Source organism: Cupriavidus sp. SZY C1 (assembly GCF_032190535.1).
Lineage (GTDB): Bacteria > Pseudomonadota > Gammaproteobacteria > Burkholderiales > Burkholderiaceae > Cupriavidus > Cupriavidus pauculus_C.
In genome coordinates, this window is record NZ_JAUANU010000016.1 from 56,134 (window position 1) to 111,695 (window position 55,562).

At 69.5% G+C, this 55,562-nt stretch carries 54 protein-coding genes (2 of these 54 only partly in view); 29 read left to right on the top strand and 25 right to left on the bottom strand.

The genetic code is table 11. The annotated features are described in order from the left end of the window. From QTN24_RS21620 to QTN24_RS21635, 4 genes are all read left to right on the top strand, one after another. A protein-coding gene (locus tag QTN24_RS21620; protein ID WP_313839719.1) for an ATP-binding protein crosses the window boundary here: on the top strand, nt 1–592 show its 3' end. It extends 719 nt beyond the left edge of the window; the window shows 592 of its 1,311 coding nt (coding positions 720–1,311); its start codon lies beyond the left edge, outside the window; its stop codon occupies nt 590–592. 1,033 nt (nt 593–1,625) lie between these two features. Next, nucleotides 1,626–2,144: a copper resistance protein CopQ gene (locus QTN24_RS21625; RefSeq protein ID WP_313839721.1), complete on the top strand. Its 519-nt coding sequence runs from the start codon at nt 1,626–1,628 to the stop codon at nt 2,142–2,144. A 72-nt stretch (nt 2,145–2,216) separates the two neighbouring features. After that, nucleotides 2,217–2,636: an organic hydroperoxide resistance protein gene (locus QTN24_RS21630; protein WP_313839724.1), complete on the top strand. Its 420-nt coding sequence runs from the start codon at nt 2,217–2,219 to the stop codon at nt 2,634–2,636. 72 nt (nt 2,637–2,708) lie between these two features. Next, nucleotides 2,709–3,257, top strand: coding sequence for a thioredoxin family protein (locus QTN24_RS21635; RefSeq protein ID WP_124685712.1), 549 nt, complete (start codon nt 2,709–2,711; stop codon nt 3,255–3,257). Nucleotides 3,258–3,317: 60 nt separating this feature from the next. On the opposite strand, the gene QTN24_RS21640 is transcribed toward QTN24_RS21635, so the two are convergent. Together QTN24_RS21640 and QTN24_RS21645 are read right to left on the bottom strand one after the other, a co-directional pair. Continuing rightward, nucleotides 3,318–3,656 carry a cupin domain-containing protein gene (locus tag QTN24_RS21640; protein WP_124685711.1) on the bottom strand — a complete coding sequence of 113 codons (339 nt, stop codon included), beginning with the start codon at nt 3,654–3,656 and terminating at the stop codon, nt 3,318–3,320. Nucleotides 3,657–3,858: 202 nt separating this feature from the next. Then, on the bottom strand, nt 3,859–4,185 hold the full coding sequence (locus QTN24_RS21645; RefSeq protein ID WP_313839726.1) for a hypothetical protein: 327 nt from the start codon (nt 4,183–4,185) through the stop codon (nt 3,859–3,861). 253 nt (nt 4,186–4,438) lie between these two features. Here QTN24_RS21645 and QTN24_RS21650 point away from each other — a divergent pair, with 253 nt between their 5' ends. From QTN24_RS21650 to QTN24_RS21665, 4 genes are all read left to right on the top strand, one after another. Further along, nucleotides 4,439–5,029 carry an HD domain-containing protein gene (locus QTN24_RS21650; RefSeq protein WP_313839728.1) on the top strand — a complete coding sequence of 197 codons (591 nt, stop codon included), beginning with the start codon at nt 4,439–4,441 and terminating at the stop codon, nt 5,027–5,029. 112 nt (nt 5,030–5,141) lie between these two features. Further along, nucleotides 5,142–5,363 carry a DUF2188 domain-containing protein gene (locus tag QTN24_RS21655; RefSeq protein WP_124685708.1) on the top strand — a complete coding sequence of 74 codons (222 nt, stop codon included), beginning with the start codon at nt 5,142–5,144 and terminating at the stop codon, nt 5,361–5,363. Nucleotides 5,364–5,390: 27 nt separating this feature from the next. Further along, entirely contained in the window at nt 5,391–5,900 is a 510-nt protein-coding gene (locus tag QTN24_RS21660) for a CinA family protein (protein ID WP_124685707.1), read from the top strand. Between the two features lie 206 nt (nt 5,901–6,106). Next, nucleotides 6,107–6,490 carry an NUDIX hydrolase gene (locus QTN24_RS21665; RefSeq protein WP_313839730.1) on the top strand — a complete coding sequence of 128 codons (384 nt, stop codon included), beginning with the start codon at nt 6,107–6,109 and terminating at the stop codon, nt 6,488–6,490. A gap of 95 nt (nt 6,491–6,585) precedes the next feature. Here the strand turns inward: QTN24_RS21665 and QTN24_RS21670 are convergent, their stop codons facing one another. After that, entirely contained in the window at nt 6,586–7,167 is a 582-nt protein-coding gene (locus QTN24_RS21670) for a DUF4142 domain-containing protein (protein WP_313839732.1), read from the bottom strand. Between the two features lie 137 nt (nt 7,168–7,304). On the opposite strand from QTN24_RS21670, the gene QTN24_RS21675 reads away from it, so the two are divergent. The 4 genes from QTN24_RS21675 to QTN24_RS21690 all read left to right on the top strand — a co-directional run bounded on the left by QTN24_RS21675 (nt 7,305) and on the right by QTN24_RS21690 (nt 10,457). Further along, nucleotides 7,305–7,562 (top strand): hypothetical protein, encoded by a 258-nt coding sequence (locus QTN24_RS21675; protein WP_313839734.1) that lies wholly within the window; start codon nt 7,305–7,307, stop codon nt 7,560–7,562. After that, on the top strand, nt 7,559–8,158 hold the full coding sequence (locus tag QTN24_RS21680; RefSeq protein ID WP_409559069.1) for a BON domain-containing protein: 600 nt from the start codon (nt 7,559–7,561) through the stop codon (nt 8,156–8,158). Before QTN24_RS21675 ends, QTN24_RS21680 begins: the two co-directional genes overlap by 4 nt. A gap of 215 nt (nt 8,159–8,373) precedes the next feature. After that, nucleotides 8,374–9,792, top strand: coding sequence for a selenium-binding protein SBP56-related protein (locus QTN24_RS21685; RefSeq protein WP_124685702.1), 1,419 nt, complete (start codon nt 8,374–8,376; stop codon nt 9,790–9,792). Nucleotides 9,793–9,866: 74 nt separating this feature from the next. Next, nucleotides 9,867–10,457: a hypothetical protein gene (locus QTN24_RS21690; RefSeq protein WP_253700348.1), complete on the top strand. Its 591-nt coding sequence runs from the start codon at nt 9,867–9,869 to the stop codon at nt 10,455–10,457. A 10-nt stretch (nt 10,458–10,467) separates the two neighbouring features. On the opposite strand, the gene QTN24_RS21695 is transcribed toward QTN24_RS21690, so the two are convergent. The 3 genes from QTN24_RS21695 to QTN24_RS21705 form a co-directional block, all read right to left on the bottom strand. Further along, nucleotides 10,468–11,352 carry an oxaloacetate decarboxylase gene (locus tag QTN24_RS21695; protein ID WP_313839736.1) on the bottom strand — a complete coding sequence of 295 codons (885 nt, stop codon included), beginning with the start codon at nt 11,350–11,352 and terminating at the stop codon, nt 10,468–10,470. Between the two features lie 75 nt (nt 11,353–11,427). After that, nucleotides 11,428–11,982 carry a hypothetical protein gene (locus QTN24_RS21700; protein WP_313839738.1) on the bottom strand — a complete coding sequence of 185 codons (555 nt, stop codon included), beginning with the start codon at nt 11,980–11,982 and terminating at the stop codon, nt 11,428–11,430. A gap of 67 nt (nt 11,983–12,049) precedes the next feature. Further along, a complete protein-coding gene (locus QTN24_RS21705; protein ID WP_313839740.1) occupies nt 12,050–12,925 on the bottom strand; it encodes a LysR family transcriptional regulator in 876 nt (291 codons plus the stop codon). A 90-nt stretch (nt 12,926–13,015) separates the two neighbouring features. Between QTN24_RS21705 and QTN24_RS21710 the strand changes: the two genes are divergently transcribed. Further along, nucleotides 13,016–13,780 carry a sulfite exporter TauE/SafE family protein gene (locus tag QTN24_RS21710; protein ID WP_313839742.1) on the top strand — a complete coding sequence of 255 codons (765 nt, stop codon included), beginning with the start codon at nt 13,016–13,018 and terminating at the stop codon, nt 13,778–13,780. Nucleotides 13,781–13,797: 17 nt separating this feature from the next. Here the strand turns inward: QTN24_RS21710 and QTN24_RS21715 are convergent, their stop codons facing one another. From QTN24_RS21715 to QTN24_RS21725, 3 genes are read right to left on the bottom strand one after another with little or no spacing between them, the layout of a single operon-like run. Further along, a complete protein-coding gene (locus QTN24_RS21715; RefSeq protein ID WP_313839744.1) occupies nt 13,798–14,160 on the bottom strand; it encodes a hypothetical protein in 363 nt (120 codons plus the stop codon). An 8-nt stretch (nt 14,161–14,168) separates the two neighbouring features. After that, nucleotides 14,169–14,591 (bottom strand): cupin domain-containing protein, encoded by a 423-nt coding sequence (locus tag QTN24_RS21720; RefSeq protein ID WP_124685695.1) that lies wholly within the window; start codon nt 14,589–14,591, stop codon nt 14,169–14,171. A 58-nt stretch (nt 14,592–14,649) separates the two neighbouring features. Then, nucleotides 14,650–15,186: a DUF3016 domain-containing protein gene (locus tag QTN24_RS21725; RefSeq protein WP_313839747.1), complete on the bottom strand. Its 537-nt coding sequence runs from the start codon at nt 15,184–15,186 to the stop codon at nt 14,650–14,652. A 135-nt stretch (nt 15,187–15,321) separates the two neighbouring features. Here QTN24_RS21725 and QTN24_RS21730 point away from each other — a divergent pair, with 135 nt between their 5' ends. Next, nucleotides 15,322–15,786 carry a nucleoside deaminase gene (locus QTN24_RS21730; RefSeq protein WP_124685693.1) on the top strand — a complete coding sequence of 155 codons (465 nt, stop codon included), beginning with the start codon at nt 15,322–15,324 and terminating at the stop codon, nt 15,784–15,786. A 26-nt stretch (nt 15,787–15,812) separates the two neighbouring features. Here QTN24_RS21730 and QTN24_RS21735 read toward each other — a convergent pair whose 3' ends face one another. From QTN24_RS21735 to QTN24_RS21755, 5 genes are all read right to left on the bottom strand, one after another. Continuing rightward, complete coding sequence (locus QTN24_RS21735; RefSeq protein ID WP_124685692.1) at nt 15,813–17,309, bottom strand: DUF1254 domain-containing protein; 1,497 nt, start codon at nt 17,307–17,309, stop codon at nt 15,813–15,815. Nucleotides 17,310–17,425: 116 nt separating this feature from the next. Beyond that, nucleotides 17,426–21,247, bottom strand: coding sequence for an autotransporter outer membrane beta-barrel domain-containing protein (locus QTN24_RS21740; protein ID WP_313839750.1), 3,822 nt, complete (start codon nt 21,245–21,247; stop codon nt 17,426–17,428). A 185-nt stretch (nt 21,248–21,432) separates the two neighbouring features. Continuing rightward, on the bottom strand, nt 21,433–22,377 hold the full coding sequence (locus QTN24_RS21745; protein ID WP_253700346.1) for a Bug family tripartite tricarboxylate transporter substrate binding protein: 945 nt from the start codon (nt 22,375–22,377) through the stop codon (nt 21,433–21,435). 247 nt (nt 22,378–22,624) lie between these two features. Next, nucleotides 22,625–23,593 (bottom strand): Bug family tripartite tricarboxylate transporter substrate binding protein, encoded by a 969-nt coding sequence (locus tag QTN24_RS21750; RefSeq protein ID WP_124685689.1) that lies wholly within the window; start codon nt 23,591–23,593, stop codon nt 22,625–22,627. Nucleotides 23,594–23,726: 133 nt separating this feature from the next. After that, on the bottom strand, nt 23,727–24,638 hold the full coding sequence (locus QTN24_RS21755; protein ID WP_124685688.1) for a LysR family transcriptional regulator: 912 nt from the start codon (nt 24,636–24,638) through the stop codon (nt 23,727–23,729). Between the two features lie 186 nt (nt 24,639–24,824). Between QTN24_RS21755 and QTN24_RS21760 the strand changes: the two genes are divergently transcribed. Genes QTN24_RS21760 through QTN24_RS21770 form a run of 3 tightly spaced genes read left to right on the top strand, consistent with a single transcriptional unit; the run spans nt 24,825 to nt 29,546 of the window. Then, nucleotides 24,825–26,180, top strand: a complete 1,356-nt coding sequence (locus QTN24_RS21760; protein WP_313839752.1) for an MmgE/PrpD family protein — start codon at nt 24,825–24,827, stop codon at nt 26,178–26,180. Nucleotides 26,181–26,219: 39 nt separating this feature from the next. Then, nucleotides 26,220–28,355, top strand: a complete 2,136-nt coding sequence (locus tag QTN24_RS21765) for an acetate--CoA ligase family protein (RefSeq protein WP_313839754.1) — start codon at nt 26,220–26,222, stop codon at nt 28,353–28,355. A 45-nt stretch (nt 28,356–28,400) separates the two neighbouring features. Further along, on the top strand, nt 28,401–29,546 hold the full coding sequence (locus QTN24_RS21770; RefSeq protein WP_124685685.1) for an acyl-CoA dehydrogenase family protein: 1,146 nt from the start codon (nt 28,401–28,403) through the stop codon (nt 29,544–29,546). Between the two features lie 27 nt (nt 29,547–29,573). Here QTN24_RS21770 and QTN24_RS21775 read toward each other — a convergent pair whose 3' ends face one another. The 4 genes from QTN24_RS21775 to QTN24_RS21790 form a co-directional block, all read right to left on the bottom strand. After that, a complete protein-coding gene (locus QTN24_RS21775) occupies nt 29,574–30,299 on the bottom strand; it encodes a LuxR C-terminal-related transcriptional regulator (RefSeq protein WP_313839757.1) in 726 nt (241 codons plus the stop codon). Nucleotides 30,300–30,551: 252 nt separating this feature from the next. Continuing rightward, nucleotides 30,552–30,776 carry a hypothetical protein gene (locus QTN24_RS21780; protein WP_313839759.1) on the bottom strand — a complete coding sequence of 75 codons (225 nt, stop codon included), beginning with the start codon at nt 30,774–30,776 and terminating at the stop codon, nt 30,552–30,554. Nucleotides 30,777–30,916: 140 nt separating this feature from the next. Then, the gene (locus tag QTN24_RS21785) at nt 30,917–32,476 is read right to left on the bottom strand and encodes a methyl-accepting chemotaxis protein (protein ID WP_313839761.1); all 1,560 of its coding nucleotides are present in this window, start codon (nt 32,474–32,476) and stop codon (nt 30,917–30,919) included. A 165-nt stretch (nt 32,477–32,641) separates the two neighbouring features. Continuing rightward, on the bottom strand, nt 32,642–34,057 hold the full coding sequence (locus tag QTN24_RS21790) for a PLP-dependent aminotransferase family protein (RefSeq protein ID WP_313839763.1): 1,416 nt from the start codon (nt 34,055–34,057) through the stop codon (nt 32,642–32,644). Nucleotides 34,058–34,195: 138 nt separating this feature from the next. Here QTN24_RS21790 and QTN24_RS21795 point away from each other — a divergent pair, with 138 nt between their 5' ends. After that, on the top strand, nt 34,196–34,648 hold the full coding sequence (locus tag QTN24_RS21795; RefSeq protein ID WP_313839765.1) for a carboxymuconolactone decarboxylase family protein: 453 nt from the start codon (nt 34,196–34,198) through the stop codon (nt 34,646–34,648). Between the two features lie 29 nt (nt 34,649–34,677). On the opposite strand, the gene QTN24_RS21800 is transcribed toward QTN24_RS21795, so the two are convergent. Continuing rightward, entirely contained in the window at nt 34,678–35,232 is a 555-nt protein-coding gene (locus tag QTN24_RS21800) for a host attachment protein (protein ID WP_124685679.1), read from the bottom strand. A 353-nt stretch (nt 35,233–35,585) separates the two neighbouring features. On the opposite strand from QTN24_RS21800, the gene QTN24_RS21805 reads away from it, so the two are divergent. After that, the gene (locus QTN24_RS21805; protein WP_313839768.1) at nt 35,586–38,021 is read left to right on the top strand and encodes a penicillin acylase family protein; all 2,436 of its coding nucleotides are present in this window, start codon (nt 35,586–35,588) and stop codon (nt 38,019–38,021) included. 169 nt (nt 38,022–38,190) lie between these two features. On the opposite strand, the gene QTN24_RS21810 is transcribed toward QTN24_RS21805, so the two are convergent. Then, nucleotides 38,191–41,211, bottom strand: coding sequence for an FAD-linked oxidase C-terminal domain-containing protein (locus QTN24_RS21810; protein WP_313839770.1), 3,021 nt, complete (start codon nt 41,209–41,211; stop codon nt 38,191–38,193). 83 nt (nt 41,212–41,294) lie between these two features. Beyond that, the gene (locus QTN24_RS21815) at nt 41,295–41,990 is read right to left on the bottom strand and encodes a GntR family transcriptional regulator (protein ID WP_313839772.1); all 696 of its coding nucleotides are present in this window, start codon (nt 41,988–41,990) and stop codon (nt 41,295–41,297) included. Between the two features lie 250 nt (nt 41,991–42,240). On the opposite strand from QTN24_RS21815, the gene QTN24_RS21820 reads away from it, so the two are divergent. The 4 genes from QTN24_RS21820 to QTN24_RS21835 all read left to right on the top strand — a co-directional run bounded on the left by QTN24_RS21820 (nt 42,241) and on the right by QTN24_RS21835 (nt 46,747). After that, on the top strand, nt 42,241–43,446 hold the full coding sequence (locus QTN24_RS21820; protein ID WP_313839774.1) for an aminotransferase class V-fold PLP-dependent enzyme: 1,206 nt from the start codon (nt 42,241–42,243) through the stop codon (nt 43,444–43,446). A 181-nt stretch (nt 43,447–43,627) separates the two neighbouring features. After that, nucleotides 43,628–44,629: a Bug family tripartite tricarboxylate transporter substrate binding protein gene (locus tag QTN24_RS21825; RefSeq protein WP_124685674.1), complete on the top strand. Its 1,002-nt coding sequence runs from the start codon at nt 43,628–43,630 to the stop codon at nt 44,627–44,629. Between the two features lie 72 nt (nt 44,630–44,701). Further along, nucleotides 44,702–45,208, top strand: coding sequence for a tripartite tricarboxylate transporter TctB family protein (locus QTN24_RS21830; protein WP_124685673.1), 507 nt, complete (start codon nt 44,702–44,704; stop codon nt 45,206–45,208). 12 nt (nt 45,209–45,220) lie between these two features. Next, nucleotides 45,221–46,747 (top strand): tripartite tricarboxylate transporter permease, encoded by a 1,527-nt coding sequence (locus QTN24_RS21835; protein WP_124685672.1) that lies wholly within the window; start codon nt 45,221–45,223, stop codon nt 46,745–46,747. A gap of 28 nt (nt 46,748–46,775) precedes the next feature. On the opposite strand, the gene trhA is transcribed toward QTN24_RS21835, so the two are convergent. After that, nucleotides 46,776–47,393, bottom strand: a complete 618-nt coding sequence (gene trhA, locus QTN24_RS21840) for a PAQR family membrane homeostasis protein TrhA (RefSeq protein WP_313839777.1) — start codon at nt 47,391–47,393, stop codon at nt 46,776–46,778. A gap of 388 nt (nt 47,394–47,781) precedes the next feature. Here trhA and QTN24_RS21845 point away from each other — a divergent pair, with 388 nt between their 5' ends. The 6 genes from QTN24_RS21845 to QTN24_RS21870 all read left to right on the top strand — a co-directional run bounded on the left by QTN24_RS21845 (nt 47,782) and on the right by QTN24_RS21870 (nt 52,299). Next, complete coding sequence (locus QTN24_RS21845) at nt 47,782–47,970, top strand: hypothetical protein (RefSeq protein ID WP_313839779.1); 189 nt, start codon at nt 47,782–47,784, stop codon at nt 47,968–47,970. 49 nt (nt 47,971–48,019) lie between these two features. Then, nucleotides 48,020–50,215, top strand: a complete 2,196-nt coding sequence (locus QTN24_RS21850; RefSeq protein WP_313839781.1) for a phosphocholine-specific phospholipase C — start codon at nt 48,020–48,022, stop codon at nt 50,213–50,215. Nucleotides 50,216–50,352: 137 nt separating this feature from the next. Beyond that, a complete protein-coding gene (locus tag QTN24_RS21855) occupies nt 50,353–50,751 on the top strand; it encodes an FKBP-type peptidyl-prolyl cis-trans isomerase (protein ID WP_313839783.1) in 399 nt (132 codons plus the stop codon). A gap of 21 nt (nt 50,752–50,772) precedes the next feature. Beyond that, complete coding sequence (locus QTN24_RS21860) at nt 50,773–51,522, top strand: sulfite exporter TauE/SafE family protein (RefSeq protein WP_313839785.1); 750 nt, start codon at nt 50,773–50,775, stop codon at nt 51,520–51,522. 152 nt (nt 51,523–51,674) lie between these two features. Further along, nucleotides 51,675–51,812 (top strand): hypothetical protein, encoded by a 138-nt coding sequence (locus tag QTN24_RS21865; RefSeq protein ID WP_172966149.1) that lies wholly within the window; start codon nt 51,675–51,677, stop codon nt 51,810–51,812. 166 nt (nt 51,813–51,978) lie between these two features. Further along, nucleotides 51,979–52,299, top strand: coding sequence for a hypothetical protein (locus QTN24_RS21870; protein ID WP_124685666.1), 321 nt, complete (start codon nt 51,979–51,981; stop codon nt 52,297–52,299). 64 nt (nt 52,300–52,363) lie between these two features. Here the strand turns inward: QTN24_RS21870 and QTN24_RS21875 are convergent, their stop codons facing one another. From QTN24_RS21875 to QTN24_RS21885, 3 genes are all read right to left on the bottom strand, one after another. Next, complete coding sequence (locus tag QTN24_RS21875) at nt 52,364–53,089, bottom strand: hypothetical protein (protein WP_313839787.1); 726 nt, start codon at nt 53,087–53,089, stop codon at nt 52,364–52,366. 213 nt (nt 53,090–53,302) lie between these two features. After that, nucleotides 53,303–54,982 (bottom strand): amidohydrolase, encoded by a 1,680-nt coding sequence (locus QTN24_RS21880; RefSeq protein ID WP_313839789.1) that lies wholly within the window; start codon nt 54,980–54,982, stop codon nt 53,303–53,305. An 83-nt stretch (nt 54,983–55,065) separates the two neighbouring features. Continuing rightward, on the bottom strand, nt 55,066–55,562 hold the final stretch of the coding sequence (locus tag QTN24_RS21885) for an amino acid permease (protein ID WP_313839791.1). Its footprint extends 1,033 nt past the window's final position; only the last 497 of its 1,530 coding nucleotides appear in the window; its start codon lies beyond the right edge, outside the window — the gene reads right to left on this strand; it ends in the stop codon at nt 55,066–55,068.

Below are 55,562 nucleotides of genomic sequence, written 5' to 3' on the forward strand. Positions count from 1 at the left end.
TGACCTGCAGACGCCCATCACGCGGATGAAGCTGCGCGCGGAGATGGCCGAGGATTCCGAGGAAAAGCGCAAGATGGTCAATGATCTGAACGAGATCCAGACACTGGTGCGCGAGGGCCTGGCCTACGCCCGCAGCGCCAGCGGCGACGGCGAGCCGCCGTCGCGCGTGGATTTGGGATCGTTCGTCGAAAGCCTCGTCTACGACTACCAGGACACCGGCAAGGACGTGGCGGTGGTGCAGAACGCGGGCGGCGCCATCCTGACGCGGCCCAACGCGCTGCGGCGCGTGCTGACCAACCTGATCGACAACGCGATCAAATACGGCGGCGGGGCGGCGGAAGTCGGCGTCCGCCGCGAACCGGGCGCCGTGGTCATCGCCATCATGGACCGCGGGCCCGGCATCCCCGAAGACAAGCTCGACGCCGTGCTGCAGCCGTTCGTACGGCTGGAAGGCTCGCGTAACCGCGAAACCGGCGGCACCGGGCTGGGCCTGGCCATCGCCCACCAGCTCGTGACAGCCGCCGGCGGCTCCCTGAGCCTGCGCAACCGCGATGGCGGCGGCCTGGCAGCGGAAATACGGCTGGCGGCCTAGCTGGGCGGCAGGACGTCTGCCGTTGTTTCGTAGTTCCGGGGGGGGGGGTGCTCTCCGCTCCCGCCTGCGCTGGAATTCGGCTGCGAGCTCGACATCCCCTATGTCTTGCTCCCCTCTCCCGCCTGCGGGAGAGGGGTCGGGGGAGAGGGCCAGCGGTTCAAATCGCGATGTTGGTCGGCAAGCAGAGCCTCAACGCCCTCACCCCCAGCCCCTCTCCCGCGCTGCGGGAGAGGGGAGACCACCATCGCTGGAATTCGGCTGCGAGCTTGACGTCCCGATGCCTTGCTCCCCTCTGCCGCCTGCGGGAAAGGGGTCGGGGGAGAGGGCCGGCGGCTCAAATTGCGATGTTGGTCGGCAAGCAGAGCCTCAACGCCCTCACCCCCAGCCCCTCTCCCGCGTTGCGGGAGAGGGGAGACCACCATCGCTGGAATTCGGCTGCGAGCTCGACATCCCTATGTCTTGCTCCCCTCTCCCGCCTGCGGGAGAGGGGTTGGGGGTGAGGGCCAGCGGTTCAAATCGCGATGTTGGCCGCCAAGCAGCGCAACCCCCAGCCGCGGAGCAAACTGCACTTCCTGACGCCGCGCTCGCTGCGTTATCCCTTCACAGCCCCTCCCAGCAGCACCTCCCACCTGGCCTGCCCACGCCCGGCCACCCGCCTTCCAGCCGTCCTTCCCCCCTTTTTGTACGCGACTGTATCAACGCGCCGCGACGATACGTGCCCTGACAGAACGGCCGTGAAGTCGCTACGGGCGCGATACGTCGGGCGCCTTAAATACGTTCCGTGGCAGCGCAACGCAACAACGACAAGGCGAAAACGCTGCTTCGGCACAACCCCGACTCATACCGCAAACCGCTATCCAAAAGGAAACCGATCATGTCCAAGACTCTCGCCCAACGCCTCGTCCTCGCCGTTGCCCTCGCTGCCGCCGCTGCTGGCGCACAGGCTTCCGTCCTCGGTGCCCGCGACCCGTTCACCGAAGGCGCCCGTTCCGCCACCGAAGCACGCGACCCGTACACGGAAGGCGCCCGCTCGGTGCAGGAGCCGCGCAGCCCGTACTACGATGGCGCCCGCACGGTGGCCCTGGTCCGCTCGGCTGATCCGTTCCTCGATGGTGCCCGCTCGGTGCAGGACCAGCGTAGCCCCTACTACGATGGCGCCCGCTCGATGCAGGAACCGCGCAGCCCGTACTACGACGGCGCCCGCACGGTGGCCCTCGTCCGTTCGGCCGATCCGTTCCTCGACGGTGCCCGCTCGGTGCAGGACCAGCGCGACCCGTACTCGGAAGGTGCCCGCTCGGTGCAGGAGCCGCGCAGCCCGTACTACGACGGCGCCCACACGGTAGCCCTCGTCCGCTCGGCCGATCCGTTCCTCGACGGTGCCCGCTCGGTGCAGGACCAGCGCGACCCGTACTCGGAAGGCGCCCGCTCGGTGCAGGAACCGCGCAGCCCGTACTACGACGGCGCCCACACGGTGGCCGGCATGGACCGCACCGGCGTCTCGGCGCCCCCGGCCCGTAGCGCCGATCCGTACCTCGACGGCGCTTACGCCTGAGGCGGCATCCGCCCCCGATCGACCCTGAAAACCCTGACTCAACCCCTGCAACAGAAGGAAAAGGAAAGCACCATGACCCGCATCGAAAAAGTCCTGTACACCGGCAAGGTCCACGTCACGTCCGGTGGCCGCGACGGATCGGCCCGCAGCAGCGACGGCAAGCTGGATATCCAGCTCTCGCACTTCGCCGGCAAGGGCCCGGGCACGAACCCGGAGCAACTGCTGGCTGCCGGCTGGTCCGCCTGCTTCATCGGCGCCATCGGCATCGCGGCGTCGAAGGCCAAGGTGCAACTGCCGCAGGACCTGTCGGTGGATACCGAAGTCGACCTCGGCACGGCCGGCGTGGAGTTCCTGCTGCAGGCCCGGCTGCGCGTGCACATTCCTGGCGTGGACCGCGACGTGGCGCGCCAGCTTGTGGAAACGGCGCACCGCACCTGCCCGTACTCGAAGGCCCTGCACGGCAACGTCCACATCGAGACCGAACTGGTCTGACCCGTCCCGCGCGCCCCGTGGCCTGCCCAGGCAGGCGGCGGGGCGCCGACCTTACAGAAAGGCCCCCGAATCATGCGTAACGTACTCCGCGCCATGCTTGCCGCCATCGGCATCGCCGCGATCTATACCTTCGGCACCGGCGCGATTGCCGAAAGCCCGAAAGTGGGCGACCAGGGCGCCGCGCCCGAATTCGTGGGCATCAACAACTGGCTGAACACGACCCCGCTGACCATGCAGCAGTTGCGCGGCAAGGTGGTGCTGGTGGACTTCTGGACCTATGCCTGCGGCAACTGCGTGAACACGCTGCCTTACATCAAGCAGTGGCATGACAAGTACAAGGACCAGGGGCTCGTCGTGGTGGGCGTGCACACGCCCGAGTTTCCGTTCGAGAAATCGACCGAGAACGTGCAGGCGGCGCTGAAGCGGTACGACATCCGCTACCCGGTGGCGCAGGACAACGCCTACGGCACGTGGTCCGCGTATCGCAACCAGTACTGGCCGGCGCTGTACCTGATCGATGCCAACGGCCGCATCGTCTACCAGCACTATGGCGAGGGCCGCTACAAGGAAACCGAGGCGGCCATCCAGAAGCTGCTGGCCGAACGCCGCGCCGCGCCGTAGCGCGGGCCACGGCGCGATGGCAAGGGGCCCTGCGGGGCCCCTTCTTGCGTGGACGCGCGGCTAGCGCGGGCCGTCCAGCAGCACGATGGTCAGCAGCAGCGACGCGTCGCTGAGCGCCTTCACGTCGTGGCGGACGTTGCCGGCCAGGTAGATCAGGTCGCCCGCGCGCAGCCGTTGCGAACCGTGGTCAAGCGCGACCTCGATCTCGCCCTCGATGCACTGGATCGTCAGCGGCCCGGCCACGGCGTGCGGCGGCAACTGCTTGCCGGCCAGCATCACCAGGCGCGCCACTTCCATGTGGGGCGCCTTGAACAGCGCGGTGGTGGGGGTGTTCTTGAGGTTGGCGCCCAGCGGCAGCACGCTGGCGGTCTGGCCGGACGACAGGTGGGGAATCGACATGGTGCTTCGCTCGCTGGGTGGGGATTGGCTGGTTGTACAGCCGCGCCAGGCTGCGCGCGGTAGCTTTCAGTCTATGGCCAAACGATGCCCGCGGCCCAGTGCGAGTGTGGCAAAGGCAGCGTATGTCGACCCGGGGCGGCATCGTCGGCGTGGGGCAGGCGCGGCCACGCCCGGTGGTCGGGCACGGCCGCGCGGGGGGGCCTCAGGCGGCGGCGCCGTCGGTGTAGACGTCGACCGTGCGCGCCGGCTCGGCGGACACGCCGCGGCGATCCATGCCAGACAGCGAGCGGTCGTCGTCACGCTCGCGCGTGACCGGCGCGACGTTGCGCGCGCCTTCGCTGTACGGGTCGAACTGGCCGCTGCGGGCGCCATCGGTGTAGACGTCGCGCGTGTCGACGCGGTAGCTGTAGCCGTACAGCTCGCCGGCAGGCGTGCCGCCGCGCGGGGACGCGGCGTGGGCGGCGCCGGCGGTCAGCCCCAGGGCAACGACGGCGGTGAAAAGATGGAAAGCGGTAACTCTGCGGGACATGGCAACACTCCGTAAAACAGGTAGAAAGGCAACGAGCGCGTTGGCGCGCTCGGGGGCGATAACGCACGAGCCGTACCACCATCAAACGGCCGCTTGAAGTGCCGGGCATGCCGCTCCCGGGGCCGATCCGGGCCCTCGGTGTCGGGCGAAGGCCAACAGCGCGCGCGCCGCCTGCCGGGCCGGGGCCGACACCCGCCGCGCCGCCGGGGCGCTGCTAGACTTCGGGCGTCCCCTGTAGCTGCCTGTCCTGACCGTGAACCTTTCCCACCTTGAACGCCAACTCCAGTTCCTGCGCGAGATCGACCGCCTCAAGCGCGTGATCCGCATGACGCCGCTGATCGACCAGTCGCGCCGCGAGAACAGTGCCGAGCACTCGTGGCATCTGGCCATGTACGCGCTGGTGCTGGCCGAGCATGCCGCCGAGCCCGTCGACGTGACCCGCGTGGTGAAGATGCTGCTGCTGCACGACATCGTCGAGATCGACGCCGGCGACGTGCCGTTCCACGATACCGCCGCGCATGCCGCCCAGGCCGCGCGCGAGCAACTGGCCGCCGAGCGGATCTTCGGGATGCTGCCCGATGCCCAGGCCGCCGAGTTCCGCAGCCTGTGGGACGAGTTCGAGGCCGGCCAGAGCGCCGACGCGCGCTTTGCCAAGGCGGTGGACCGCTTCCAGCCGCTGCTGCACAACGCGGCCACGGACGGCGGATCGTGGGTGGAGATGCAGGTCACCGAGACGCAGGCCGCCGCGCGCTACCGTCCGCCCATCGAGCGCGGCTCGCCGGTGCTGTGGGAAGAGGCCGCGCGGCTGGTGCGGCAGCACTTTGCCGGCGGCGCCGACCACTGACGCGGCGCCGATCGCCATTTGGCCTACACGGTTGTCAGACCCCGGCCGACTACCGCGCGGGGCGCTTTGGGTGAATAAGTACGCTATGTGACAAACATCCAGAGGTGACCCCATGAGCAAGGACGTACACGTGGTGCCCGCCCCCGAAGGCTGGGCCGTGGAAGAGGCCAGGACCCCGGCGGGCCGCAAGCTGTTCGCCACGCAGGAGGACGCCATCGAGGCGGCCACGGAGCTGGCCCGGCGCAACCAGTCGGAGCTGTTCATCCATGGCCGCGACGGCCAGATCCGCTCGCGCAACTCGTTCGGGCACGATCCCCGGTCGATCAAGGGATAGCTGGCCCGCGCGAATGGGAGGTCTATCATGCAACCGGCTGAACAGGCAGCGCAGTTTCTGCAGCGCCAGCAGTTGCGGCTGGCCACGGCGGAGTCGTGCACGGCGGGGCTGATCGCGTCGCATATCGCCGACGTGCCCGGTTGCGGCGGCACGCTCAAGTGCGCCATCGTCGCGTACTCGCCCGATGCCAAGGAGCAGATCCTGGGCGTCAATCCGGACCTGATCGCGCGGCACGGGCTGACCAGCGAGGCGGTGTCGCTGGCGATGGCGCGCGGCGTGATGCGCATCAGCCAGGCCGACGTGGCGGTGGCCAACACCGGCGTGGCCGACGATGGCGCGCCCGATGGCACGCCGGCCGGCACCCAGTGCTTCGCGTGGCTGTTCCGCCTGCCGGGCAAGACCCAGACGGTGCGCGAGTACACCGAGACGCGGCGCTTCAGCGGCAATCGCACGGAAATCCGCAAGGCGGCGTCCGAATGGGCGCTGGAGCGGATTTCGCACTATCATGCGCTCGCCATGGCGGCCGGGCGGCCCTAGTGGCATGACGCGTGCTTCGTGATGGCAATCCATTGCCGTGGCGGGCGCCACGGCGCACGCTGCGCGCGTGTCCGGAAATTCACCGTTCCGCACAGCAACGGCCGGGCTGACGCGCAAGCGGGCGGCGGGCGGCCGTCGCTATAGTGGAACCACGCATCACGGGCCCCGGCACCATGCACCAGGCAACGCGCACCCCCACGACCGACATGCCATTCCTCAAACCAAAAATCAGAGCCACGGTCATCTGCGTACGCGCGGGGCAGGTGCTGCTCGTGTCGAAGGACGGCGCGCGCTGGGCGCTGCCGGGCGGGCGGCCGGACAGCCAGGAGCCGCTGATCGACACCGGCCGCCGCGAACTGCGCGAGGAAACCGCGCTGGAGGCCAAGGCGATGACGGCCGCGTTTCAGTTCATCGGGGCGACGACGGTCCACCACGTGTTCGCGGCCACGGTCGGCAAGTCGGCCAACGCCAAGCCGCGCAACGAGATCAAGCACCTGAAATGGACGTCGCCCGACGGGCTGGACCACCTGGACACCAGCCCGACCACGCGGGCCATCGTCTCGCAGTACTTCCTCTGCAACGTCGACTAGGCGTCCCCGGGCCGGGCAGATTTTGCACCGGGTGTGCGCGATGCCCGGCACGATCTGCAATCGGCCGGACCGGCACGTGAAGCGACGTGCCTCGGCTACTTCACCTGGGCGGCCATCTGGCGGGCCATCTCAAGATGGTGGTTCAGCGTGGGCAGCGTCTCGCGCGCGAACGTCTTGACGCCGTCGTCCTTGGTATCGTCCACCGCCTTCCGGAACAGCGCCACGGCGTCCTGATGCGCGTCCACGCCAATCTGCTGCGCGTAGGCCCGGTCGAAATCGGCACCCTTGAGCTGCCCGAGCCTGGCGAGCGCCTGCTTGTCGTTGTCCAGCGGGGACGCCGGCACCTGCACGCCCAGGCGCTGCGCGTGCTGCTTGAGCTTGGCCTCCGCCGCGCGATGGTCCTTGAGCATCTGCGCCGCAAACGCCTTCACGGCCGGGCTGCTGGCGCGGCTTTCGGCCAGCGTGCTGGCCTGGATCTCCATCGATCCGGCCAGCGCGGCCTTGCGCAGGAACATGGCGTCGGCGTCGCCGGCCAGCGCGGTGCCGGGTTTGTCGGACAGCGGCGCCGCCTGCGCTGGCGCGGCCAGCATCAGCAGCGATGCCGCGGCGGCCACGCAGCCAAGCCAGGCGCCGCCGGATCGTGCATGGCGGGAAAGGCGGGAAAGTTGTGCGCGCATGATCGGCCTCCGCAGATCGTTGGTATCCATGGGACGCAAGACGCAAGGGACATGCCGGTGGCCGCCACGGCGCATGCCCGCCAGACAGGCACGATGCTTGCGCGCGGTTCCGCAGACAGGCTTTCTGGGAGATTGTGATGTCGAGCAAACCACGCACCGGCGGCGACGCCAAGCCCACCGACACGCCCACCAACCCCGGCGTGCGCACCGACCGCCGCGCCGACGAGGTGAAGAGCCGCAGCGCCGATCCGGGCCAGAGCAGCTACGGCGGCTTCCGCAACGAGGACCCGGGCGCCCAGCACCAAGCCGATTCGGGCGCGGCGGAGCCGTCCAGGGGCAAGGACGCGGGCGGCAAGTCCGGCAAGTCCGGCAAGCAGGGCGCGGGGCGGCCATGAGGCGCGGCCCGCCCGATGACCGCTACCTCGACGCCCTGCGCCAGCCGCCGCGCGGCTACGGCGGCGATCCGCGCCGCATGGAGCAGATGCGCTACACCGGGCGCGCTGGCTGGGGCATCGACGGTGGCTATCCCGACGAAATCCGCGACGGCGACCGCTACGACGGCGCCGCCGCCTATCGCCCCGGCAGTGGGCTGGGTGGGCCCAAGGGCTACACCCGCAGCGACGAACGGATCCGCGAGGACCTGTGCGAGCGGCTGGCCCATGCGCGCCATGTCGATGTACGCGAAGTGGAGGTGAACGTGACCGATGGATGGGTGAAGCTGACCGGCACCGTGCCGGCACGCCAGCAGAAATACCGGATCGAGGACATCGCCGCGATGGTGTCGGGCGTCAAGGACGTCGAGAACGACATCCGCGTGGTGCCCGGCACGCAGGACACGAGCTGGACCGGCCAGCCCGGCGAACCGGGCCTGACCGGGCAGCCGGGGCAGGCCGACCAGCCCGGCACGGCCGGGCAGAGCGAGGCCGAGCCGACGCCCGAGGAACTGGCCGATCCCGACGCGCCCACCCGGCCTGACGGCAAGCCGGCCTGACGCCTGTCACCGGCCCGCGTGGCCGGTGAAGTGGCAGGCGGTGAAGCGGCAGGCCCCCGGGGGACGCCACGGGCCGCGTATCGATATGCCGCGATCTTCGTTCGCGGCGGCCTTCCGTGCGCCTACGCTTGGCAGGCGCAGTCTTTGACGTGTCCGGTACGCCGACCTAGGCTACTCAGGCACGCGCCCCTGCGCGTTCCCGAGGAGACCTCACCATGGACCTGCGGCCCGATCCGACCTTCCATGCATCGCCGCGGCTCGCGATGCAGGCCCCGGCGGAAACCCACGCCTACACGCTGCTGCTGAGCCCCGATGCGTCGCAGCCCGACGCGCTGGCGGTCATCGACGTCAATCCCGCATCGCCGCGCTACGGCCAAGTGGTGCACACGGTACCCATGACGGCCAGGGGCGACGAGCTGCACCACTTCGGCTGGAATGCGTGCTCGTCGGCGCTGTCGCCGCTCACCGGCCACGCCTTCCTGCAGCGCCGCTACCTGGTCATCCCGGGCATGCGCAGCTCGCGCATCTACATCGTCGATACGCGGCCCGACCCCACGCAGGCACGCATCCACAAGGTGATCGAACCCGAGGAAGTGTTCCGCAAGACCGGCTATTCGCGCCCGCACACCGTGCATTGCGGCCCGGATGGCATCTACGTCAGCACGCTGGGCGGCGCCGGCCCCGACGGCACCGACGGCGCGCCGGGCATCTTCATCATGGACTGCGAGACATTCGAGGTGCTGGGCCGCTGGGAGATCGACCGCGGCCCGCAGGACAAGCACTACGACTTCTGGTGGAACCTGCCGCGCGACTACATGGTGTCGAGCGAATGGGCGCTGCCGCCGCAGTTCGAGCGCGGGCTGGTGCCCGAAGACCTGCTGGCCAACCGCTATGGCCACCGGCTGCACTTCTGGGACCTGCGCGCGCGGCGCAACGTGCAGACCATCGACCTTGGCGCGCAGCACCAGATGGCGCTGGAGGTGCGTCCCGCGCACGACCCCGTGCGCGAGTACGGCTTTGTTGGCGTGGTGGTCGACACGACCAACCTTGAAGGCTCGATCTGGACGTGGTGGCGCGAGGGCGGCCAGTTCCATATCGAGAAGACCGCGACGATCCCGCCCGAGCCGGCCGCCGCTGACGACCTGCCGCCGCTGCTCAAGGGCTTTGGCGCCGTGCCGCCGCTGGTGACCGATATCGACCTGTCGCTGGACGACCGCTTCCTGTACGTGTCGTGCTGGGGCACGGGCGAGATGCGCCAGTACGACGTCAGCGACCCGCGCAAGCCCCGGCAGACCGGATCGGTGCACGTGGGCGGCATCGTCCGGCGCACGCCGCATCCCGATGGCCAGCCGTTCGCGGGCGGCCCGCAGATGGTGGAGATCAGCCGCGACGGGCGGCGCGTGTACTGGACCAATTCGCTGTATTCCACCTGGGACGACCAGTTCTACCCCGACGGCGTGCCCGGCACGCAGGTGATGGCCCATGCCGGCCCCGAGGGCGGGCTGACGCTCGACGACAGGTTTCGCGTGACGTTCCCCGACGGCTATCGCGCGCATCAGATTCGGCTCGAAGGCGGCGACTGCTCGACCGATTCGTTCTGCTACACGTCGGTGCAGGCGCCGGAGCACGCTTGACCGCAAGCTGGGAGCCGGTCGGCCTGTGGGTCGCCGTGGTGGCGAGCGGCCTCTACCACGGCATCAACCCGGCGATGGGCTGGCCGCTGGCCGTCTCCGGCGCGATGCTCGCGCGCAGTGGCCGGCAGTTGCCGGTGTCGCTGGGCTACCTTGGCGTGGGCCACGCGGTGGCCGTGCTCGCGCTCACGCTGCCGTTCGGCCTGCTGGCCGCGCTGGCCGCATGGGCGCCAACGATCCGCATGACGGCGGCGGTGCTGGTGACGGCCTGCGGCGTGGTGCTGCTGTGCCGGCGCCGGCATCCGCGCGTGCTGGCGCGCATCCCGCCGTCACGGCTGATGCTCTGGTCGTTTGCGGTGGCGCTGGCCCACGGTGCCGGGCTGATGCTCCTGCCGATCTACCTGGGCCTCTGCACCGCGCCCGATGCCGGGCACCAGGCGGCCACCACGCTGGCCTTCGGCAACGCCGGCACCGCGCTGCTGGTGGCAGCCATCCACACCGCCGCGATGCTCGTGGCGGGCGGCGCGCTGGCGTGGCTGGCGTGGCGCTACGTCGGCCCGCAACTGGTCTCGCGCAGCTGGTTCAACCTCGACGCGGTCTGGGCGCTGAGCCTCGTGATCGTGGGCGTGGCGTCGCTGTGGCTGCTGGCCGTCGATCCAGGTGTCTGAGTGATTGGTGTCAGTCGTCGCTCTGATAGCGGCCGTCGAGCTCGTCGTAGCGCGGCTTGCGCACCAGCCGCTGGCGTTCGCCGAACGGGACGACGATGGCGGGGTCTTCGGTCATCTGGCCCTGGGTCTGCAGCAGGTCCAGCGCCTGCTGCATGCCGCGCACGGCGCCCTGCAACGCGGCGTTGGCGTACAGCACCAGGCCGTAGCCCATCCGCTCCAGCGCGTCGCGGCCCTGCACCGGTGTCTTGCCGCCAATCACGATGTTGATCAGCAGCGGCACGTCGAACAGGCCGGGCAGCCGCTCGATGTCGCGCAGGTCCTCGATGGCCTCCAGGAACAGGATGTCCGCGCCGGCTTCGGCAAACCGGTGGCCCCGGTCGATGGCGTCGTCGATGCCGTGCACGGCCGCCGCATCGGTACGGGCCACGATCAGGAAATCGGGGTCGTCGCGCGCGTCGGTGGCGGCCCGGATCTTGCCGACCATCTCGCCCGTGCCAATGACCTGCTTGCCGGCAAAGTGGCCGCACTTCTTCGGCATCACCTGGTCTTCGAGCTGGATGGCATCGGCGCCGGCCCGTTCCAGCGTGCGCACCGCGTGGTGCACGTTCAGCGCGTTGCCGAACCCGGTGTCCGCATCCACCAGCAGCGGCAGGTCCACGGCGTCGCGCACGCGGGCGGTGTGCTCGGCGATGTCGCTCAAGCCGATGAAGCCCAGGTCGGGCAGTCCGAACGACATGTTGGTGACGCCCGCGCCGGTCAGGTAGACCGCCTGGAAGCCGAGGTCCTCGATCACGCGCGCGCTCATGGCGTTGAACGCGCCGGGCATCAGCAGCGCCTGGCGCGCCGCCACCTGCTGCCGGAACGCCTGCCGGCGGGCGGAGGCTTTGGAAGTCATGGGGATTCTCCAGTCAGGCGGGACGCCGGCGGCATCCCGATGCAGGCTGAAGATTACACCTTGCCGGGCAACCGGCTAGAGCGCCGCCGGCACCTTGGCGGGGGCGGGCGCAGCCGAGGCGGCGGGCGCCTTGTCCGGGGTGCTGCCATAGGCAAAGTAGCGCGCCTTGGCGCCCTTGCCCCAGTACGCCACGGTGAACTGCTTGCCGTCGCGGGCGTACAGCAGTTCCAGCGTGCCATTGGCGGCCACCCACTCGGCGTAGGCGTTCTGGGCGTTGGCGTCGGTCTTGCGCTTCGATTCGTAGCGCGCGTCGAGCTTGTGCGTGACGTCGTCCAGCGCGGTGCGGTCGAAGGTCAGCGTTACCAGCGTCACCAGGTCCTGCGCATCGCAGTTGACGACCGCGCGCGTCAGTCCGGGCAGGTTGAATCGTTCGAGGTGGCGCAGCTCGAAGGCGTCGCCGCCGGCCCACGGCGTCTTGCCGGTTTTCTCGCGGTTCGGGCCGGGCGTCAGCCTTGCGCACTGGGTCTTGCCCAGCTCCAGCCCCAGCGGCGCCGCGACGGCGCCCACGGTGGACTGCGCGTGGGCCGCGCCGGCCAGGCAGGCCAGGGCCAGCAGGAATACTTGCTTCATGGGATTGCTTCCAGACGATGTCCCGGGATTTTACGGCTTTCCGCGGGCCCGACTTGAGCGCGGCCGGTCAGCCTTCGGTCAGTTGCCGCGCCAGCAGTTGCGCGTGGGGCGTCAGCGCCTGGAAATCGCGCGCGCAGAGATAGAGGCGGCGGGCCGCCCAGGGTTCGGACAGCGGCAGGATGGCCAGCCCGCGCGGCATGGCCTGCGCCAGTGCGTCGGACACGATCGAGATGCCGATGCCGGCGTCGACCAGCATCGCCACATGCTCGACGTTGCGAAGCTGCACGCGGTAGTGCAGCTGGCGCCCCAGCCGCGCGGCGCGCTCGGCCAGGTGCGATTCCAGCGCCGTGTCGGCCACGCCGACGATCGGCTCGCCCACGATGTCCGCAAACGCCACCGTTTCCTGCGTGGCAATCGGATGCATCCGGCCGGCCACGACCACGAGCTGGTCCTGGGCGATGCGGTGGGTCTGGAGCGTCGAGACATCGGTGATGTCGGCGACGATGCCCAGGTCGGCGCGGCCCTCGGCCAGCGCCTGGACGATCTCCGCGCTGGGACGCTCGCCCAGGTCGACCGACAGGTCCGGATGGGCGGCCAGGAAGCGGCACAGGTGGGGCGGCAGGAAGGCAGCCAGCGCGGCGGTATTCGACAGCAGCCGGATGCGGCCCTTGAGGCCCGTGGCGTAGTGGCGCAGTTCGCCGCGCATCTGCTCCACCTGGCCCAGGATCGAGCGCGCGTGGCGCACCAGCGCCTCGCCCGCCGCGGTGGGCCGCACGCCGCGCCGGTTGCGTTCCAGCAGCGGCGCGCCCAGCGCGGCCTCCATGCCGGCGATGCGCTCGCTGACGGACGCCACCGCAAGGTGCATCGCGCGGGCGCCGTGGGTCAGGCTGCCGCATTCCACGACGCTCAGGAACAGCCGCATGTCGGTCAGGTCGAAACGCACCGCAACACTCCTCTGCTTTCGGATGCGCCGAAGTCTAGCACCGGAAATGCCAGATTGCGGACCGGGCCGCCGGTGCATAGCATTCCGTCCATGGATCCGATACTGATGGTTTTTGGCGCTGGATTTGTGGCTGGCGCGATGAATGCCCTGGCTGGCGGGGGCTCGTTCGTCAGCCTGCCGGCGATGATCGCCGCCGGGGTGCCACCGGTTCAGGCGAACACGTCCAGCACCGTGGCGCTGTTTCCGGGCGGGCTCGCCAGCGCGTGGGCCTATCGCGACGGGCTGGGCCCGGTGGGCGCCGTGTCGCTGCGGGCGCTGCTGGTGGCCACGCTGTGCGGCGGGCTGGCCGGGGCGCTGCTGCTGTTGCGCACGCCATCGGCCGCGTTCACGTTCGTGCTGCCGTGGCTGCTGCTGGTGGCCTGCGTGGCGCTGGCGTTCGGGCGCCAACTGGGCGAGGCGCTGCGCAGGCGCTGCCATGTCCACGCCAATGCCGTGCTGGCCGTGCAGTTCGCGCTGGGCGTCTATGGCGGCTATTTCGGCGGGGCCGTCGGCATCATGATGATCGCCATGTGGGGCCTGCTCGACAGCCGCGACATCAAGCGGCTCAATGCCCCGCGCACGCTGATGGTCAGCGCCGCCAACGCGGTGGCCGTGATCGCCTTTATCGTGGCGGGGGCCGTGCGCTGGCCAGAGACGCTGGCGATGCTGATCGGCGCCGTGCTGGGCGGCTACGGCGGCGCGCTGCTCGGCAAGCTCACGCCGCCGCGCGTGGTGCGGGCCGGCACGCTGCTGGCCACGTCGTGCATCACGCTGGCGTTTTTCGTCAAGACCTACGCGCCGGGGATGTTCCGGTAGCGCCCCCGCCGGGTCGGTCAGACCGTGTCCGTGGCGATGGCGGCATCCAGCATGGCGATGGTCAGCCCCACCAGCAGTGCCACCGCCGACGCAATGAACCAGCGCACGGTCTTGCGGTATTCCGGGATGCTGTCGTCTTCCAGCCGCAGCGCGCGAAACAGGGCCAGGATCTGCAGCGCCACCGCGACGATCAGGCACAGCGCGGCCAGCAGCGCGCTGGCGCCCCAGTGGCCTGGACTCTCGAACCCCCAGAAACGCCAGAACGCCAGCGAAAAGCCCAACAGCACCGTGATGGCCGTGATGATGCCCTGCCGGAAGCCCGACGGGACGCCGGACGGCGGCGCAGGCGGTGGCGGGTGCGGCCCATCCGGCGTCGGCATCGGCGCGCTCAACCGGCGGCCCCCGGCATCTGCACCATGGCCAGCGTGGCGATATTGCCGCCGATCACGCGGCTGGCGTGGCCCTTGCCGTGCGTGTCCTCCAGCAGCAGTGCGTTGCCCGGTACCAGCGCGCGGCGCTCGCCGTCCGATGCCTCGAACTCCATCTCGCCATCGAGCACGAAGATCCACATGCGCACCGGCGCGGGATGGAACTGGCCGACCCAGCCGGTGGGGATGACCAGGAAACCCTGCCGCTCGGCCGGGTCCAGGCGCGAGACGCGGAACGCTGGCGCCGGCGGGGCGAAGTCGCGCTCGTGCATGTCGAACGACAGCGCGCCGAAATGCGATTCGCCGGCGTCGTCGCTGTAGAGGCGCCCGAAGGCCAGCGTCGAATGGCTGACGGGCGGGTCGGTGGAGGTGGCGTCGGCCATGGCAGGGCTCCGGTCCGCGTGGCGATCTACCCAGTCTAGTCGCGGCCCGGCTGCCGGCCTAGCCCTGCACGCGCCGCGCGATGGCGCGCTCGAACCAGTCGTCGAGCATGGCTTTCTCGTAGCGCAGCGGGTCGCTGGGGCCGTACAGGTTGACGCCCCAGTTGAAGTGCATGTTGTGGATGCGTTCCTCGCGCGTGGCCAGCGTCTCGTCGCCGTGCGTCAGCACGTAGCGCAGCGTCATGCGCGGCCACGTGGCGTCGCGCACGATGCGCAGGCCGCTTGGGTAGCGCCAGTCGACGTAGCCGGCCAGGTCGATGTCCAGCACCTCGATCGACAGCGCGTAGCCGGGCGGCAGCCCACGGGCGGCCAGCTTCTGCAGGTGATGGCGGATCGCCTGCAGCACCTGCGCGTCGCTGCCGTAGCCGGCGTGGCGCGAGGCGTCCTGGTACGTGTCGGGATGCAGGAACGTGACGGTCAGCGCGCTCGGCGGCTCGGCCGCCAGGGCGCCGCCCATGGTGGCCAGCATGGCAACGAGCGGCGCGCCGGCCAGCCGGATGGAGAAGCGCCAGGGAAGGCGCAAGGGAAAGCGAGACATGGCACCCCGCCGCGAAAACGCCCGGCTGCACCGCTGGCACGGCACGGCTTCCAGCCGGTGAAGCGCGTGGCCTGCTTCAGCTTAGTACACGGCGCAGCGGTTATGATCGGACCCTTCGCACGATGGAGACCGAGCATGACGCAAGCCCAACAGTATCTGCAGGAAGCCATCCGCCTGGCGCGCGCCAACATGGAAGCGGGCGGCCGCCCGTTCGGCGCCGTGATCGTCCGCGATGGCCAGGTCATCGCCACGGCCGTCAATGAGATCCACAAGACCCAGGACCCGACGTCGCACGCCGAGCTGAACGCCATCCGCGCGGCCAGCCACAAGCTCGGCAGCCCCAGCCTGGCCGGCTGCGCGGTCTACGCCAGCGGCCACCCGTGCCCGATGTGCATGGCGGCGATGCGGCTGGCCGGCGTGACCGAGGTGGCCTACGCCTATTCGAACGACGATGGCGAGCCGTTCGGGCTGTCCACGGCAGCCATCTACGCCGACCTGGCCCGGCCCTTCGCCGAGCAGTCGATGACCATCCAGTACCTGCCCGTGCGGCAGCAGGGCGAGCCCGACCTGTACGAGGCCTGGCAGCAGCGGCAGCGCTGACATCCGCCGCGCCGCCGCCGCCGGCGCTACTTCTGCCTGACCAGGTCGCTCGGCTTCCACGCCTTGTCGAAGAACGCCTGGGTCGGGCCGTACAGCCGCAGGATCACGAAGTAGCCCTGCCCCGGCAGCGTGCGCAGCCAGTTGCGGCCCTCGCCCGGCGATGTCGGCCCGAAGTAGATGTCGGTCGATCCATCGGCGTTCTGCGCGGGCTTGTCCATCGTGTTGATCGACGGGAAGGGCTGGCCGTTGTCGACGCCGGTCGCCTTCAGCGAGTCATAGATCGTGACGGACCAGAACAGCGCGGCCGGCACGTCCTTCGGCAGCGTCAGCTTGTAGCGGTTGCCGCCGCTCAGGAACTTGCCGTCGGCATCGACGAACGTCGCCGGATACTTGGCGCCCACGTTCACCATTTCCACGGCCATGCCCGGGCTGGCCGAGTAGGCGTTGGCAAAGAACCCGGTGCGCGGGTCGATGTAGTTGAACGTCTCGGCCGTGAACGTGGCGTTGCCCGGGAAGACGTTGAGCCAGCGCCGGTCCGGGTACCAGAGGCCGTTCTCGACGATGGTCTGCGGCTCGTAAGACGCCACGTGCGCCATCTTGGCTGCCGTGCGCGCGGCCTTGTCCAGCAGCGCCCGCTGCCGCGCGTCCGGCGCGAACGGCTTGTCCTTGCGGATGCCCAGCGCGGCCAGCATGCCGCGCATTTCCATGTCCTGCGGGTCGGCGTACTCGTGCGCGATGTAGCGGGCCAGCATGTCAAATGCCGAGCCGTCGGTGGGGTACAGCATGTCGACGGGCACGCCCGACGCGTTCGGGAACTGCATCGGCCGCGCCGATGCCTCCTTGCCCAGCGGGTAGATGCGGGTCTGTTCCATCACGCGCACCGGCTCGGCCAGCGCCTTCGGGTCCTTGAAGAAGCCGCGCCAGAACACGAACACGCCGTAGGTGCGCGAGCGCATGGTGATGTAGCCCGGCGGTACCTCGCCGCGGTAGTCGGGCGGCAGCAGCAGGTACTTGCCGCCCTTGCCCTTGTCGGGCCCGGGCAGGCCCACGTCGCCGCACCAGCGGCGGCCTTCGATCTCGCCTTCCGTGCAGATCGGCCGCTGGAAGAAGTCGTCGAGGATGCCCTGCAGGCCCGGCGGCACCTCGATCACCATCGGCCCATCCTCCTTGAGGTCCAGGTAGCCCATGGCGTAGATCACGTCCGAGTTCGGCGTGGTGACCCGCGTCTTGGCGTTCAGCCGGTCCTTCCAGATCGGCAGCACGTTGTAGCCCTTGCCGAACGTCTTCTCCGAGCCTTCCTTCATGCCGTACATGTTCAGCGCCGGCAGCGCCCAGATGTAGCTCTGCACCGCGCGCTGGAAGTACAGCTCGTCCTGCAGCGCGGTAATGCCCTGGCGGGTCGGGTAGCCGCCCTGGAACGGCGTGCCCGCCAGATTCTCGTATCGGGAAGACTGCCCGTGTGCCGCGCCGGCCAACGCCATCGCCAGCGGGGCCGCCGCCATCCATTTCAGTGCTCGTCGCATCGTGTTCTCCGCCAGTTGTGCCGGGTTCGACGGAAATGGTATCGACGATGCACCGGGTGGGGCATTCACTTCTTTCGGCGAACGATATGAATTTTCTCGGGCGGGGCCCCGGACGGCTACTTCCAGGTGTACTTGAAGCCGACGCGGGCCGCGTACTGGTAGTAGTTCTGCTGGCCCCAGGAGCCCGAGACATTGGCCCAGGCCGTGCGGCCCTTGCCCAGGTCCGCGTTCAGGCCCAGCTTCAGCTCCATCCGGTTGTGGGGATAGAGGGTGCCCACCGGGATCTGGTTGAAGGCGATGTTGCTGTCCGTGTCGCTGTACCACCAGTTCACGGTCAGGTACGGCTGGTACTTGCGGCCGTCGGCGCGGTCGTAGGTGCGGTGCGTGCGCACGCCGAGCCGGGTGATGACGCCCGAGCTGTCGGCGCCGTTCACGCGCGTGCCGTTGGGCTCGGTGACATCGTCCTCGTTGTAGTCGACGTAGATCAATTGCGCCTGCGGCTCCACCACCCAGCCGTCGCGCAGCGGCACCGCGTAGCCCGACTCGCCCGACAGCGCCAGCCCCTGTGCGTGGTAGCGCACCGAGGGCAGCAGGTCGCCCTCCACGCGGTTGGTGAACCAGCCGTACTGGAACCACGTGTCGACGTAGGCGCCCAGCCGGTTCTCGTCGTTCTGGTACCACGTGCCGTACGCGCCGACGCTCCAGCCTTCCACCTTGCCGCGCGCGTGGAACGCGTTGCCGGCGGCGTCCGCGTCGGTGCGGGCGTTGCCGTAGCTGGCCATCAGCCCGGCGTGCGCGCGGTCGGTCTCCGAGCCCAGGTGCCACTTGGCGAGTTCGAGCCCGCCGTGCAGCAGGAACGAGTCGGTGCTGGTCTTGTACACGCCGTCCTTGCTGCGGCTGCCCTGCCAATTGCCCACGGCGCGCAGCCAGCCCGCGCGCGGCTTGTCCTCCGCCCGGTCGAAGCCCTGCGATTCCGCGTACTGCGGCTCGCCCAGCCGGTCGTGCAGGCTGTGGACGAACATCTGCCCGGCCAGCCGCTGGTTGGCCAGGTAGGCCGCCACCTCGGGCCGGTACAGTGCCTGCGGGTTTGGCGTGGGCTCGGGGCTGCGCTCGGAGCGCAGGTACCAGACGTCGGGATTGGCGCCGGCCTGGTCGCCGCGAAACAGGCGGTACTCGTAGACCCCGGCCACGGCACGGCCGTTCAGCGCGAACGCGTTGGGGTCGCTGGCCGACGGCGCCTTGTTGGTCAGCTCGACCAGCGCGATGCCGGCACCGTTGGTCAGCGCGCCCGTGCCGCCCACGTTGTTCACGGCGATGCGGGTCGGCCCGCCCGGGCCGGTGGCGGTGGCGTCGACGACGAGCATGTCGGACCGGCTGGCCGCGCCGCCTTCGTTGAGCACCGTGTTGAGCTTGAGCGCGCCGCCGTTCGACACGAACGTGCCGCCGCCATCGGCGCCGGGCGTCTGCCCGCCGGTGATCACCAGCACGTTGCCGACGGCCGTGCCGCCACCGGCCACGTCCACCGTGCCGCTGTTCGTGAACGTCCGCACGCCCAGCAACTGCCCCTGCACAGCGCCGCCCATCACCGGCGCGTTGGCCGACTGGCCGAGCGGCAGGTAGGCGCCGGTGGCGTCGAACGTGGCGATGGCGTCGGCCGGGCTGCGCGTGGCGGCCGTGCCGACTGGCTGCGGCGCCAGCGCCAGCGTGCCGCCGTTGTCGACGCTGTTGGCGCCGCTCGCGCCCAGGTTGGCGACCGCCACCTGCCAGGTGTCGCGGACACCCGTGCCGCTGCCGTCGATGAACCGCCGCAGGTTCCAGGCCCCGGCGTTGGCGATCTGCGTGGCCGACGTGGCGGCGGTGACCACGCCCGTCATCGCGCCCGTGTTGCGCAGCACGAAGCTGCCCGCCGCGCCGTTGTCGGCTGCCACCGCCACGTCGCTGAGCGCCGACAGCCCGGCCCCGTTCTGCACGGCCTGCGCCACGCCGCCCACGCGGATGCCGGCGCTGGTGCCCCAGCCCGCCGAAATCGGCCCGGTGCTGGTGACGTCGACCGTGCCCTGCGTGGTGGCTTCGATGCCGGATGCGTTGTTGCCGACGGTCTGGATGCCGCCGCTGTTGGCCACGGTGATGGCCGCGGCGGCAGTCGCCTGGGCCAGGATGCCTTGCGAGTCGGCTACGCCGAGCGTCTGGATCGATCCGGTGTTCGTGATCTGCTGCGCGCCGGTGCTGCTGAAGCTGCGCATGCCGCGCTGGGTGGCGCCGCGCGCGAGGATCGCGCCGGCGTTGCGGACGGTGACGCTGCCCGCGCCGGTGCCGCCGCTGAAGCCCGAGCCGGCGACGATGCCCGCGCCCGACCCGTTGACGTCGATCTGCCCGCCCTGGAAGTCGATGCTGACCGGGCCGCCCAGCGTGGTGGCCTGCAGGCCGAACGAGCCGCCGCCGGAGCCGTCGCCGCCGCCGTTGTCGGCATGGGTGACGATGGTGCCCGACGCGCGCACGGTCACGGGCGCGGTGCCTGAATCATTGGTGGCGTAGATGCCGTTGGCGTTGGCGTTGAACGTTTCGAGCTTGCCGCCGTGGTAGTCCACCGTCGTCGCGTTGGTGTTCGAATGGGCGCGGATGGCGCCCGCGCCGTTGCCGACCACCGTGATGTTGCCGGAATAGTCCACCGTCGACGTGCCGTTGACCGCGCTCATGATGATGCCGTAGCCGCGCCCCGAGGTCGGCGCGCCGCGCACGGTAATGTCGCCCGAGCCCGTGACCTGGGCGTTGCTGGCGCCGCGCGCGATCACGTAGATGGCGCGCGACCCCTCCGCGTCGCCGGCGTTGGCGGGGCTGCCCACGGTCAGCGTGCCGTGGTTTTCCACGGCGATGTTGCCGTCGGTGGCGCCGCCGCTGACGTAGATGCCGTGGCCCTGTATCCCGGTGGTCGTCAGGGCGCCACGGTTGACGATGGTGATGTCACCGCTGGTGGTGGCGGCGGCGCGCAGCGCGCTGCCGGCCGTGCCGTCGGTCGTGATCGCGCCCGTATTGCGGATGCTGACCGCGCCCGTGCCGCCCCAGCCCAGGATGCCGAACGCGTTCTCGTCGATGGACCGGATGCTGGCGCCGTTGTCGATCGTGATCGCGCCGCTGCCGACGGTGCGAGCCCAGATGCCGGCGTGGTTGGCCTTGCCCGCTTCCAGGCCGGGGTCGGCGGGGTCCGCCACGCCGTTGGTGTTGTCGACGATGATCGACACGCCGTTGCCGACCGTCGCGGAGATGGTGCCGGCGCCCACTGCGCGGCCATGGACGCCGTTGCCGCCCACCACCGAGATCTGGCCCGTGCCGTTGTGCACGATGCTGGCATTGCCGCCGCCGGTGTTGTTGGCGTCCAGCCCGTCATGGTCGTTGCCGTTGACGAGGTTGGTGATCTGGAGCGCCGTGCCGGCCGTGACCGAGATCGACGCCGCGCCCGCCGTGTTGTTGAGCGCGTTGGCGCCGTCCAGCGCAGTCGCGCCGGTCAGCGTGATGCCGGTGGCACCGCCGGAGAACGTCACCGTGGCGTCGCCCGGCGCGCCCGTGACCTGGGCCTGGACCCCATGGGCGTTGCTGACCGTGGCGCTGTTCGTGATCGTCGCGCCGTCCACGGTCACCGACGCGCTGGCCTGTCGTCCGAATGCCCGCAGGCTGGAGGCGGTAATGCCGCCGAACGTGGCGCCTGGCAGCGTGCCCAGCACGGCCGCCGTGCCGATGGCCGGCTGGCACAGCACGCCGGTCGGAAAGCTGCCCGAGATGTCGCTGCCGCAGCGCGCCGTGGCCTGGGCGGCGGCCGGCGTGGCATGCACGGACAGCGCCACCAGCGCGGCGGCGCCCAGCGTCACGCGCGGCGTGGGCGCGTCCGGCTCCGGGCCATCGTTGCGGAAGGGTGGGTAAGAAGCAGACGCAGCCAGGCCCATGACATCGTTCGCTGGGGAACCATCGTCACTGCATTGTTGGCGGTCGCGTCACCTTCCGTAATTGAATCTTTTTTGATTGCGTCTGAAGAGATTTGTTAGAAGTATCAAAATCTCTGACTGCGCAGTGAAGGTGCGGGCGGGCGGCTTCCGGTGGAAACCGCCCGCCCGTCCGGGCCGGCCGCCGTTCAGTCGAGCGTGATCTTGCCGGCCTTCACGATCTGCGCGTAGCGCGTGGTGTCGCGCTCGATCAGCTTGCGGAACTCGTCGGGCGTGCTGCCCACCGGGATGAAGCCCAGCTCGGTCAGCTTCTTCGCCACGTCGGGGCTGCGCGTGGCGGCCGCGATCTCCTTCGCCATGCGGTCGACCACCGGCTGCGGCGTGCCGGCCGGGGCCAGCAGGCCGGTCCACGAACTCATGATGAAGCCGGGAAAGCCGGACTCCTCCATGGTCGGGATGTTGGGCTCGCCGGGCCAGCGCTTGGCGGATGCCACGGCCAGCACGTTGATCTTGCCGGACTTCACGTGCGGCATCGGCACCAGCAGCGGGTCGAACGCCACGGAGACCTCGCCGGCCACCAGCGCGGGCAGGATCGGCGCGCTGCCGTTGTACGGCACGTGCGTCATGCGGACTTTCGATTCCATCGCCAGCCGCTCGCCGGTCAGATGCGCCGAGCTGCCGACGCCGCTGGAGCCGAACGTCAGCGCGTCCGGATGCTTGCGGCCGTAGTCGACCAGCTCGCCGACGCTCCTGGCGGGCACCTTCTTGCTGGCAAACAGGAACAGCGGCAGTTCTGCCATTTCCGCCACCGGCGTCAGGTCCGACGGCTTGTAGCTGAGCTTGGAGTACAGCGACATGTTCGCGCTGTACGCGGCCAGCACCGACACGAACGTGTAGCCGTCCGGCGCCGAGCGCGCGGCCACGCCCACGCCCAGCGTGCTGTTGGCGCCGGGCTTGTTCTCGATGATGATCGGCTGGCCCAGGCTCTGGGACACGCGCTCGAACACCACGCGCGACACGGTGTCGGTGGACCCGCCCGGCGTGTACGGCACGATGACCTTGATCGGCTTGCTGGGCCAGGCGTCCGCGGCAAAGGCGGACGGGGTGGACAGGGTGGCGATGGCAACGGCCATCCCGCACGCGGCACGCGCGGCTTGACGCTTGATACGCACTACATCTCCTTCACTGATGTTCTGCTCGCACCCGGTGGCGGCGCCCCGGGGCTCTCGGCCGGACGGCGCCGGCCGGGCGATTATCGGCGAGGAACCGGGCGGCCGGCGTCAGGGTCAGCCCCCGGTTGTGCGATGCAATGTGCGATAGCCGCACCGGCGCGGGCCGGCCATGCTGCAGGGCAGGCCGGCATGGCGCGACGGGTGCCGGTCAGTCGATGCGCGCGCCCGAGCTGACCACTACGGGCTTCCACGCCTGGTACTCGGCCACGACGAACTTGCCGAACGCGTCGGGCGTCAGGCTCATCGCCTCCGCGCCCTGCTGCGCGAGCTTGCTGCGCATCTCGGGCTGCGACAGCGCGTCGGTCACGGTGCGGTTCAGCCTGGCGACGATCTCCGGCGGCGTGCCCTTCGGCGCGAACAGGCCGAACCACGCGCCCGTCACCACGTTGCGCACGCCGGCCTCGGCCATGGTCGGCACGTCGGGCAGCGCGCTCGACCGCTTGCGCGACGTCACGGCCAGCGCGCGCAGTTGCCCGCCGCGGATATGCGAGATCACCGACGGCACGGTCGCGAACATGAACTGCACGCGGCCGGCCAGCAGGTCGTTCAGCGCGTCGGCGCCCTTGTACGGCACATGGGTCGTCTTGGTGCCCGCGCTCTCGTTGAACAGCACGCCGGACAGGTGCGCGGCCGTGCCCACGCCGGTGGAGCTGAAGTTGAGCTGGTTCGGGTGCGCCTTGGCGTAGGCGATGAACTCCTGCACGGTCTTGGCCGGCACGCCGGGGCTGACGACCATCACGTTGGGCACGTCGGCGATGGGCGCCACGGCCTGCAGGTCGGTCTGCGGGTTGACCTTGAGGCGGCTGTACAGCGTGGGGTTGATCGCCACGGGGCCCACCGACGTGGCCAGCAGCGTGTAGCCGTCGGGGTCGCTGCGGCCGACGAAGTCCGTGCCGATGTTGCCACCGGCGCCGGGGCGGTTTTCCACCACCACGCTCTGGCCCAGCGCCTTGCCCATCTGCTGCGCCACCTCGCGCGCCAGGATGTCGGTGGTGCCGCCGGCCGTGAACGCCACGACCACGCGGATCGGCTTCGACGGGTACGGTTGCTGGGCATGGGCTGTCGCGGCGCAAAAAAGCAGTACGCCGGCGGCCGAGCGCCGCAGGAAGTCTTTCATCGCTGTCTCCGTGTGTCTCTTGTCATGGGGCCTGCCGCTGGCGCGGTAGCCCTGGGACCATCTTAGAAAGACGGCGGCGCCGAGCTTTGACGAAACAGAAACGCTGCGTTCTTGCCGTGCGGCGCGGGCGCGGCTACCTGGGCTTCAGGAAATGCTGCTCCATCGCGGCGCAGCGGCTCAGGTATTCCAGCAGCCGGCCCACGGCCGATGGCAGGCTGTCGCGGTCGCGCACGCAGACATAGAACGCGCGCTCGGCCCAGTCGTCCTTCAGCGTCAGCAGTGACAGGCCCATCATCTGCAGGTAGTTGCGGGCGATGCCCTCGGGCACCACGGCCAGGCCCAGGCCCTCGCGCACCATGCGGCAGCGCGCCTCGAAGTTCGACACCTGCGTCTTGACGGTCAGCGGCCGCGAGATCGTGCCGGACACCAGCGTCAGGAACGCGTCGAACGTGTGGCGCGGAAAGTAGCCCAGGAAGTCGTAGTCCAGCGCCTCTTCCAGATGCAGCGCGCCGCGCGCCTCCAGCGGATGCCCGCGCGGCACCACCAGTCCCACGCGGTCCTGGCGGTACGGCAGCGAGTGCACGCCGGGGCTGGGGCTGCGCGCGTGGTAGATGCCGATGTCGGCATCGCCGTTGGAGACCATGCGCGGGATGTCGAAGCTGAACGCTTCCACCAGGTCGATGCGGGCCTCGGGGTCGTGCTTCAGGAAGCCGCTGATGTCGGCCGGCAGGAACTGCAGGATGGTCGACCGGTTGGACGCCAGCCGGATCTTGGCGATGCCGTCGAGCGAGTAGGCCGCCAGCGCGTCCTGCGCAAGCTGCACGCTGCGCACGATGGCCTTGGCGCGCTGGTAGAGCATGGCGCCGGCCGGCGTGGGCTCCACGCCGCGCCCGTGGCGGCGCAGCAGCGCCGTGCCCGCGCGCCGTTCCAGCTCGGCAATCCGCTTGCTGGCGGCGGAGGTGACCAGGTTCTCGCGCTCGGCCGCGCGTGACAGGCTCTTCTCTTCCACGGCGGCAATCAGGATGGCAAGCGAAGGAATGTCCATGTCCATGGGTCGGGCGTGCTCCAGAAGGAAAAGCTGCGCGCAAAACGGCGTGCGCCGAGTATGCACCAGCCCGGGCCGGGCCGGATACGCGGCCGGGCTCGGGAGCTTTCACCAAATGTCAAAGCTGGGCCGGTGGCGGTTCGTACGATGGAGGCATTCCAGAGGAGACCACCGGAGACCCCCGGCATGCTGATCGACCGATTTGCCGACTATGTCGGCAGCCAGGCCCATGCGCCGCTGCCCGACGACGTACAGCACCACGCCCGGCGCGTGGTGATCGACTGGTTTGCCGCGCTGCTGGCCGGCGTGCCGATGGCGCCGGGCCAGCAGCTGATGGCGGCCCATCGCGCCGAACTGGGCGTGGGACACAGTACCGTGCTGGGCCATGGCACCACGGCCTTCCCGGCGCTGGCCGCGTGGATCAACGGCAGCGTGTCGCACGCGGCCGAGTTCGACGACATCTACCGCGACGCGGTCTATCACCCGGGCTGCCCGACCATCGCCGCCGCCCTGGCCGTGGCCGAGCAGTGCGACGCCAGCGGCACCGACCTGCTGCGCGCCGTGGTGGCTGGCTACGAGGTCTCCACGCGCATCGGCGCGGCGATCCAGCCCGCGCACTACCGCTACTTCCATACCACCGGCACGGTCGGCTGCATTGGCGCGGCGGCGGCCGGCGCGCTGCTGCTGGCGCCGGGCGATGCCGGCGTGGCCGGCCATGCGATGGCCACGGCCACCACGTTTGCCTCGGGGCTGCAGCAGGCGTTCCGCTCCGATGCGATGACCAAGGCGCTGCACGCGGGCCATGCGGCCCAGACCGGCGTGCTGGCCGCGCAGGGCGCCGCGCATGGCGTGACCGGCGTGCGCGACATCCTGGAAGGCGACGCCGGCTTTGGCGCGGCGCTGGGCGGCAGCCCGGACTGGTCGCGCGTCACCGACGGCCTGGGCAGCGACTTCCACGTCACGCGCATCACGCAGAAGAACCACGGCTGCTGCGGCCACACGTTCGCCGCCATCGACGCCGCCATGCAGCTCGTGCGCGACCACGACCTCGATCCGTCGCGCATTGCCGCCGTGCACGTGCAGGCGTACCAGGTGGCGCTGGACGTCACCGGCAACTTCCAGCCGGCCACGCCGTTCGAGGCGCGCTTCAGCCTGCCCTACGTGGTGGCGCACGGCATCCTGCACGGCGCGGTGCGGCTCGATGCGTTCAGCCCCGCGCGCCTGGCCGATCCCGCCATCCGCGCGCTGATGCAGCGCATCACGCTGGCCGCCGATCCCGTGCTGACCGCCGCCTTTCCGCGCCAGCGCGCCGCGCGCGTGGCGATCGAGATGGCCGACGGCCGCCGCCACGAGCACTTTGCGCCCTACCGGCGCGGCGACCCCGAAGCGCCGCTCGACGACGCGACGCTGGCGGACAAGTTCATGGAGCTGGCCGGCCCCGTGCTGGGCACGATCCGCGCCGCCAGCCTGCTGGACGCGCTGTGGCAGCTCGACGCGCGCCCGGTGCGCGCGCTGGGGCTCGGTGCGCTGCGCGCGCGCTAAAGCCATCCCCTCATTGATACCGAAGCAGACGGAACAGTCATGACGAGAGTCGACAAGGAAATCGTGGCCGGCGCGCCCGCCGTGGCCGCCACGGGCAAGGACCTGGCGCGCGCGCTGTTCGCGCCGCAGGCCGTGGCGCTGGTGGGGGCATCGGCCGACGAGAAGAAGAACACGGCCCGGCCGTTGCGCTTCATGCGCAAGCACGGCTTCCAGGGCCGCATCCTGCCGGTCAACGCTGGCCGGACCGAGGTGATGGGGCTGGCCGCGTACCCGAGCGTGGCGGCGCTGCCAGAGCCGATCGACCACGCGTTCGTGATGGTGCCCGGCGCCCACGTGGCCGAGGCGCTGGCGCAGAGCGCCGCGCAGGGCGCGCGCGTGGTGACCATCTTCTCCGATGGCTTTGCGGAACTGGGTCAGGCCGGCATGGCGGCGCAGCAGGCGCTGGCCGAGCAGGCGCGCGCGCTGGGCGTGCGCGTGCTGGGGCCGAACAGCATCGGCGTGGTCGACATCCATAGCGGCGCGGTGCTGTCCGTCAACGCGGTGCTGGAGATGGACGCGCTGCATGCCGGCCCCGTCAGCGTGGTGTCGCAGAGCGGGTCGATGCTGGGCGCGCTGCTGTCGCGCGGCGCGGCGCGCGGCATGGGCTTTGCCAAGCTCGTGTCGGTGGGCAACGAATGCGATATCGGCGTGGGCGAGCTGGTGGACCTGCTGGTCGACGACGCCGCCACCGAGGTCATCCTGCTGTTCCTGGAAACGATCCGCGACGCGGCGGCGCTGGGGCCGGCGCTGCGCCGCGCCAGGGCCGCCGGCAAGCCGGTGCTGGTCTACAAGCTCGGGCGTTCCGCGCAGGGCGAGGCGCTGGCCCAGTCGCACACGGGCGCGCTGGCCGGCAACGACGCGGCCGTGGACGCCTTTCTGCGCCGGCATGGCGCGATGCGCGTGGAACTGCTGGAAACACTGTTCGAGGCGGCGCCGCTGGCCAGCCGCTACGCGCGCACGGTGCCCGCGCTGGACCGCGCGCCGCGCGTGGCCGTGGTGACGACGACCGGCGGCGGGGCGGCCACGGTGGTGGACCGCCTGGGCCTGTCCGGCGTGGAAGCCGTGGCGCCGCCCGACGCCTTCATCGCACACATGGCGGCGCGCGGCGTGAAGATCCGGCAGACGCCGATCATCGACCTGACGCTGGCCGCCACCGGCGCACAGTACCGCGACCTCGTGGAGCAGATGCTGCAGGGCGACTGGTGCGATGCCGTGCTGTGCGTGGCCGGGTCGTCGGCGCAGTTTCATCCGCAGCTTGCGGTCAGGCCCATCGTCGAGGCGTCGGCGGTGGGCGGCAAGCCGCTGCTGGCGTTCCTGTCGCCGGAAGCCACGCAGTCGCTGCAGGTGCTGCAGCACGCCGGCGTGCCCGCGTTCCGCACGCCCGAAAGCTGCGCCGATGCGCTGGCCTGCCTGTTCCGCGCGGCCCGGGCGGGTCAGGCGGCACCCCATGCGCCGCTGCCGCCGCTGGCGTGGCCGGCCGGGCTGCCGACGCAGGGCGATCTCAGCGAGATCGAGGCCGGCGCCGTGTTCGCGGCGCTGGGCGTGCCCGTGGCGCCGGCGGCGCTGGTCGATCCGGCGTCGCCGGCCCACGCGGTGCCGTATCCGGTGGTCGCCAAGGTGTGCTCGCGCGACATCCTGCACAAGACCGAGATCGGCGGCGTGCAGGTGGGCGTGCGCGACAACGCCGAACTGGCCGCCACCGTACAGCGGCTGATGGCCAACGCGCGCGCCCACGCGCCGGCTGCCCGCGTCGACGGCATCCTCGTCCAGCGCATGGAGGACCGGCTGCTGGAGCTGATGCTCGGCTATCGGCTGGACCCGCTGGTGGGGCCCATCGTCGTGCTCGGCGCCGGCGGCATCACGGCCGAGCTGCATCGCGACGTCAGCCTGCGGCCGGCGCCCGTGAGCCTGGCCGACGCGCGGCAGATGATCGACGAAGTGCGGTCCACGCGCATCGTGCGCGGCTTCCGTGGCCTGCCGCGCGGCGACGTCGACGCGCTGGCCGATGCCATCGTCCGCTTCTCTCGCCTGGCGGCGCTGGACGGCGCCACCGTGGCCGAGGCCGAGATCAACCCGCTGTTCGTGCGCGCCGATGGCGTGGTCGGCGTCGACTGCGTGCTGCGCTTGGCCGACTGATCGGCGCGCGCAGCCATCCCCATACCCAGCCTCACCGGAGACACCATGCATTTCAAGCTCACCCCCGAACAGCAGGAATTCCAGGACGCCGTGAGCCGCTTTGCCGAGAAGGCACTGCGCCCCGGCGCCCGCGAGCGCGCCCATACCGACGCCTACCCGTGGGACGTGGCGAAGAAGATGGCCGAGCAGGGCCTGCTCGGCATCACGATTGCCGAGGCCGACGGCGGCCAGGGCGGCACGCTGATGGACGCCGTGATCGCCATCCAGGCCGTGGCGGCCCACTGCCCGCGCAGCGCGGACGTGGTGCAGGCCGGCAACTTCGGCGCGATCCGCGTGCTGGCCGAGTACGGATCGCCGGCGCAGAAGGACAAGTGGCTGGCGCCGCTGCTGCGCGGCGAGACGCTGATCTCGGTTGGCATGACCGAGCCCGAGGCCGGATCGGCCGTCACCGAGCTGAAGACCAGCGCCACGCCCGACGGCGAGGGCTTCCGCATCAACGGCACCAAGATCTTCACCACGCATGGGCCCCATGCCGACGTGATCCTGGCGTACGTGCGATTCGGCCCCGGCGTGGGCGGCATCGGCTCGGTGCTGATCGACACGAAGGCGCCGGGCGTGCGCATCGGCCAGAAGTCGCGCTTCATGTCGGGCGAGGAATGGGCGCAGATCTACTTCGAGGACGTCTACGTGGCGCCGCAGGACGTGCTGCTGGGCGAGGGCGGCTTCAAGAAGCAGATTGCCGGCTTCAACGTCGAGCGCATGGGCAACACCGCGCGCTCGCTGGCGCTGGGCCGCTATGCGTACGAGGTGGCGCGCCAGTGGGCGCTGCAGCGCAAGCAGTTCGGGCGCCTGCTGTGCGAATTCCAGGGGCTGCAGTGGAAGTTCGCCGAGATGAAGATGAAGCTCGATGCCGGCCAGCTGCTGCTGTACCGGGCGGCCAGCAATGCCGACAGCGGCCTGCCGTCGGCCGAGGAAACGGCCATCGCCAAGGCGTTCTGCAACCAGGCCGGCTTCGACATCGCCAACGAGGCGCTGCAGGTGATGGGCGGCATGGGCTACAGCCAGGAGGAACTGGTCGAGTACTGCCAGCGGCGCTGCCGGGGCTGGATGATCGCCGGCGGCTCGATCGAGATCCTCAAGAACCGCATTGCCGAGGCGGTCTTCGAGCGGACGTTCTCGCAGCGGCCCTGAGCGCCGGGTGTGCCGGGGGCGCCGGGATCAGGCCGCCTCGGCCGTCACGGCGGCCGACGGCACGCTCAGCATGGCGCCTTTCTCGCGCGCGCGGAACACGGCCTCGGTCTTGCTGCGGGCCGCCAGCCGGCGGTAGATCTGCAGCGTGTGGCTCTTGACCGTTGGCACCGAAATGTCCAGCCGGCGGCTGATCAGCTTGATCGACATGCCCTTGGACAGCAGCACGAGCACGTCGTACTGGCGCTGCGTCAGGTTCAGCAACTGGGCCTCGGCGGCAAACGCGGGCAAGCCCTGGCCGACATTGCGCGCGGGCACCATCGGCAGGACCACGGCAACCCCATCGTCGGCCGGCGCGGCTTCGCGGCCGGGCTCCGTGCCGCCGGTGCGCATGGCGCCGATGATCCGGCGCATGGTCTGCTCGATGTCGTCGGCCGGGGCGTTCTCCGGCAGCCACGACAGCAGCGGCGACACCGTGCGCGGGGGCGTCCACTGGACCGTGCCGCTGGAGCCCAGGTACAGCACGCCCCGGACGGCGTCGGCGGTGCCCAGCAGTTCGAGCGTGGCGGCGTCGTACCCCTGGAACAGGTCGCCGACGATCAGCAACTCGATACCCCGCAGGGAATGGGCGCGCGATGGCGATGGCGACAGCGCAGGCGAGACCACGCTGGCGTCGTGGACGTCCGCGATCCGGTGCAATACCTGCTGGATGCCAAGGCCGATCAGCGGCCTGGACTCTAGAACCGCAGCCTTCATCTGAAGCTCCCCTTGTTTCTGATTTTGTGTTTGAAAAAGGAGCAGCGCAAAAACCGTTCCAGAATGAAAATCGCGCCACAACCCGCATGGCGCCGTGAAAACCTGACCGGCGCCCGTTACGTGTTACGTAACATTGGGCGCCGCACATGCTGCAATATTTACCTTTTTTCCGATTGCCAGATTAAGGTGGGATTAAGTCGAAATGTATGCATGCCCCGCCGTTGGGGGGTATTCGGATAATCGCCGCGGCATTTACTGGCTGGTCGCGTCCGCGTCGCCTTCGCCCGCCAGGCGCTCGTTCGGCGTCTTGCCGGGCGCGGGGTGCTCGGGTTTGAGCACGTGGCCGGAGGTTTCGTCGTCGACGAGTCCATTACCGTCGCCGGACACCTTGATTTCGACTGTCTGGTTTTCGCTCGCCTTGTTCGTGTCGTTTTCGGCGGGGGTGTTTTGCGGGGCATTGTCCCGGGGCGTATTCATCTTGGACTCCTTTGGCTGCTGAATAAGACATGGGTAACCGGATGTGCTTGGCGCAGCAAGGTTCAGACCAAGGTTTGCCGCCGGAACGCAAAAAGGCCCGCATCGCTGCGGGCCTTTGATACCAGCGCGAAGCCGGCGGGTTACAGCGCCCCGGCCAGCCGGAACTGGCCCACGGCGCGGTGCAGCGCGTCGGCCTGGTCCTCCAGCGACGCGGCGGCGGCCGTGGCCTGCTCCACCAGCGCGGCGTTCTGCTGCGCCATCTGGTCCATCTGCGACACCGCCTGGTTGACCTGCTCGATGCCGCCGGTCTGTTCCTCGGTGGCGGCGCGCATCTCGCCCATCAGGTCGGTCACGCGCTTGACGGCCTCGACGATCTCTTCCATCGCCTTGCCGGCGCCTTCCACCAGCGTCGCGCCGTCTTCCACGCGCTGGGCCGAGTTGTCGATCAGCGACTTGATTTCCTTGGCCGCCGTGGCGCTGCGCTGGGCCAGGCTGCGCACTTCCCCGGCCACCACCGCGAAGCCGCGGCCCTGCTCGCCGGCCCGGGCCGCTTCCACGGCCGCGTTCAGGGCCAGGATGTTGGTCTGGAAGGCGATACCCTCGATCACGGCGATGATGTCCACCACCTTGCCCGAGGCGTCCTTGATCTCGCCCATCGTCGCCACGACCTTGTGCACGATCTCGCCACCGCGCACGGCGATATCCGACGCGCCCTCGGCCAGGTGCGCCGCCTGGCGCGCGTTATCGGCGCTCTGGCGTACGGTGCTGGTCAGTTCCTCCATGCTCGCGGCGGTCTGTTCCAGCGACGCCGCCTGTTCCTCGCTGCGGCGCGACAGGTCGACGTTGCCGGCCGAGATCTGGCGCGCCGCCCCGGCGATGGCGTCGGCGGAGCCGCGGATCTGGCCGATGGCGCCGGTCAGCCGCGCCTGCATCTGCTGCATGTTGTACAGCACGCTGTCGCGGTCGTGCGGCGCGGTCTCGACCTGCGTGGCGAGGTCGCCCTCGGCGATGCGCGCGGCAATGTGCGACGTCAGCGCCGGTTCGCCGCCAAGCTGCTTCTGCAGGCTCATCGACACCCGCACCATCACCACGCTCATCAGCGCGCCCACGGCCACCAGCCAGCCCAGCGCCTTCCAGAGCGCGGCGCGGAATTCGGCGTGGATGTCGTCGAGGTACAGGCCGGCGATGAAGTCCCAGTCCCACGGCTTGAAGTTCAGCGTGTAGCTGAGCTTGGGCTGCGGCGCCTCGGCGCCCGGCTTGGGCCACAGGTATTCGATGAAGCCCTTGCCGGTGGTCTTGCCGATCTGCGCGATGTCGCGGAACAGGTAGACGCCGTTCGGGTCCTTCATGTCGCCCATGAACTTGCCATTGAGTTCGGACTTGATCGGATGCATCAGCACGACCATGTCGGAGCGCATGATCGTGAAGTAGCCGTCGGCGCCAAAGCGGATGGCCCGCACGCGGTCGATGGCCTGCTTCTGCGCGTCCTCGCTGCTCAGCTTGCCGGCGCGCGCCAGCGCCTCGTATTCAGCAACCACTGAATTGGCCACGTCGGTCACCTGCTCCAGCGCCACCTTGCGGTCCTCCAGGCGCTGCTCGCGCATCTGCCAGACGTTCCACAGCGTGATGGCCAGCAGGCAGGCCCAGCTCAGCACCAGGGGCAGCATGAGCTTCTTTCTCAGACTCAGGTTTTGCAGCATCCAACTCCTCCGTTTCGCTTCGTTGATCGGCGGGACGTTTGGTCGCACGTCCTCTATGAGCGGCGCTAACGGCCGTCCGGAGCGGAAACTTGACTGAGGATTGATACCAATAGCGTGGGTAGTGGCGTGGGCGCCGCTTTCTGGCCGCCCCATGCCACGCATGGCTCACGCGAACTTGCGGATCAGCTGCTGCAGCCGGTCGCAGGCGTTCGGCACCTGCCGCTCGATGGCCGTGGCCACGCCCAGCAGCAGCCCGGCGCGGGCCGTGCCGGGGTCGCAGTAGAAGCCGGACAGCGGCGCCGGCGCCAGCCCGTAGGCATAGGCTTCGCGGGCGATGCGGCGGTCGTCGGCGCCATCGGGCAACTGGACGACGACAGCCAGCCCGGCCGGGTAGGCGTGGAACTGGCGCGCCTGCAGCGCGGCCAGCAGCGTCTGGCTGCGCTGGGCGTAGATCCGCTTCATCCGGCGCAGGTGGCGCATGTAGTGGCCGTCGCGCATGAATTCGGCGGTGGCCAGTTGCACGGCCGGGCCCGGCGCCGATCCCAGGCAGGCCACGGCCTCCTCGAAGCGGCCGACCAGCGCGGGCGGCGCGACCACAAAGCCAAGCCGCAGCGTGGGGCTGATGGTCTTGCTGAACGAGCCGATGTGGATCACGCGGCCGGCGCGGTCCAGCGACGCCAGCGCCGGTGCCGCCCGGCGCCGCAGCTGCAACTCGCCCAGGTAGTCGTCCTCGATGACCCACGCGCCGGCCCGGCCCGCCCAGTCCAGCAACTGCATGCGCCGTGCGAGCGACAGCGTCGGCCCCAGCGGCGCGTGCTGGCCCGGCGTCACCAGCGCCACGGCGGCGTCGGGCGCCAGCCGCTCGCCGTGCGCCACGTCCAGCCCGTCCTCGTCCACCGGCACCGCAACCGTCCGGAACTGGGCGATCGACAGCGCGGTACGGCTGGGCAGGAAGCCGGGATTCTCGACCCAGGCCGCGCGGCCCGGCGCCGGGATCACGCGCAGCGCCACGCCCAGCGCGCCCGTGAAGCCGGCGGCGATGAAGACCTGCGACGGCTGGCAGTCGATGCCGCGCGACAGCGCCACGTGGGCCGCAATCTCGCGCCGCAGCGCGTGCTCGCCGCGCGGATCGGGGTAGGACGCGGGCACCTCCACCTCGTCACGCACGGCCCGCGCGCGCAGCCGCGCGACCAGCGACACCGGAAAGCAGTCGGACGCCGGCACGCCCATCTGGAACACTGCCGGCCCTGGCAGAAAGTGCTGGTACAGCGCGGACTGCAGGTCGGCGTCGATGGACCGCGCCGCGCCGGTGGGGCCGGGCAACGCGGCCGGCTGGTCCGCCACCCGCGTGCCGGCGGCGCGCGATGCGACCAGCAACTGCGCATCGACCAGCCGCTCGTAGGCGGCCTTGACCGTGCCGCGCGCCACGCCAAGCTGGGTGGCAAGGTCCATCCACGATGGCAGCCGCGCGCCGGGCGCCAGCACGCCGCTCTCGATGGCGGCGGCGACACCGGCGCGGATCTGCTCCGCAAGTGACGTGCGGGACGTGCGGTCAAGCTGCAGGTGGAGTGGGGGCGGCATGGTCGGGGGCGGGGTGGTGCGGGATCGGCCTGGTACAGCCGGTTGCGCGCATCTTGGTGCTTTTCGGTGTACCAGCCTGCGGCCATGATTCTACCCATCGGCCGGGCGCTCGACCCGGCCTGCCACGACAGACAGGAGTTGGCAATGCGACTGGACTACACCAAGGCGGCGCCGGGCGGCGTGAAGGCATTCGGCGGCGTCTACGGCTACATCATGCAATCGGGGCTCGAAGACGTGCTGGTCGAGATGGTCTACCTGCGCGTAAGCCAGATCAACGGCTGCGCGTACTGCCTGGACATGCACACGCGCGACCTCGTCAGGAAGGGCGTGTCGCCGCAGAAGCTGGCGCTGGTGCAGGTCTGGCACGAGGCGGGCAGCCTGTTCAGCGCGCGCGAGCAGGCGGCGCTGCGCTGGGCGGAATCGGTCACGCGCGTGGCCGAGACCCACGTGCCGCAGCCGGATTTCGACGCCGCCGCGGCCGTGTTTGCCGAGAAGGAACTGGCCGACCTGACGATGGCGATCGGCCTGATGAACGCGTTCAACCGGCTGGCCATCAGCTTCCGGCGCGGCCCGGAGCCGGCCGAAGGCTGAGTGCCCCGGCTGCCGGTGACGATGGCGGCCTAGCGCATCGGCAGGCTGTCGATGGCGTTGCCGCCGCCCTGGCCGGTGGGCACGCGCGCGTCGCGGCGGGCCGGCACGATGCCATCGTCGGCCAGCCGCTGCTGCAGGGTGCGGTTGTCGAGCTGGCAGTAGTCCTTGCCGATCTCGCGCGTGATGGCGTCGCTGACCGACGCCGGCAGCGCCTGCCGCAGCAGCCCCAGAAAGCGCGGCGGCGCGATCACGACCAGTTCGTCGAACCGTTGCCGGTTGCGCGCGTCCTCCAGCAGCTTCGCCACGCGGCGCGAGAACAGCTGCGCCTCCTGATGCAGGGCGTCCTCGCCGGCCGACGACACCACCGTGGCTGTGCGGCCCGCGTGCGCGCCGGGGTGGCCGGCATCGCCCTGCACCGGGGCCTGCCCACGGCGGCCGTAGGCGTCGCGGCGCAGGTCGGCATTGTCGGCATGGGCGCCGGCGTCCGTGACCTTCTCGACTTCTTCCAGGCGGGCGTTGTCGCCCTGCGGTGCCAGCACGCGGGCGACACCTTCGTCCGCCACCAGTATCCAGACTGTTTTCATGGGAAGTCTCCGATTGGGGCCTGCAAATCAGGCCCGTGGAGAGAGAGGCTTGCAAACACCACGCCACGCCCGCCGGAGTGCCCGCGCGGCGGGTGGCGGCGGCGCCGATTGCAGCTTCGACGGGCAGCGTCGCAAGATTTGCAGCCCAGGCGTCATCAACCGTAATCAGAACGCCCGGCCATCCGTGCCCGGATTGGTTGCCGCACCAGATGAGAATCATTATCAGCCTCGGCTTGCGGCGCCGGACGTGGCCGCCGCACCGCATGGACGATGCGGCGGGGTTGCGGCGGCGCATGATCGCCGTGGCCGTCACATTCCGCTATCCTCGCAGCAGTTTCCGCCGAGGAGTCGCGATGTCCCGTCTGATCCGTCCATGGCGCGGCGCTGTTGCCGTCGCCGCCTGGCTGTCCGCCGCCAGCCTGCCCGCCGGGGCCGCCGGCCCCGACAAGTTCGCCGTGCCGGGCCTGGAAAAACCGGCCACGGTGCTCGTGGACCGCTGGGGCGTGCCGCACATCTATGCCAATACGCTTTACGACGCGTTCTACGTGCAGGGCTTCATGGCCGCGCGCGACCGGCTCTGGCAGATCGACCTGTGGCGCAAGCGCGGGCTGGGCGAGATGGCCAGGGACTTCGGCCCGGCCTACGTCGACGGCGACCGCATGGCGCGCGCGGTGCTGTTCCGCGGCGACATGTACCGCGAATGGCTGGCCTACGGGTCCGATGCCAAGCGCGTGGCCGAGGCATTCGTGGCCGGCGTGAACGCCTACGTGGCGCAGGTGGAGGCCCGGCCGGAACTGCTGCCGCCCGAGTTCAAGATCCTCAACTACAAGCCGTCGCGCTGGCGCGCCGAGGACGTGGTGCGCATCCGCCACCACGGCCTGACGCTGAACTTCACCGGCGAGATCGACCGCGCGCAGGTGTTCTGCCACGCCAGGCCGAACGCGGTGCGCGCCGACTGGGTGCGCCGCGAACTCGATCCGCCGGTGGAGCCCAGGCTGCCGGACGGGCTGGACCCGTGCGGGCTGCCCGGCGCCGAACTGCGCAAGGCGTACGACCTGGCCACGGCGCCGCCGCGCTTTCCGAAGGACTGGTGGCAGGGCGCCGCCAAGGCCGCCAGCCTGCCGGTGGACCAGCTCTACGCAACGGTGGACGCCAACAGCGACACGGGCCGCAGCCTGGGCTCGAACAACTGGGTCATCGCCGGCAGCCGCACCACCACGGGCCGGCCAATCCTGGCCAATGATCCGCACCGCGCGCATGGCGCGCCGAGCCTGCGCTACATCAGCCACCTGAACGCGCCGGGGCTGTCGGTGATCGGCGCGGGCGAGCCGTTCCTGCCCGGCATCTCGATCGGCCACAACGGCACCATCGCGTTCGGCCTGACCCGGTTCTACATGGACCAGGAGGACCTCTACGTCTACGAGACCAATCCCGCGCAGCCGCACGAGTACCGCTACAAGGGCCGCTGGGAGCCGATGGAAACGGTCACCGAGCAGATCGCCGTGCGCGGCGAGCCCACGCCCCGCAAGGTGACGATCGACTACACGCGGCACGGGCCGGTGCTGTACGCCGACACCAAGGCCGGCCGCGCCTACGCGCTGCGCGCCGCGTGGCTGGACTACGGCATGGCGCCGTACTTCGGGTCGATGGACTACATGCGCGCCCAGAACTGGGACCAGTTCCGCGCGGCGATGAACCGCTGGGGCGCGCCGGGCGAGAACCAGGTGTACGCGGACCGCACCGGCAACATCGGCTGGATTCCGGGCGGCCTCACCGTGAACCGCCCGAACTGGGACGGCCTGATGCCGGTGCCCGGCGATGGCCGCTACGAGTGGGCCGGGTATCGCAACATGGACGAGCTGCCGTGGGCGTTCAACCCGTCGCCGGGCTTCGTCGTGACGGCCAACGAGAACAACATCCCGCCCGAGCATCCGGCCGCGAAGATCGGCGTGGGGTACGAATGGAGCGACAGCTCGCGCGCACGCCGGCTCAAGGCGCTGGTGGCGGCGAATCCGCGCAGTTCGCTGGAGGATTCGATGGCGTGGCAGAACGACACCGTGTCGCTGCCCGCGCAGCGCGTGGTGGCGCTGGTCAAGCCGCTGAACAGCAGCGACCCGCAGGTGCAGCGCGGGCTGGACCTGCTGCGCAACTGGGACGGCAACGCCCGCGCCACCAGCGCGCCGGCCGCGCTGTTCGAGGTCTGGTTCAGCAAGTACCTGCGTCCGGCGGTGGTGCGGGCCGCGCTGCCGGCGGACGCGTCGCGCCTGGTCGGCGCCGGCGACGCCAGCCGCGTGATCGCGGTGCTGGAGCGTCCCGACACGTGGATGGCGATGGACAAGCGCAACGACATCCTGTTCGGCACGCTGAAGTCGGCCATGGTCGAGGTCGAGAAAAAGCTCGGCACCGACCCGAAGGCGTGGCAATGGGGCAAGCTGCACACGGCCGTGTTCAACCACCCGCTGGACCCGATTCTCGACGCCACGCAGCGCCAGCAGTTCGACGTCAACGCGGGCCCGATCGGTGGGTCGTCGTTCACGCCGATGAACACGAGCTACCGCAACAGCGACTTCCAGCTGACCGCCGGCGCGTCGTTCCGCATGGTGCTCGACGTCGGCAACTGGGACGCCTCGCGCGCGGTCAACACGCCGGGACAGTCGGGCAACCCGGCCAGCCCCCACTACCGCGACCTGGCGCCGCTGTGGGCCAAGGGCGAGTATTTCCCGCTGGTCTACACGCGCAAGGCGGTGGAAAAGGAAAGCAGGGAACGGGTGGAACTGGTGCCGCAGTAGGGGGGGTGTGCTCCCCTCTCCCGCCTGCGGGAGAGGGGCGGGGGAGAGGGCCAGTGGTGCAAATTGCGACGGTCGGCAAGCAGAACCTCGTCGCCCTCTCCCCCAACCCCTCTCCCGCGAGCGGGAGAGGGGAGCAAAAACAAACCAGACCAACCAGACCAGACCATACCTACAACGCCATCTCCAGCACCCGGGCTACGTGGATGGCCTGGCGGCCGGTGCCGTCGTGGATCTGGTGGCGGCAGCTCGTGCCGTCGGCGACGACCAGCGTGTCGGCGTCGGCCTTGCGTACGGCGGGCAGCAGCGACAGCTCGCCCATCTTCATCGAGACCGCGTGGTGCTCGGCCTCGTAGCCGAAGCTGCCGGCCATGCCGCAGCATGACGATTCGATCACCGACGTCTTCAGCCCGGGAATCCAGCCCAGCACCTGTTCCACCGGCCGTACCGCGTCGAATGCCTTCTGGTGGCAGTGGCCGTGCAGCAGCGCCTGGGCGTGGCCGACTGGCTTCAGCGCCGGGGCAAAGCGGCCGGCGGCGTGCTCGCGGACCAGGAATTCCTCGAACAGGAACGCGTGGTCGGCCAGCCGTCGCGCGGCGTCGCCGTAGCCGTACTGCAGGAATTCGTCGCGCATCGACAGCAGGCACGACGGCTCCAGCCCCACCACCGCCACGCCCCGTTCGACGTACGGCAGCAGCGCGTCGAGCGCGCGCCGGGCCTCCGCGCGGGCCTCGTCGACCAGCCCGGCAGCCAGGAACGTGCGGCCGCAGCAGAGCGGGCGCTCGCCGGGCACGCCGGACAGGTGGACGGTGTAGCCGGCCGCCTGCAGCACGCGCTGCGCCGCGCGGGCGTTTTCGGGCTCCATGTGGTTGTTGAAGGTATCGACGAACAGCAGCACTTCCTTGTCCGCCGTGGGCTGGGCGACATAGTCGTCGCGCACGAAGGCCGGCTGCCAGCGCGGCAGCGAGCGCCGCGCGGACAGGCCCAGCAGCCGCTCGCCAAGCTGCGGCAGCCCCGGCACGCGGTCGCGCAGGTTGAACAGCCAGGGCAGCTTGCTGGCGATGCCGGCGTAGCGGGGCAGGAAGGCCACCAGGCGGTCGCGTGCGCGCAGGCGGCCGGCGCGCGCGTTGGCGGCGCGCACCTCGATCTTCATCTTGGCCATGTCGATGCCGGTCGGGCAGTCGCGCTTGCAGCCCTTGCACGACACGCACAGGTCCATCGTCTCCTTGACGGCCGGGTCGAGCAGCCCGTCGGGGCCAAGCTGGCCGGACAGCGCCAGCCGCAGCGTGTTGGCGCGGCCGCGCGTCAGGTGCTGCTCGTCGCGCGTGACGCGGTAGCTGGGGCACATCGTGCCAGCGTCGAACTTGCGGCAGTGGCCGTTGTTGTTGCACATCTCCACGGCGGCGGCCAGGCCGCGCGCGGGGTCCAGGCCCGTGCCCGGCGCGCTCTCGGCCTCGGTGACGGGGTCGCGCGTGACGTTCCAGGCCGACCAGTCCAGCGCCGGCGTCAGCGGCGTGACGGTGTAGCCGGGCGGAAAGCGGAACAGCGCGGTGTCGTCCATCTTCGGCGTGCGCACGATCTTGCCCGGGTTGCAGCGATTGTCCGGATCGAACAGCGCCTTGACCTCCTCGAACGCGCGCGCCAGCGACGGCCCGAACTGCCAGGCCACCCATTCGCCGCGGCACAGGCCGTCGCCGTGCTCGCCCGAGTAGGCGCCCTTGTACTCGCGCACCATCGCGGCGGCTTCCTCGGCGATGGCGCGCATCTTGGCCGCGCCGTCGCGGCGCATGTCCAGGATCGGCCGCACGTGCAGCGTGCCCACGCTGGCGTGGGCGTACCAGGTGCCGCGCGTGCCGTGCTTGTGGAAGACCTCGGTCAGGCGCGACGTGTACTCGGCCAGGTGTTCCAGCGGCACCGCGCAGTCCTCGATGAACGACACCGGCTTGCCGTCGCCCTTCATGCTCATCATGATGTTCAGCCCGGCCTTGCGGACTTCCCACAGTGCCTTCTGCGGGCCGGCGTCGGGCATCTCGACCACCGATCCGGGCAGGCCCAGGTCGGCCATCAGCTCCACCAGCTGGCGCAGGCCGCGCAGCGTGGCGTCGCGGTCCTCGCCGGCGAACTCGACCAGCAGGATGGCCTCGGGCTCGCCGATCAGCGCGCGCTCGATCACGGGCCGGAACGCGGGGTTGCCGCGCGCCAGGTCGATCATCGTGCGGTCCACCAGCTCCACGGCGGCCGGCTTGAGCGCGACGATATGGCGCGTCAGGTCCATCGACTGGTAGAAGGTCGGGAAGTTGACCACGCCGAGCGTCTTGTGCGTGGGCAGCGGCGCCAGCTGCAGCGTGATCTGCCGGAAGTAGGCCAGCGTGCCTTCGGAGCCCACCAGCAGGTGCGCCAGGTTGACGCTGCCGTCGGCCGTGTAGGGCCGCTCGTTGCGCGGCGCGAAGATGTCGAGGTTGTAGCCGCCCACGCGGCGCAGCACCCGGGGGTACATCTGCGCGATGGCATCGGCTTCGCGCGCGGCAATGCGGCGCACGCCGTCGGCGATGGCGCGGTGCGGGGCGTCGTCCGCCGGCCACCGCGCGTCGAAGCGCACGTCGTCGCCATTGGCCAGGATGGCCTGTACCCCCAGCACGTTGTGCACCATGTTGCCGTACTGGATGGAGCGCGAGCCGCACGAGTTGTTGCCGGTCATGCCGCCGATCGTGCATTGCGCGGCCGTGGACACGTCCACGGGAAACCACAGGCCGTGCGGCTTGAGCCAGGCGTTCAGGTGGTCCAGCACGATGCCGGGCTGCACGGTCACCGTGCGCGCCACGGGATCGAAATCGACCACCTGGTTCAGGTACTTGCTGTTGTCGATGACCAGCGCCTCGCCCACGGTCTGGCCGCACTGGCTGGTGCCGCCGCCGCGCGGCAGCAGCGGCGCCTTGAGGTCGCGGGCGATGTCCAGCGCCAGCCGGGCGTCGGCTTCGTCGCGCGGCACCACCACGCCCAGCGGCATGACCTGGTAGATCGACGCGTCGGTGGCATAGCGGCCGCGGCTGGCGGTGTCGAACAGCACGTCGCCGCGCAGTTCGGCGGCCAGGCGCCGGTACAGCGGCGATTGCAGGGCAGGGGCGGAAGCCGCGCCGGGCATGAAGCGCAGCGGCTGCACGCCGGGCGGCGTGGGAGTGACGGGCAAGGCCATGGGCGGGGATGTCTCCGGGTTGCGGGCGCCTTGCCGGACCCCGCCACCTGTGCCCGATGCGCGCCGCGCGGCGCGCCGGCGGCTCAGGCGGCGACGTCCTGGGCGCGTTCTAGTTCGGCGATCAGCGCGTCGTGCTTGTGCTTCAGGTGCGCGCGCAGGATGTCTCGCAGCGCCGCGCCGTCGCGTCTGGCCAGGGCATCGAGCATGGCGCCGTGCTCGCGCACGGCCATGTCCCATTTGTCGTGGTCGAAGTTCGAGCGGAAGCGCAGCGCCTGGATACGCAGGTTGATGCGGCGATAAGTCTCCTCAAGGATCGGATTGCGAGCGGCGGCGTTGATGGCGTCGTGGATGCGCCGGTTCAGCGCGTAGTAGTTGGGCAGGTCGCGCCGCGCATGGCAGGCCAGCATCTCGAAGTGCAGCGCGCGGATTTCGTTGAGCTCGGCCTCGGTGATGCGCTCGCAGGCCAGTTCGCCGGACATGGCCTCCAGCGCGCCCATCATCTCGAACAGGTGGTCGATGGTTTCCTTCGACAGCACCACGACCTCGGCGCCGCGGTTGGGCAGCAACGTTACCAGGCCGTCGGCGGCCAGCACCTTGAACGCCTCGCGCAGCGGCGTACGCGACACCTGGAGCAGATCGCACAGCACGCGCTCGTTCAGGCGGGTGCCGGGCGCCAGATCGCCTTCCATGATCATCGTGCGCAGGCGCTGGGCCACCGCCACATGCAGGATCTGGCGGTCGACGGCTGGCGCGGAGAGGAGGGTCGGAATTGTGCTCATCAGGGATCGTGTGGCTTGACAGTATTGTATTCAAAACCTACTCTGGGGCAAGCACGAATCAGGTTCCGGTAGCGTTTTCCCTTACCGGCACCCGGCGGCGAGCGGCAGGTATTCCTTATAAGCGTTGATTTATAAGGGTTTGTAGCGGAGAGGCAGGTGCTTGCGCCCGCCAACATTATCCCGCATGCCGACGCGGTCGTGCATCTCGGTTTTTTGAATACAAAATTCAAACGTGAGGACGCGAGGCGACATGATCCGACTGAATTCCCATCCGAGTGGCCGGCACTTCCTGCAGATTCCGGGCCCCACCAACGTGCCCGACCGCGTGCTGCGCGCGATGGACTACCCGACCATCGACCATCGCGGCCCCGAGTTCCAGCAACTGGGCAAGAAGGTGCTGGCCGATATCCGCAAGGTGTTCCAGACCACGCAGCCGGTGGTGATCTACCCGGCGTCGGGCACCGGCGCGTGGGAGGCGGCGCTGGTCAACACGCTGTCGCCCGGCGACAAGGTGCTGATGTACGAGACCGGCCACTTCGCCTCGCTCTGGAAGAAGATGGCCGACAAGCTGGGCCTGAAGCCCGAGTTCATCGTTGGCGACTGGCGCCATGGCGTGGATGCCGCCGCCATTGGCGCGCGGCTGGCCGAGGACCGCGGCCACGAGATCAAGGCGGTCTGCGTGGTGCACAACGAGACGTCGACCGGCGTCACGTCCGACATCGCGGCCGTGCGGCGCGCCATCGACGGCGCCAGCCATCCGGCGCTGCTGCTGGTCGACACCATCTCGTCGCTCGGCTCGGTCGACTACCGGCATGACGAGTGGGGCGTGGACGTGACGGTGTCGGGCTCGCAGAAGGGGCTGATGCTGCCGCCGGGCATCTCGTTCAACGCGGTCAGCCAGAAGGCCGTGGCGGCGTCTGCCCACGCAAAGCTGCCCAAGGCGTTCTGGGGCTGGGACGAGATCCTGGAATCGAACAAGAACGGCTTCTGGCCGTACACGCCGGCCACGAACCTGCTCTACGGGCTGGCCGAGGCGTGCGACATGCTGTTCGAGGAAGGGCTGCCCAACGTCTTTGCGCGCCACCAGCGCCACGCCGCCGCCACGCGCGCCTGCGTGACCGCCTGGGGGCTGGAGATCCTGTGCCAGAACCCGGCCGAGTACAGCCCGGCGCTGACCGCCGTGGTCATGCCCGATGGCCACAACGCCGACGCGTTCCGCAAGGTGACGCTCGAACATTTCAACATGTCGCTGGGACAGGGGCTGTCCAAGCTGTCCGGCAAGGTCTTCCGCATCGGCCACCTTGGCGATTTCAACGACCTGACGCTGATGGGCACGCTTGCCGGCGTGGAGATGGGGCTGGCGCTGGCCGGCGTGCCGCACCAGACCGGCGGCGTGCTGGCCGCGATGGCCAGCCTGCGCGAGGCGGCGTCGAAGCCGGCGCTGCGCGCGGCGTAGCACGCCATGGCGTGACACAGGCGCCCCGCTTTCCCAGGACAACAGGACGGGAGCGGGGCGCAGATCAGCAGGGATCGGCACAGGCTCGATCCGGTTTTTCCAGGAGTCCGCAGCACCCGCAGTCATCACCGCAAACCGAGGCCGCCCGCCAGAGGCGCCCCGCTACCCTAGGAGACAGATCATGACGTTGCGTTATGCCGCACGCGCGCTCGCGTGTGCTTCGCTGTTCGGCGCTGGTTGGGCCACCCCGGCCCTGGCCTGGGAGCCGACCAAGCCCGTGGAAGTGGTGGTGCCGTTCAGTGCCGGCGGCGCGTCGGACCAGATGGCGCGCTCGATCCAGGGCATCATCGCCAAGCACAAGCTGATGAACCAGCCGATGATCGTCGTGAACAAGGCGGGGGCCAGCGGCGCGGAAGGGCTGATGGACACCAAGGCGTCGAAGGGCGACGCGCACAAGCTGCTGGTCACGTCGTCGGCGCTCTACACGGTGCCGATGATCAGCCAGTTGCCGTTCAACTGGCGCGACCTGACGCCGGTGGCGATGGTCGCCATGGACGAGTTCGTGCTCTGGACCAACGCGCAGGACCCGTACAAGACGCCGTCGGACTACCTGGCCGAGGTCAAGAAGAGCCCGGGCAAGTTCAAGATGGGCGGCACCAGCTCCAAGCGCGAGGACCAGATCATCACCGCGCAGACCGAGCGCAAGGCCGGCGTGCGGTTCATCTACATCCCGTACAAGGGCGGCGGCGAGGCCGCCACGCAGCTATCGGGCAAGCACATCGACTCCAACGTCAACAACCCGTCCGAATCGGTGGGCCAGTGGCGCGCCGGCGAGCACCGCGCGCTGTGCGTGTTCGCGCCGGACCGCATGCAGTACACGTCGAAGATCACCGGCACGCAGAGCTGGCACGACATTCCCACCTGCAAGGAGCAGGGGCTGGACGTGCAGTACCAGATGCTGCGCGTGTTCATGCTGCCCGGGGGTGTCAAACCGGACCAGCAGAAGTACTACGTCGACCTGATGCAGAAGGTGGTGGCCACGCCCGAGTGGAAGGAATACCTGGAAAAGAACGCGCTCAAGAACGACTTTGTCACGGGCCAGAAGCTGACCGAGTTCCTGACGACCGACGAGACGCGCCACAAGGACATCATCAAGGAAGCGGGCTTCGTGGCGGCCAAGTAGGGCAGGGTGGTCTCCCCCTGGCCCGCCGCGCGGGCGGGGGGAGCCTGACACAAGAGCGGGGAGACGGATTCCATGCACGACGAAACACATGAGGACGCCGCGCCGGCGGCGATATCGGTGCGCGCGGCGGAGATCGCCATGGCGGTGCTGATCGCGGCCGGCGCGGTGGTGGTGATGGTCACCAACTACGGGATCGGCGCGGGCTGGGCGCCCGACGGGCCGCAGGCCGGCTATTTTCCGCTGCGCATCGGCGCGCTGATCTTCATCGCCTGCCTGGCCGTGCTGTGGACGGCGCTGCGCACGCCGAACGATGCCGTCTTCGTGACGTGGCCGCAGTTGCGGCAGGTGGCGGTCATCCTGGTGCCGCTGACCGTGTACGTGGCGCTGATCGGGTTCCTGGGCATCTACGTGGCATCGGCCATCTTCATCGCCGGCTTCATGCTGGCCATCGGCAAGTTCGCGTGGTGGCGTGCCGTGCTGACCGGCGTGGTCATCAACGCGGCGCTGTTCTGGATCTTCGAGATGCAGTTCCGCGTGCCGCTGCCCAAGGGCCCGCTCGAAGCGGCCTTCGGCTTCTGAAGGGGAACGCGCATGGAAGAACTCAATGCATTGATGGGCGGCTTTGCCGTGGCCATGTCATGGCACAACGTCGGCCTGATGCTGGTGGGCATCCTGCTCGGCATCGTGGTGGGCGTGCTGCCGGGGCTGGGCGGCCCCAACGGTGTGGCGATCCTGCTGCCGCTGACGTTCTCGATGGAGCCCACGTCGGCCATCATCATGCTGTCTTGCATCTACTGGGGCGCGCTGTTCGGCGGGGCCATCACGTCGATCCTGTTCAACATCCCCGGCGAGGCGTGGTCGGTGGCCACGACGTTCGACGGCTACCCGATGGCCCAGCAGGGCGAGGCCGGCCGGGCGCTGACGTCGGCGTTCACGGGGTCGTTCCTGGGCGCGCTGGCCGGCGTGCTGCTGATCACGTTCCTGGCGCCGATGGTGGCAAAGTTCGCGCTGCGGTTCGGGCCGCCGGAATTCTTCGCGGTCTACTTCCTCACGTTCTGCAGCTTCATCGGCATGGGCAAGGAGGCCAAGGCCAAGATCGTCATCGCGATGTGCATCGGCTTTGCGCTGGCGGCGGTGGGCATGGACACGGTGTCCGGCACGCTGCGCATGACCTTCGGCTCCACCGAGCTGCTGCGCGGCTTTGACTTCCTGGTGGTGGTGATCGGCCTGTTCGGCATCAGCGAGATCCTGATGACGATGGAAGAGGGCGTGGCGTTCCGCGGCAAGAAGGCCAGCATCGACCTCAAGGTGGTGCTCAGGACGTGGGCCGAACTGCCGCGCTACTGGATGACGCTGATCCGCTCGTCGGTCATCGGCTGCTGGCTTGGCGTGACGCCGGGCGGCGCCACGGCGGCGTCGTTCATGGGCTACGGCGTGGCCAAGCGCTTCTCGCGCAAGCGCGACACGTTCGGCAAGGGCAACGTCGAGGGCGTGATCGCACCGGAATGCGCCGCGCATGCGGCCGGCACCAGCGCGCTGCTGCCGATGCTGGCGCTGGGCATCCCCGGGTCGGCCACGGCGGCGGTGCTGCTGGGCGGGCTGATGATCTGGGGCCTGCAGCCTGGGCCGCTGCTGTTTGCCGAGCAGAAGACGTTCGTCTGGGGGCTGATCGCCAGCATGTACCTGGGCAACCTGGCGGGGCTGATCGTGGTGCTGTCCACGGTGCCGCTGTTTGCCGCCATCCTGCGCATTCCGTTCGCGATCATCGCGCCGCTGATCCTGGTGGTCTGCGCCATCGGCGCGTTCACGGTGCACAACGCCATGTTCGACGTCTGGCTGATGCTGATCTTCGGCGTCATCGGCTACGTGCTCAAGAAGCTCGACTACCCGCTGGCGCCGCTGGTGCTGGCGCTGGTGCTGGGCGACCGGGCCGAGGACGCGTTCCGGCAGACCATGCTGATGTCGCAGGGCGAGATGAACGTGTTCTGGTCGAACGGCCTGGTCGGCACGATCATGGCGCTGGCCGTGGTGATCCTGGTGTGGCCGGTGGTCGGCGGGGTGCTGGAAAAGTCCCGCCGCCGCAAGATGGTGTCGGCGCCGGGCGGCGCCGCGGAGTAGCCCCGGCCCAGGGCGGGCCGCGACGCATTCAGTTGACGTAGAACAGGATGCTGATGAACTGGCAGAAGCTGCCCGCCAGCACGAACAGGTGCCAGATGCCGTGGAAGTGCCGCACCTTCTCGTCGAACAGGAAGAAGCCGATGCCGGCGGTGTAGATGGCGCCGCCGGCCACCAGCCAGTACAGGCCGGCCGGGGGCAGCACCGCCGTGAGCGGCTGGAACGCGATCAACACCAGCCAGCCCATGATCACGTAGATCGACAGCGACAGCACGCGGGTGCGGTGGCCGATCCATAGCTCCTGGACGATGCCGATGGCGGCCAGCGCCCAGTTGATGCCGAAGAGCGTCCAGCCCCACGGGCCGCGCAGCGTGACCAGCGCGAACGGCGTGTAGCTGCCGGCGATCAGCAGGTAGATCGCGCAGTAGTCGAGCCGCCGGAACACGTCCTTGGCCGGCCCGCGCACGCTGTGATAGACCGTGGAAATCGTGTAGAGCAGGACCAGCGTGGTGCCGTAGACCACCGAGCTGACCACCTTCCAGACGTCGTGGTAAAGCGCCGACGTCGTCACCAGTACGGCCATCCCTGCCGCGGACAACACCGCGCCCACCAGGTGGCTGTAGCCATTGAACCGTTCCCCGCGATACATCCCGAAAGCTCCGTGTGCGTAGTTGGCAAGCGGCCATTGTGGCATGGATCGGCGCCATACCCCGACGAAGCGGACAGAAGCCGCGCAATTAGCCCCGCCAACATGACGTCCGTGTGTCCGGCTGTCGTTTTCCGTTCATTCGCAAACGGTTGACTTTCAAACGGCCGATCGTATCGTTATGGTCACATGGTTGACATATCAAGCGTCCAGACTTCCACGTCTCGCCCGCCGATACCCCTCCACCGGGGGGTAATCGTTGTCAGACAAGACATTGGAGGACAAAGGCGGCCGGGATGTGCACGGGCGGCAAGGTGCTTCGACGCCCGGACCAGTGACGCGAACCAACCTGACCTCGACCATGATCCTCACGAAACCTGTTCATTCGCGCATGCACAGGCCGCTGCTTGGCGCCGGCGTGCTGTGCCTGGCGCTGCTGCTGGGCGGCTGCGGCGGCGATGACAACAACAACAGCGGCGGCCAGCCCACGCCGCCGCCGGCCACGGGTGGCGGCAACGACGGCGGCGGCACCAAGCCGCCCGCCGCCTGCACCACGGCGCATTGCGCGCCGGCACCGTGACGCAGGCGCCGCGCCTGCACCGATCCCACCCAACCGACACGCTCCCCGCATGACATTCAACCCCTCCAAGCGCAAGTTCCTGCGCAACACGCTCGGCACCGCGGCCGCCGCCGCCACGCTGGCATCGTTCCCGCCCAGCATCCGCCGGGCGCTGGCCATTGAGGCGAACAACGCCACCGGCACCATCCAGGACGTCAAGCACGTGGTGCTGCTGATGCTGGAAAACCGCTCGTTCGACAACTACTTCGGCACGTTCAAGGGCGTGCGCGGCTATGGCGACCGCTTTGCGATTCCGCTGGCCAACGGCCAGAACGCGTTCTTCCAGACCGACGCCACCAACAACACGATCACCCCGTACCGGCTGGACGGCTCGTTGGGCAACGCGCAGCGCGCCGGCAGCACGCCGCATACGTGGCCCGACGCCCAGGCCGCGTGGGACCACGGCCGCATGAACCGCTGGCCCGTGGCCAAGAACCGGCTGTCGATGTCGTACTACGACACGGCCGAGATTCCGTTCCAGCGCGCGCTGGCCGATGCGTTCACGCTGTGCGACGCCTACCACTGCTCGATGCACACGGGCACCATCCCGAACCGGCTGTTCTACTGGACCGGCACCAACGGCCCCAGCGGCGCCAACGTGGCGGCCATGGTCAACGAGTTCAATGGCGGCAACGACGTGGGGCCGTCCACGCAGGGCTGGACGTGGAAGACCTACGCGGACCGCCTGGTCGACGCCGGCGTGAGCTGGAAGGTCTACCAGAGCCTGGCCGACAACTACGGCTGCAACGAGATGATGAGCTTCCGCCACTGGCGCGCGGCCATCGAGTCGATGCCGGTGGCGCGCCGGCCCGTGGCGCTGCCGGGCACGTCGCCCGCCTACGACCCGGCCATCGACGACGCGCTGAGCCCGCTGGCCAGGGGCTTTGGCAACACGATGCCCGACGGGCTGCTGCAGTCGTTCCGCGACGACGTGCAGAACGGCACGCTGCCCGAGATTTCGTGGATCATCCCGCCGTCGCTCTACAGCGAGCATCCGGGGCCGTCCAGCCCGGCGCAGGGCGGCTGGTACGTGCAGCAGGTGCTGGACGCGCTGACGGCCAACCCCGAGGTCTTCAGCAAGACCGTGCTGCTGATCAACTACGACGAGAACGACGGCTTCTTCGACCACGTGCCGCCGCCGTCGGCCCCGTCGCGCAATGCCGATGCCTCGCTGGCCGGCGGCAGCACGCTCAGTGACGCCGACATGGCGTTCGAGTACCACAACTACACGCCGGCCACGGCCGCCCAGTCGGCCATCGACGGCAAGCCCTACGGCCCGGGCCCGCGCGTGCCGATGTGGGTAGTGTCGCCGTGGAGCCGCGGCGGCTACGTCAATTCGCAGGTGTTCGACCACACGTCGACGCTGCTCTTCCTGGAAAAGCGCTTTGGCGTGAAGGAGCCGCAGATCGGCGCCTATCGCCGGGCGGTCTGCGGCGACCTGACGTCGGCGTTCAACTTCGTCAACCCGAACAAGGACCCGCTGCCGACGCTGGCCGGCCGCAGCACCAAGGTGACGGTGGACAACCTTGCGCTGACGCAGAAGGCGATGGCCGCCATTCCGGTGCCCACCACGCCGGTGCTGCCGGCGCAGGCCACGGGCACGCGGCCGTCGCGCGCGCTGCCGTACGAGCTGCACACCACGTCGCGTGTCGATGGCACGGCCCGGACCGTGTCGCTGACCTTCGCCAACAACGGCACGGCCGGCGCGGTCTTCCACGTCTACGACCGGCTGCACCTGGACGCCATCCCGCGCCGCTATGTCGTGGAGGCCGGCAAGAGCCTGGACGGCGTGTGGAACGTGGCGGCCGACAACGGCAAGTACGACCTCTGGGTGCTGGGCCCGAACGGCTACCACCGCGCGTTCATCGGCGATGCCAGCGAGCAGGCCGGCGCGGCTGGCGCCGAGATCCAGGTCTGCTACGAACTGTGCGAGCCGCCGGTGCTGCAGGTGAAGCTGTACAACCGGAGCGACAAGGCGTGCACGTTCGGCGTGGCGGCCAAGGCGTACCGCACGGACGGCCCGTGGGGCCAGAAGGTGGAAGCCGGCAAGGTCGGCGAGCTGACGTGGCCGCTGGCCGACAGCGGCAACTGGTACGACTTCGAGGTGAGCTGCGACATCGCGCCGTCGTTCCGCCGCCGCGTGGCGGGCCGCATCGAGACCGGCAAGGATTCGGTCAGCGACCCGGCGATGGGCGTGGTGGCCTGAGGCGTGCCGTGGCGGTGCCGCGCCCTCCCGCGCGGCACCCCGGGGCCGGCCGGCATGGCGTGTACACTTGCCGGCTGGCACCGGGCCGCGCCGCGGCGTCGGGCGCCATCCTCCAGAACCCGACTCGACAGGATTCCATGAAGACCATTCCGATGTTCCTTGCTGCCGTCGCGCTGACCGCCTCGGGTGTGGCCGCCGCCGCCGAAACGCTGCCTTCGGGCGTGGTGATCGAAACCGTGACCAAGGGCACGGGCGCCTCGCCCAAGGCCAGCGACACCGTGAAGGTGCACTATCGCGGCACGCTGACCGACGGCAAGGAGTTCGACAGCTCGTACAAGCGCGGCCAGCCGATCTCGTTCCCGCTGAACCGCGTGATCCCGTGCTGGACCGAGGGCGTGCAGAAGATGCAGGTGGGCGGCAAGGTCAAGCTGACCTGCCCGGCGTCGACGGCCTATGGCGCGCGCGGCGTGCCGGGCACGATCCCGCCCAACGCGACGCTGAACTTCGAGGTGGAGCTGCTGGGCATCGGCGGCTGATTCCCGCACCGGGGCAGCGCCGTGGATTCCGTCATCGTGATCGTCGCGCTGGGCGCGGCGGTTGCGGGCTTCGTGCAGGGGCTGTCCGGCTTTGCGTTCGGCATGGTCGCCATGTCGTTCTGGGCGTGGGGCGTGGACCCGCGCATGGCCGCGGCGATGTCGGTGTTCGGCGCGCTGACCGGGCAACTGCTGGCCGCCGTGACCGTGCGGCGCCAGTTTCATCTGGCGGCCGTGCTGCCGTTCCTGCTGGGCGGCCTGGTCGGCATTCCCATCGGCGTGAGCCTGCTGCCCAGGCTGGACGTCAACCTGTTCAAGCTCTGCCTGGGCACCATCCTGATCGTGTTCTGCCCGATCATGCTGGTGGCGGCGCGGATGCCGAAGATCCATCACGGCGGCCGCGTGGCCGACGCGGTGGCCGGCGGCATCGGCGGCATCATGGGCGGCATCGGCGGCTTCACCGGTGTGGTGCCGACGCTCTGGTGCACGCTGCGCGGGTACGACAAGGACAAGCAGCGCGTCATCATCCAGAACTTCAACCTCGGCGCGCTGATCGTGACAATGGGCGTCTACATCGGCACCGGCATCATCACGCGCGAGATGCTGCCGATGTTCGCCATCGTGGCGCCCGCGATGCTGGTGCCGACACTGATCGGCACGCGGGTCTACCTCGGCATCAGCGATATCACCTTCCGGCGCATTGTGCTGACGCTGCTGACCGGCTCGGGCGTGGCGATGCTGGTGTCGGCCGTGCCGCGCGTGCTGGCATCCTGAGTGGCGAATACGTAACGTCTGGCGACGCGACACGGGTCCCCCGGCATCAGGGTTTATACTGACGCCCGCGCCGGCCCCGCAGGGCCCGGCTTTTCGCCTATCTTTGAGTCAGGACCGGCTCTCCGCGCCGTCCGCAGGCTCCCCGCCGCATCATGAACAAGCGTTTCTACCTCTTCTGCGCCACCACGTGGACCGCCGCCGCCATCCTGATTTTGGGCAACGGCGCCATGTCCACGGACGTCCTCAGCGGCGTGGTGGCCCTGGCCGGCTTCGACCTGCTGCGCCCCTGACCCCCTCTGCCTTGCGTGCCGCCCGGCACGATTTCGGCTTCGCACAGCTGGCTGCGCCGCCACGCGCGATCAGAGATGGCGGTTTCACTATCTGACGGCTACGCTTACGGATGGCCGTGCGGTTTCCGCACGATGTGTATCCACCCACCATTTGCAGGAGATGTCGATGAAAGCGTCCACGATGGCACTGGCGGTAGCGGCAATGGCGGTACTGGCTCCGGGACTGGCAACCGCCGCCGGCCCGGCCAACCCTGCCGACCGGTACGACTACAACATGCGCGCCACCAACAAGGACGGCTATGTGCCGGACCCGGCGCGCGTGACCAACAAGGACGGCTACGTGCCCGACACCGCCCGCGCCGGCGACAAGTTCGACCCGTACACCCAGGGCGCGAACCAGGGCACCGCGTCGGCGCTGACCGACAGCAAGGCGACAAAGAAGAAGTCGTCGACCAAGGCACACAAGAAGGCGCCGGCTGCGCAGTAAGCGCTTTGGCAGGGGTTTGGCGAGCGTGGCCAGACCTCTTGTCTTCTTTCAAGCCAGATGATCCTCACCTGTGCAGGATCGCTACTTCAGAGACACATCGTTCTTCGATGCTGATATGGATCTTGCGGCTTCCGTAGTGGATGCCGGTCACCCCCCGTTCAAACATTCCCCACGCGTACGCTGGCTCGAATTTCGGAAGATCGGGCGTTTCCCGGTGTAAAGAGGGGGCAGGATGCAAGGGTAGATAATCGCCGCCGATATAGACGGCGAGGTCATAGGGGTCGAGGCAGTATTTCTTCGGTGAGATTTTCAGGCGGATGTAGACGTAGTCGCCAAGCGCGGAACTTGGCCGGTACCGGTTTGCCTGACCTGAAAACGACGCCCCCGATGCCTGGTAGTTCGTTAGCCAGCCTGAGATGCCGTAGGGTGTGGCGCCGATGTGAGAGGTCAGTTTCGTATCGCCGTGCAATTTCACATCGAGCAGTTTCTCTATGGCGGCATTGTCGAAGGTGTGGATCCGCTGGCCCCTGGCCGCATCCAGGAACATGACGACCCGCTCGATGCCCTCGCGCACTTCGACGGGCCAGTGTCTGCCGGCTGCGGTGGTCTGCGCCGGGAGCGGATCTCCGGGATTCCCGGGCCGCAGGACAAAGTCGGTCGCCGAAGGAGCCGCACCTAGCGTTTGATCCGAGGTGCTGGCGCAGCCCGACTGCAGTGCCGCGCAGAGTGCCGCAATCAAGGCGACTACGCCTCGCGGCGCGGGTCGGGAGGATCCGATCGTCAAAATCATGGTTGTCTGCCGTCCAAAGTTGGGAGCCACTTGCCCCGCCCCAACCGGCGACAGTATTGCGATCGGTCAGTTTGTGGAATCGCAGTACCCTTGAATTGAGGAAGACTTCGCAGGCGGTGTCGGCAGGCATGAAAAAAAGCCCCGTTGAACCTTGGTTCAACGGGGCTTTCTGCTTTGGTACCGCTATCGTCGCCGGGCGACCTCAAGCAAGCATCAACGCTTGGCCGACTGATCCCCCCGTGCGAACACGCGCTCGCCGGCCACCCAGGTTTCCAGCACCTGGATCTTCCAGATGTCGGTCGCGGGCACCTTGAACAGGTCGCGGTCCACCACGATGAAGTCGGCCCACTTGCCGGCTTCCAGCGATCCCAGCGTCTTTTCCTGGTGCTCGGCGTAGGCGGCGTCCAGCGTGAACGCGCGGAATGCCTGGGGCAGCGTCATCGCTTCCTCGGGGTGCCAGCCCTTGATCGGGCGGCCTTCGTGGTCGGTGCGGGTCACGGCGGCGTGCAGGCCGTAGAACGGATTGGCCGATTCCACCGGGAAGTCGGACCCGCCGGCAATGACGGTGCCCTGCTTCAGGAACGTCTGCCAGGCATAGGCGCCCTTGATGCGGTCCTTGCCGATGCGGTCCTCGGCCATGTTCATGTCGCTGGTGGCGTGCGTGGGCTGCATCGATGCGATCAGGTCCAGCTTCTTGAAGCGCGGGATGTCCGGCATCGACACCACCTGGGCGTGCTCGATGCGGTTGCGCAGCTGGCGGCCGCCCACGTCCTTGTAGGCCGCTTCCATGGCGTCCAGCACCTGGTGGTTGGTCTTGTCGCCGATGGCGTGGACGTTGACCTGGTAGCCGGCCTTGATGGCCGTCTTCACGGCCGCCTGCATGGCGGCGTCGCTCATGAACAGCAGGCCGCTGTGCGCGTGGTCGTCGGTGTACGGCTCCATCAGGGCCGCGCCCCGGCTGCCCAGCGCGCCGTCGCCATAGAGCTTCACCGCGCGCAGGTAGTAGCGGTCGTTGCCGTAGCCGATGACCGGGCCCTTGGCGGACAGCGCCTTGAAGTCGTCGCCGGTGTCGCGGATCATCGCGTAGATGCGCGTGGTCAGCTTGCCCTGGTCGGCGAACTCGCGGTAGATGCGGTCGTCGGTCACGGTCACGCCGGCGTCGCCCACGGCGGTCAGGCCAAGCGCGTTCATGTGCGCCAGCGCGGCGGCCAGCGCGGCGCGGCGGTCGTCGTCGGTGTACGGCGGGATGACGTCGTTGACCAGCGCCATCGCCTTGTCCACCAGCACGCCGGTCGGGTTGCCGTTGGCGTCGCGCTCGATGCGGCCGCCGGCCGGGTCCTTGGTATCGCGCGTGATGCCGGCCGCCTGCAGCGCCTTGGTGTTCAGCCACGCGGCGTGGCCGTCCACGCGCACCAGGCGGGCCGGACGGTCGGACACGGCGGCGTCCAGCTCGGCGGCGGTGGGAAAGCGGCCCAGCTTCCAGTTCACCTGGTTCCAGCCATAGCCCAGCAGCCACTGGCGCTGCGGGTTCTTCTGGCCGTAGGCGCGGATAATGCCCTGCGCCTCCTGCAGGTCACGGGTGCCCGAGAGCGAAATCTCCGTGGTCTTGAAGCCGAGGCGGAACACGTGGCCGTGGGCGTCGATCAGGCCCGGCAGCAGCGTCTTGCCCTGGCCGTCGATGCGCCGGGCATCGGGATACTTGGCGCGCAGCGCGGCGGCGTCGCCGGTGGCCAGCACCTTGCCCTGGTCGAACACCAGGCCGCTGAAGCTGGCGATCTTGTCGTTCTGCAGCGTGTAGCCCTGGACGGACTCCACCAGCGTGGGTGCCGCGTGGGCCTGCACCGCCGCCATGGCGGCCAGCGCCAGCAGGCGCGTGCGAATGGACTTCTTCACGGATGACTCCTTGTCGTTGTGCTTGTTGTGCTTGTTATGGGTGTTGCCAGGGCGCGCCCGGGAATGGCGCGCCGCTTTTGCTGCTATTCACCGGCTGCCGGGGCCAGGCCGCGCCCGGAGGCGTCGGCGCTGGCCGGGGGCAGCGCGGGGAATTCCATCTCGGCATACCGCACGAAGCGCGACTTGCGCGCGATGCGATAGCCCATCCAGATCGCCAGGAAGATCGGAATGCCGACGTACGTGGCGGCCACGGCCACCCAGTCGATGTTGCCCGACGTGAACGCCTGGTAGTTCTGGCCCAGCGTCACGATCATGCAGAGCGCGAACGCGAAGATTGGCCCGTACGGGAAGAACGGCGAGCGGTACGGCAGCCGGTTCAGGTCCAGGCCCTGGGCCACGAAGCCCTTGCGAAAGCGGTAGTGGCTCACGGCGATGCCGAGCCACGCGATGAAGCCGGTCATGCCCGACAGGTTCAGCAGCCACAGGTACACCGACTTGCTTTCGAACAGCGACGTCAGGAAGCACAGCGCGCCCACGGCCGTGGTGGCCAGCAGCGCCATCAGCGGCACGCCATTGCGCG

Bases quoted from the DNA above. Each gene is read 5' to 3' on its own strand.
- QTN24_RS21740 (WP_313839750.1), bottom strand. From the start codon at position 21,247: ATGGGCCTGGCTGCGTCTGCTTCTTACCCACCCTTCCGCAACGATGGC.
- QTN24_RS21725 (WP_313839747.1), bottom strand. From the start codon at position 15,186: ATGTCTCGCTTTCCCTTGCGCCTTCCCTGGCGCTTCTCCATCCGGCTG.
- QTN24_RS21855 (WP_313839783.1), top strand. From the start codon at position 50,353: ATGAAGACCATTCCGATGTTCCTTGCTGCCGTCGCGCTGACCGCCTCG.
- QTN24_RS21680 (WP_409559069.1), top strand. From the start codon at position 7,559: ATGAGGCGCGGCCCGCCCGATGACCGCTACCTCGACGCCCTGCGCCAG.
- QTN24_RS21670 (WP_313839732.1), bottom strand. From the start codon at position 7,167: ATGCGCGCACAACTTTCCCGCCTTTCCCGCCATGCACGATCCGGCGGC.
- QTN24_RS21870 (WP_124685666.1), top strand. From the start codon at position 51,979: ATGAAAGCGTCCACGATGGCACTGGCGGTAGCGGCAATGGCGGTACTG.
- QTN24_RS21715 (WP_313839744.1), bottom strand. From the start codon at position 14,160: ATGCCGACGCCGGATGGGCCGCACCCGCCACCGCCTGCGCCGCCGTCC.
- QTN24_RS21810 (WP_313839770.1), bottom strand. From the start codon at position 41,211: ATGGCCTTGCCCGTCACTCCCACGCCGCCCGGCGTGCAGCCGCTGCGC.
- QTN24_RS21665 (WP_313839730.1), top strand. From the start codon at position 6,107: ATGCCATTCCTCAAACCAAAAATCAGAGCCACGGTCATCTGCGTACGC.
- QTN24_RS21750 (WP_124685689.1), bottom strand. From the start codon at position 23,593: ATGAAAGACTTCCTGCGGCGCTCGGCCGCCGGCGTACTGCTTTTTTGC.
- QTN24_RS21690 (WP_253700348.1), top strand. From the start codon at position 9,867: ATGGGCTGGCCGCTGGCCGTCTCCGGCGCGATGCTCGCGCGCAGTGGC.
- QTN24_RS21825 (WP_124685674.1), top strand. From the start codon at position 43,628: ATGACGTTGCGTTATGCCGCACGCGCGCTCGCGTGTGCTTCGCTGTTC.
- QTN24_RS21830 (WP_124685673.1), top strand. From the start codon at position 44,702: ATGCACGACGAAACACATGAGGACGCCGCGCCGGCGGCGATATCGGTG.
- QTN24_RS21655 (WP_124685708.1), top strand. From the start codon at position 5,142: ATGAGCAAGGACGTACACGTGGTGCCCGCCCCCGAAGGCTGGGCCGTG.
- QTN24_RS21875 (WP_313839787.1), bottom strand. From the start codon at position 53,089: ATGATTTTGACGATCGGATCCTCCCGACCCGCGCCGCGAGGCGTAGTC.
- QTN24_RS21800 (WP_124685679.1), bottom strand. From the start codon at position 35,232: ATGAAAACAGTCTGGATACTGGTGGCGGACGAAGGTGTCGCCCGCGTG.
- QTN24_RS21660 (WP_124685707.1), top strand. From the start codon at position 5,391: ATGCAACCGGCTGAACAGGCAGCGCAGTTTCTGCAGCGCCAGCAGTTG.
- QTN24_RS21710 (WP_313839742.1), top strand. From the start codon at position 13,016: ATGGATCCGATACTGATGGTTTTTGGCGCTGGATTTGTGGCTGGCGCG.
- QTN24_RS21760 (WP_313839752.1), top strand. From the start codon at position 24,825: ATGCTGATCGACCGATTTGCCGACTATGTCGGCAGCCAGGCCCATGCG.
- QTN24_RS21775 (WP_313839757.1), bottom strand. From the start codon at position 30,299: ATGAAGGCTGCGGTTCTAGAGTCCAGGCCGCTGATCGGCCTTGGCATC.
- QTN24_RS21785 (WP_313839761.1), bottom strand. From the start codon at position 32,476: ATGCTGCAAAACCTGAGTCTGAGAAAGAAGCTCATGCTGCCCCTGGTG.
- QTN24_RS21780 (WP_313839759.1), bottom strand. From the start codon at position 30,776: ATGAATACGCCCCGGGACAATGCCCCGCAAAACACCCCCGCCGAAAAC.
- QTN24_RS21865 (WP_172966149.1), top strand. From the start codon at position 51,675: ATGAACAAGCGTTTCTACCTCTTCTGCGCCACCACGTGGACCGCCGCC.
- QTN24_RS21845 (WP_313839779.1), top strand. From the start codon at position 47,782: ATGCACAGGCCGCTGCTTGGCGCCGGCGTGCTGTGCCTGGCGCTGCTG.
- QTN24_RS21685 (WP_124685702.1), top strand. From the start codon at position 8,374: ATGGACCTGCGGCCCGATCCGACCTTCCATGCATCGCCGCGGCTCGCG.
- QTN24_RS21630 (WP_313839724.1), top strand. From the start codon at position 2,217: ATGACCCGCATCGAAAAAGTCCTGTACACCGGCAAGGTCCACGTCACG.
- QTN24_RS21640 (WP_124685711.1), bottom strand. From the start codon at position 3,656: ATGTCGATTCCCCACCTGTCGTCCGGCCAGACCGCCAGCGTGCTGCCG.
- QTN24_RS21730 (WP_124685693.1), top strand. From the start codon at position 15,322: ATGACGCAAGCCCAACAGTATCTGCAGGAAGCCATCCGCCTGGCGCGC.
- QTN24_RS21835 (WP_124685672.1), top strand. From the start codon at position 45,221: ATGGAAGAACTCAATGCATTGATGGGCGGCTTTGCCGTGGCCATGTCA.
- QTN24_RS21645 (WP_313839726.1), bottom strand. From the start codon at position 4,185: ATGTCCCGCAGAGTTACCGCTTTCCATCTTTTCACCGCCGTCGTTGCC.
- QTN24_RS21770 (WP_124685685.1), top strand. From the start codon at position 28,401: ATGCATTTCAAGCTCACCCCCGAACAGCAGGAATTCCAGGACGCCGTG.
- QTN24_RS21635 (WP_124685712.1), top strand. From the start codon at position 2,709: ATGCGTAACGTACTCCGCGCCATGCTTGCCGCCATCGGCATCGCCGCG.
- QTN24_RS21695 (WP_313839736.1), bottom strand. From the start codon at position 11,352: ATGACTTCCAAAGCCTCCGCCCGCCGGCAGGCGTTCCGGCAGCAGGTG.
- QTN24_RS21790 (WP_313839763.1), bottom strand. From the start codon at position 34,057: ATGCCGCCCCCACTCCACCTGCAGCTTGACCGCACGTCCCGCACGTCA.
- QTN24_RS21675 (WP_313839734.1), top strand. From the start codon at position 7,305: ATGTCGAGCAAACCACGCACCGGCGGCGACGCCAAGCCCACCGACACG.
- QTN24_RS21820 (WP_313839774.1), top strand. From the start codon at position 42,241: ATGATCCGACTGAATTCCCATCCGAGTGGCCGGCACTTCCTGCAGATT.
- QTN24_RS21735 (WP_124685692.1), bottom strand. From the start codon at position 17,309: ATGCGACGAGCACTGAAATGGATGGCGGCGGCCCCGCTGGCGATGGCG.
- trhA (WP_313839777.1), bottom strand. From the start codon at position 47,393: ATGTATCGCGGGGAACGGTTCAATGGCTACAGCCACCTGGTGGGCGCG.
- QTN24_RS21755 (WP_124685688.1), bottom strand. From the start codon at position 24,638: ATGGACATTCCTTCGCTTGCCATCCTGATTGCCGCCGTGGAAGAGAAG.
- QTN24_RS21745 (WP_253700346.1), bottom strand. From the start codon at position 22,377: ATGGCCGTTGCCATCGCCACCCTGTCCACCCCGTCCGCCTTTGCCGCG.
- QTN24_RS21720 (WP_124685695.1), bottom strand. From the start codon at position 14,591: ATGGCCGACGCCACCTCCACCGACCCGCCCGTCAGCCATTCGACGCTG.
- QTN24_RS21700 (WP_313839738.1), bottom strand. From the start codon at position 11,982: ATGAAGCAAGTATTCCTGCTGGCCCTGGCCTGCCTGGCCGGCGCGGCC.
- QTN24_RS21805 (WP_313839768.1), top strand. From the start codon at position 35,586: ATGTCCCGTCTGATCCGTCCATGGCGCGGCGCTGTTGCCGTCGCCGCC.
- QTN24_RS21765 (WP_313839754.1), top strand. From the start codon at position 26,220: ATGACGAGAGTCGACAAGGAAATCGTGGCCGGCGCGCCCGCCGTGGCC.
- QTN24_RS21815 (WP_313839772.1), bottom strand. From the start codon at position 41,990: ATGAGCACAATTCCGACCCTCCTCTCCGCGCCAGCCGTCGACCGCCAG.
- QTN24_RS21850 (WP_313839781.1), top strand. From the start codon at position 48,020: ATGACATTCAACCCCTCCAAGCGCAAGTTCCTGCGCAACACGCTCGGC.